The sequence below is a fragment of the Nocardiopsis sp. CNS-639 genome, assembly GCF_000381685.1.
In the GTDB taxonomy this organism is placed as follows: domain Bacteria; phylum Actinomycetota; class Actinomycetes; order Streptosporangiales; family Streptosporangiaceae; genus Nocardiopsis; species Nocardiopsis dassonvillei.
This window is the reverse complement of the sequence record NZ_KB906878.1, coordinates 1-56152: the sequence shown is the minus strand read 5'-3', so window position 1 is coordinate 56152 and position 56152 is coordinate 1. Positions and strand designations below refer to the sequence as shown.

The 56152-nt window shown below is 73.1% G+C and carries 55 protein-coding genes (1 of these 55 cut by a window edge); 27 read left to right on the top strand and 28 right to left on the bottom strand.

The genetic code is table 11. The annotated features are described in order from the left end of the window. A protein-coding gene (locus G011_RS0126075) for an SDR family oxidoreductase (RefSeq protein WP_019611039.1) crosses the window boundary here: on the bottom strand, positions 1-173 show its beginning. The gene continues 772 nt to the left of window position 1, outside the view; only the first 173 of its 945 coding nucleotides appear in the window; its start codon is at positions 171-173; the stop codon falls past the left edge of the window. Positions 174-427: 254 nt separating this feature from the next. Here G011_RS0126075 and G011_RS0126070 point away from each other — a divergent pair, with 254 nt between their 5' ends. After that, positions 428-1267 carry a helix-turn-helix transcriptional regulator gene (locus G011_RS0126070; RefSeq protein WP_019611038.1) on the top strand — a complete coding sequence of 280 codons (840 nt, stop codon included), beginning with the start codon at positions 428-430 and terminating at the stop codon, positions 1265-1267. 30 nt (positions 1268-1297) lie between these two features. Here the strand turns inward: G011_RS0126070 and G011_RS0126065 are convergent, their stop codons facing one another. Next, positions 1298-2554, bottom strand: coding sequence for an extracellular solute-binding protein (locus G011_RS0126065; RefSeq protein ID WP_026338674.1), 1257 nt, complete (start codon positions 2552-2554; stop codon positions 1298-1300). Between the two features lie 37 nt (positions 2555-2591). Then, positions 2592-4577 carry an ABC transporter permease subunit gene (locus tag G011_RS0126060; protein ID WP_019611036.1) on the bottom strand — a complete coding sequence of 662 codons (1986 nt, stop codon included), beginning with the start codon at positions 4575-4577 and terminating at the stop codon, positions 2592-2594. 264 nt (positions 4578-4841) lie between these two features. On the opposite strand from G011_RS0126060, the gene G011_RS0126055 reads away from it, so the two are divergent. After that, entirely contained in the window at positions 4842-6425 is a 1584-nt protein-coding gene (locus G011_RS0126055; protein ID WP_019611035.1) for a beta-N-acetylhexosaminidase, read from the top strand. A gap of 23 nt (positions 6426-6448) precedes the next feature. Here G011_RS0126055 and G011_RS0126050 read toward each other — a convergent pair whose 3' ends face one another. Beyond that, the gene (locus tag G011_RS0126050; protein ID WP_026338673.1) at positions 6449-7234 is read right to left on the bottom strand and encodes a DeoR/GlpR family DNA-binding transcription regulator; all 786 of its coding nucleotides are present in this window, start codon (positions 7232-7234) and stop codon (positions 6449-6451) included. Positions 7235-7511: 277 nt separating this feature from the next. Here G011_RS0126050 and G011_RS0126045 point away from each other — a divergent pair, with 277 nt between their 5' ends. The 14 genes from G011_RS0126045 (at position 7512) to G011_RS31395 (ending at position 17366) form a co-directional block, all read left to right on the top strand. Next, entirely contained in the window at positions 7512-8399 is an 888-nt protein-coding gene (locus tag G011_RS0126045; RefSeq protein WP_019611033.1) for an SIS domain-containing protein, read from the top strand. Further along, positions 8396-9304: an ROK family protein gene (locus tag G011_RS0126040; protein WP_019611032.1), complete on the top strand. Its 909-nt coding sequence runs from the start codon at positions 8396-8398 to the stop codon at positions 9302-9304. Before G011_RS0126045 ends, G011_RS0126040 begins: the two co-directional genes overlap by 4 nt. Before the next feature lie 121 nt (positions 9305-9425). Next, the gene (locus tag G011_RS0126035; protein ID WP_019611031.1) at positions 9426-10331 is read left to right on the top strand and encodes a 1-phosphofructokinase family hexose kinase; all 906 of its coding nucleotides are present in this window, start codon (positions 9426-9428) and stop codon (positions 10329-10331) included. After that, positions 10328-11164 carry a class II fructose-bisphosphate aldolase gene (locus G011_RS0126030; protein ID WP_019611030.1) on the top strand — a complete coding sequence of 279 codons (837 nt, stop codon included), beginning with the start codon at positions 10328-10330 and terminating at the stop codon, positions 11162-11164. The genes G011_RS0126035 and G011_RS0126030 overlap by 4 nt, the downstream gene beginning before the upstream one ends. Positions 11165-11507: 343 nt before the next feature. Continuing rightward, a complete protein-coding gene (locus G011_RS0126025; RefSeq protein ID WP_019611029.1) occupies positions 11508-11810 on the top strand; it encodes a gas vesicle protein in 303 nt (100 codons plus the stop codon). 80 nt (positions 11811-11890) lie between these two features. Beyond that, positions 11891-12295 carry a gas vesicle structural protein GvpA gene (locus G011_RS0126020; protein ID WP_358170770.1) on the top strand — a complete coding sequence of 135 codons (405 nt, stop codon included), beginning with the start codon at positions 11891-11893 and terminating at the stop codon, positions 12293-12295. Beyond that, positions 12292-13023 carry a GvpL/GvpF family gas vesicle protein gene (locus tag G011_RS0126015; RefSeq protein ID WP_019611028.1) on the top strand — a complete coding sequence of 244 codons (732 nt, stop codon included), beginning with the start codon at positions 12292-12294 and terminating at the stop codon, positions 13021-13023. The genes G011_RS0126020 and G011_RS0126015 overlap by 4 nt, the downstream gene beginning before the upstream one ends. A gap of 37 nt (positions 13024-13060) precedes the next feature. After that, the gene (locus tag G011_RS0126010; protein ID WP_019611027.1) at positions 13061-13309 is read left to right on the top strand and encodes a gas vesicle protein GvpG; all 249 of its coding nucleotides are present in this window, start codon (positions 13061-13063) and stop codon (positions 13307-13309) included. A 21-nt stretch (positions 13310-13330) separates the two neighbouring features. Then, entirely contained in the window at positions 13331-13975 is a 645-nt protein-coding gene (locus G011_RS0126005) for a hypothetical protein (RefSeq protein ID WP_019611026.1), read from the top strand. Further along, a complete protein-coding gene (locus G011_RS0126000; RefSeq protein ID WP_019611025.1) occupies positions 13959-15221 on the top strand; it encodes an SRPBCC family protein in 1263 nt (420 codons plus the stop codon). Before G011_RS0126005 ends, G011_RS0126000 begins: the two co-directional genes overlap by 17 nt. Positions 15222-15322: 101 nt before the next feature. Then, positions 15323-15766: a gas vesicle protein gene (locus G011_RS0125995; RefSeq protein WP_019611024.1), complete on the top strand. Its 444-nt coding sequence runs from the start codon at positions 15323-15325 to the stop codon at positions 15764-15766. Continuing rightward, a complete protein-coding gene (locus G011_RS0125990) occupies positions 15753-16547 on the top strand; it encodes a GvpL/GvpF family gas vesicle protein (RefSeq protein ID WP_019611023.1) in 795 nt (264 codons plus the stop codon). Before G011_RS0125995 ends, G011_RS0125990 begins: the two co-directional genes overlap by 14 nt. Further along, the gene (locus G011_RS0125985; protein ID WP_013153378.1) at positions 16544-16858 is read left to right on the top strand and encodes a gas vesicle protein; all 315 of its coding nucleotides are present in this window, start codon (positions 16544-16546) and stop codon (positions 16856-16858) included. Before G011_RS0125990 ends, G011_RS0125985 begins: the two co-directional genes overlap by 4 nt. A gap of 34 nt (positions 16859-16892) precedes the next feature. Then, positions 16893-17366 carry a gas vesicle protein K gene (locus G011_RS31395; protein WP_026338672.1) on the top strand — a complete coding sequence of 158 codons (474 nt, stop codon included), beginning with the start codon at positions 16893-16895 and terminating at the stop codon, positions 17364-17366. A 122-nt stretch (positions 17367-17488) separates the two neighbouring features. Here the strand turns inward: G011_RS31395 and G011_RS0125975 are convergent, their stop codons facing one another. From G011_RS0125975 to G011_RS0125965, 3 genes are read right to left on the bottom strand one after another with little or no spacing between them, the layout of a single operon-like run. Then, entirely contained in the window at positions 17489-18391 is a 903-nt protein-coding gene (locus G011_RS0125975; protein ID WP_019611021.1) for a carbohydrate ABC transporter permease, read from the bottom strand. Next, on the bottom strand, positions 18388-19410 hold the full coding sequence (locus G011_RS0125970) for a carbohydrate ABC transporter permease (protein ID WP_019611020.1): 1023 nt from the start codon (positions 19408-19410) through the stop codon (positions 18388-18390). The genes G011_RS0125975 and G011_RS0125970 overlap by 4 nt, the downstream gene beginning before the upstream one ends. Further along, on the bottom strand, positions 19407-20681 hold the full coding sequence (locus G011_RS0125965; RefSeq protein ID WP_019611019.1) for an ABC transporter substrate-binding protein: 1275 nt from the start codon (positions 20679-20681) through the stop codon (positions 19407-19409). The genes G011_RS0125970 and G011_RS0125965 overlap by 4 nt, the downstream gene beginning before the upstream one ends. A gap of 148 nt (positions 20682-20829) precedes the next feature. On the opposite strand from G011_RS0125965, the gene G011_RS0125960 reads away from it, so the two are divergent. Then, positions 20830-21879 carry a LacI family DNA-binding transcriptional regulator gene (locus G011_RS0125960; RefSeq protein ID WP_036553120.1) on the top strand — a complete coding sequence of 350 codons (1050 nt, stop codon included), beginning with the start codon at positions 20830-20832 and terminating at the stop codon, positions 21877-21879. 24 nt (positions 21880-21903) lie between these two features. Here G011_RS0125960 and G011_RS0125955 read toward each other — a convergent pair whose 3' ends face one another. Further along, entirely contained in the window at positions 21904-22644 is a 741-nt protein-coding gene (locus G011_RS0125955) for a class I SAM-dependent methyltransferase (protein ID WP_019611017.1), read from the bottom strand. Between the two features lie 322 nt (positions 22645-22966). Between G011_RS0125955 and G011_RS0125950 the strand changes: the two genes are divergently transcribed. Continuing rightward, a complete protein-coding gene (locus G011_RS0125950) occupies positions 22967-23278 on the top strand; it encodes a hypothetical protein (RefSeq protein WP_026338671.1) in 312 nt (103 codons plus the stop codon). 67 nt (positions 23279-23345) lie between these two features. Here G011_RS0125950 and rpsR read toward each other — a convergent pair whose 3' ends face one another. After that, the gene (rpsR, locus tag G011_RS0125945; RefSeq protein ID WP_026338670.1) at positions 23346-23603 is read right to left on the bottom strand and encodes a 30S ribosomal protein S18; all 258 of its coding nucleotides are present in this window, start codon (positions 23601-23603) and stop codon (positions 23346-23348) included. A gap of 304 nt (positions 23604-23907) precedes the next feature. Between rpsR and G011_RS0125940 the strand changes: the two genes are divergently transcribed. From G011_RS0125940 to G011_RS0125930, 3 genes are all read left to right on the top strand, one after another. Further along, on the top strand, positions 23908-24720 hold the full coding sequence (locus tag G011_RS0125940) for an alpha/beta fold hydrolase (RefSeq protein WP_019611014.1): 813 nt from the start codon (positions 23908-23910) through the stop codon (positions 24718-24720). 260 nt (positions 24721-24980) lie between these two features. Then, positions 24981-25514 carry a hypothetical protein gene (locus tag G011_RS0125935; RefSeq protein ID WP_019611013.1) on the top strand — a complete coding sequence of 178 codons (534 nt, stop codon included), beginning with the start codon at positions 24981-24983 and terminating at the stop codon, positions 25512-25514. A gap of 122 nt (positions 25515-25636) precedes the next feature. Further along, a complete protein-coding gene (locus G011_RS0125930; RefSeq protein ID WP_369757422.1) occupies positions 25637-26380 on the top strand; it encodes a TetR/AcrR family transcriptional regulator in 744 nt (247 codons plus the stop codon). A gap of 76 nt (positions 26381-26456) precedes the next feature. Here the strand turns inward: G011_RS0125930 and G011_RS0125925 are convergent, their stop codons facing one another. From G011_RS0125925 to G011_RS0125915, 3 genes are all read right to left on the bottom strand, one after another. Next, positions 26457-27578, bottom strand: coding sequence for a Gfo/Idh/MocA family protein (locus G011_RS0125925; RefSeq protein ID WP_019611011.1), 1122 nt, complete (start codon positions 27576-27578; stop codon positions 26457-26459). Beyond that, positions 27575-28312 (bottom strand): sugar phosphate isomerase/epimerase, encoded by a 738-nt coding sequence (locus G011_RS0125920; RefSeq protein ID WP_231391595.1) that lies wholly within the window; start codon positions 28310-28312, stop codon positions 27575-27577. The genes G011_RS0125925 and G011_RS0125920 overlap by 4 nt, the downstream gene beginning before the upstream one ends. A gap of 321 nt (positions 28313-28633) precedes the next feature. Beyond that, a complete protein-coding gene (locus G011_RS0125915; protein ID WP_019611009.1) occupies positions 28634-29440 on the bottom strand; it encodes a DeoR/GlpR family DNA-binding transcription regulator in 807 nt (268 codons plus the stop codon). 166 nt (positions 29441-29606) lie between these two features. Between G011_RS0125915 and G011_RS0125910 the strand changes: the two genes are divergently transcribed. From G011_RS0125910 to G011_RS0125895, 4 genes are all read left to right on the top strand, one after another. Continuing rightward, complete coding sequence (locus G011_RS0125910) at positions 29607-30977, top strand: NAD-binding homoserine dehydrogenase (protein ID WP_019611008.1); 1371 nt, start codon at positions 29607-29609, stop codon at positions 30975-30977. Positions 30978-30995: 18 nt separating this feature from the next. Continuing rightward, positions 30996-32402, top strand: coding sequence for a GntP family permease (locus G011_RS0125905; RefSeq protein WP_019611007.1), 1407 nt, complete (start codon positions 30996-30998; stop codon positions 32400-32402). Positions 32403-32541: 139 nt separating this feature from the next. Next, positions 32542-33792 carry a 3-oxo-tetronate kinase gene (otnK, locus tag G011_RS0125900; RefSeq protein ID WP_019611006.1) on the top strand — a complete coding sequence of 417 codons (1251 nt, stop codon included), beginning with the start codon at positions 32542-32544 and terminating at the stop codon, positions 33790-33792. After that, complete coding sequence (locus G011_RS0125895) at positions 33789-34439, top strand: class II aldolase/adducin family protein (RefSeq protein ID WP_019611005.1); 651 nt, start codon at positions 33789-33791, stop codon at positions 34437-34439. Before otnK ends, G011_RS0125895 begins: the two co-directional genes overlap by 4 nt. A gap of 238 nt (positions 34440-34677) precedes the next feature. Here the strand turns inward: G011_RS0125895 and G011_RS0125890 are convergent, their stop codons facing one another. The 14 genes from G011_RS0125890 to G011_RS0125825 form a co-directional block, all read right to left on the bottom strand. Then, the gene (locus G011_RS0125890; RefSeq protein WP_019611004.1) at positions 34678-36081 is read right to left on the bottom strand and encodes an alkaline phosphatase family protein; all 1404 of its coding nucleotides are present in this window, start codon (positions 36079-36081) and stop codon (positions 34678-34680) included. A gap of 27 nt (positions 36082-36108) precedes the next feature. Next, positions 36109-37275, bottom strand: a complete 1167-nt coding sequence (eboE, locus tag G011_RS0125885; RefSeq protein ID WP_019611003.1) for a metabolite traffic protein EboE — start codon at positions 37273-37275, stop codon at positions 36109-36111. Continuing rightward, complete coding sequence (locus tag G011_RS0125880; protein WP_019611002.1) at positions 37272-38147, bottom strand: TatD family hydrolase; 876 nt, start codon at positions 38145-38147, stop codon at positions 37272-37274. The genes eboE and G011_RS0125880 overlap by 4 nt, the downstream gene beginning before the upstream one ends. Beyond that, on the bottom strand, positions 38147-38824 hold the full coding sequence (locus G011_RS0125875) for an EboA domain-containing protein (RefSeq protein WP_026338669.1): 678 nt from the start codon (positions 38822-38824) through the stop codon (positions 38147-38149). Before G011_RS0125875 ends, G011_RS0125880 begins: the two co-directional genes overlap by 1 nt. Then, entirely contained in the window at positions 38821-39675 is an 855-nt protein-coding gene (locus tag G011_RS0125870) for a sugar phosphate isomerase/epimerase (protein WP_026338668.1), read from the bottom strand. Before G011_RS0125870 ends, G011_RS0125875 begins: the two co-directional genes overlap by 4 nt. Continuing rightward, a complete protein-coding gene (locus G011_RS0125865) occupies positions 39672-40550 on the bottom strand; it encodes an SCO3242 family prenyltransferase (protein ID WP_019611001.1) in 879 nt (292 codons plus the stop codon). Before G011_RS0125865 ends, G011_RS0125870 begins: the two co-directional genes overlap by 4 nt. Next, positions 40547-41704, bottom strand: a complete 1158-nt coding sequence (locus tag G011_RS0125860) for an inositol-3-phosphate synthase (protein WP_026338667.1) — start codon at positions 41702-41704, stop codon at positions 40547-40549. Before G011_RS0125860 ends, G011_RS0125865 begins: the two co-directional genes overlap by 4 nt. 53 nt (positions 41705-41757) lie before the next feature. Next, a complete protein-coding gene (locus G011_RS0125855; RefSeq protein ID WP_019610999.1) occupies positions 41758-42498 on the bottom strand; it encodes a hypothetical protein in 741 nt (246 codons plus the stop codon). A gap of 176 nt (positions 42499-42674) precedes the next feature. Then, positions 42675-47012, bottom strand: coding sequence for a ThuA domain-containing protein (locus tag G011_RS0125850; protein WP_019610998.1), 4338 nt, complete (start codon positions 47010-47012; stop codon positions 42675-42677). A gap of 868 nt (positions 47013-47880) precedes the next feature. Beyond that, positions 47881-48714 carry an ABC transporter ATP-binding protein gene (locus G011_RS0125845; protein ID WP_019610997.1) on the bottom strand — a complete coding sequence of 278 codons (834 nt, stop codon included), beginning with the start codon at positions 48712-48714 and terminating at the stop codon, positions 47881-47883. Then, on the bottom strand, positions 48711-49745 hold the full coding sequence (locus tag G011_RS0125840; RefSeq protein ID WP_019610996.1) for an iron chelate uptake ABC transporter family permease subunit: 1035 nt from the start codon (positions 49743-49745) through the stop codon (positions 48711-48713). The genes G011_RS0125845 and G011_RS0125840 overlap by 4 nt, the downstream gene beginning before the upstream one ends. Further along, positions 49742-50785 (bottom strand): iron ABC transporter permease, encoded by a 1044-nt coding sequence (locus G011_RS0125835; protein ID WP_019610995.1) that lies wholly within the window; start codon positions 50783-50785, stop codon positions 49742-49744. Before G011_RS0125835 ends, G011_RS0125840 begins: the two co-directional genes overlap by 4 nt. Beyond that, positions 50785-51822 carry an iron-siderophore ABC transporter substrate-binding protein gene (locus G011_RS0125830; protein ID WP_019610994.1) on the bottom strand — a complete coding sequence of 346 codons (1038 nt, stop codon included), beginning with the start codon at positions 51820-51822 and terminating at the stop codon, positions 50785-50787. Before G011_RS0125830 ends, G011_RS0125835 begins: the two co-directional genes overlap by 1 nt. A gap of 352 nt (positions 51823-52174) precedes the next feature. Continuing rightward, entirely contained in the window at positions 52175-52996 is an 822-nt protein-coding gene (locus tag G011_RS0125825) for an AraC family transcriptional regulator (protein WP_019610993.1), read from the bottom strand. Between the two features lie 100 nt (positions 52997-53096). On the opposite strand from G011_RS0125825, the gene G011_RS0125820 reads away from it, so the two are divergent. After that, positions 53097-53738, top strand: a complete 642-nt coding sequence (locus G011_RS0125820) for a hypothetical protein (RefSeq protein WP_019610992.1) — start codon at positions 53097-53099, stop codon at positions 53736-53738. 321 nt (positions 53739-54059) lie between these two features. On the opposite strand, the gene G011_RS0125810 is transcribed toward G011_RS0125820, so the two are convergent. Continuing rightward, the gene (locus tag G011_RS0125810) at positions 54060-55220 is read right to left on the bottom strand and encodes an RNA-guided endonuclease TnpB family protein (protein WP_019610990.1); all 1161 of its coding nucleotides are present in this window, start codon (positions 55218-55220) and stop codon (positions 54060-54062) included. Positions 55221-55452: 232 nt separating this feature from the next. Beyond that, complete coding sequence (locus G011_RS0125805; protein WP_019610989.1) at positions 55453-55794, bottom strand: hypothetical protein; 342 nt, start codon at positions 55792-55794, stop codon at positions 55453-55455. Positions 55795-55892: 98 nt separating this feature from the next. Between G011_RS0125805 and G011_RS31390 the strand changes: the two genes are divergently transcribed. Then, a complete protein-coding gene (locus tag G011_RS31390) occupies positions 55893-56075 on the top strand; it encodes a helix-turn-helix domain-containing protein (RefSeq protein WP_081643034.1) in 183 nt (60 codons plus the stop codon). Positions 56076-56152 lie beyond the last annotated feature (77 nt).

The window sequence follows — 56152 nt, the reverse complement described above, 5'->3', positions numbered from 1 at the left end:
CTGGCGATCGCGTCCTCGCCCTTGCGCGGATTGCGGACGGGCATGATCACCTCGGCGCCCGCGGCGGCCAGCCTCATGGCCATCCCCAGGCCCATCCCGTCGCTGGCGCCGGTGACGAGCGCGCGCCTCCCGGTCAGGTCCGGCACGGTGATGTCGATGGTTCGACGCGGCATGGCTCTGCTCCCTCGTGTCCTCACGGACGCGCGTTCGGACGGTCCCCGTTCCCTCCGTGCCTGGTGCACGGTGCGCAGGAACGATCCTCCGCCCAAGGCGGGGGCGGTAACCACGGCCTCCCGATCCCAGGATCGGCAGGTCACCCCTCGCGCCTCTTCCACCTCCTCGACGGTAAGGGGGGATCGGCGGTCCGTGGTTACCGCCGCGCGCGCAAGGTAGACACGGAGCAGCACCACTGGGAAGAAGGAGTGCCGTGATCGATCGCACCGGGCTGGCCGAGTTCCTCCGCACCCGCCGGGAGTCGCTGCAACCCGAGGACGTCGGGCTGCCGCGCGGGTCGCGCCGCAGGACCAGCGGACTGCGGCGTGAGGAGGTCGCCGCGCTGTGCCACATGTCGACCGACTACTACTCCCGGCTGGAGCGGGAGCGCGGACCGCGGCCGTCGGGCCAGATGCTCTCCTCCATCGCCCAGGGGCTGCACCTGTCACTGGACGAGCGCGACCACCTGTTCCGCCTGGCCGGGCACAACCCGCCCCCGCGCGGCACGGTCAGCGACCACGTCAGCCCCGGCCTGCAACGGGTCCTCGACCGCCTGGACGACACGCCCGCGGAGATCGTCACCGAACTCGGCGAGACCCTGCGCCAGTCCCCGATGGGCGTGGCGCTGACCGGGGACACGACGCGGTTCACGGGGCCCGCCCGCAGCTCGGGGTACCGGTGGTTCACCGATCCCGACTCCCGGAGGATCTACGCGCCCGAGGAGCACCCGTTCCTCACCCGCATGTACGCCTCGGGTCTGCGCGAGATCGTCACCCTGCGCGGCCCCGGCTCGCGGGCCGCCCACCTCGCCGACCTGCTCCTGGACCGGAGCGAGGAGTTCCGGCGGGTGTGGGAGGACCACGAGATCGGTGTGCGCCCCCACCACGTCAAGCACTTCGTGCACCCCGAGGTCGGTCCCCTGGAGCTGAACTGCCAGAGGCTGGTCGACCCCGGCCAGGCCCACTCACTGCTCGTCTACACCGCCGTCCCCGGCAGCGAGAGCCACGACAGGCTGCACCTGCTGTCGGTCATTGGAGCCCAGGCGCTGGGCTGAGCGGTCCGCCACCACGCCGACCCCCGCCCGTCACGGGCCGGAGGTGGCGATGTCCTGGCCCCTGTCCAGGACGGCGCGCGGATCCCCGTCCGGGGCCACGGCCGTGCCCAGCTCCCCGGCCATCGTGCCGCGCAGCTGGGCCCAGACCGGTTCGTAGGTGGGGTCCAGCCGGGCCTCGTGGATCTGCTCGACGTACTGCCCCACGTCGGGGTCGTCGCGGAACTCCTCGACGCCGGACTCCGTGGTCGGCAGCAGCCCCTCGACCTCCAGGTAGGCGGTGTAGTTCTCCGGTTCGTAGAAGTAGTCGAGGAACTCGGTGACCAGCTCCTGGTTGCCGGGGTTGTCGAAGGCCACCAGGTAGTCCTGGATGCCGTGGGTGGAGGGCTCGGCGCCGCCGTTGGTCGGGTGGGTCGTCGTGCCGTAGTCCACGCCCGCCTCGTGCACCGGGTCCAGGAACGCGCTGCCGCCCAGCGGCGCGTACACCATGGCGGCCCTGCCCTGGGCGAAGAGCGGCCACGTGCCGTCGGGGCGGTTGGTCTGCCCGGGGTTGGGCTGGGTGGCGTCGTGCTCCACCACCAGGTCCCGGAGGAACTCCAGCGTGGCGACGTTGCGGTCGCTGTTGACCGCCCACTCGCCGTCCTGCTTCCAGCCGCCGCCGTTGGAGCGCGCCCACGTGCCGAACTCGTAGTCGCCGCCGTCGAAGCCCAGCGCCAGCGCGTAGGGGACGTGGTCGCCGGGGAGCGCCTTGACGCGCTCCACCGCCTCCAGGAACTCGTCCCAGGTCCGCGGGGGCTCGCTGATCCCGGCCTCGGCGAAGATGGTCCGGTTGTAGTACATCGCGTTCACCGTCGCGACGAACGGCAGGGCGTACTGCTCGCCCTCCAGCGAGGCGTTCTCGGCCAGGACCGGGACGAAGTCGGCGAACTTGTCCTCGGGCAGCACGTCCCGCGCCGGGTGCAGCAGGCCCGCCTCGGCGTAGTCGGCGAAGAGGTTCGTGTTGAGGATGTCGGGGAACTGCCGGGTCTGCACCATCGTGTTGACCTGGTTCTGGAGGTTGTCCCAGCCGATCACCCGCAGCCGGACGCTCGTGCCGGGGTGGTCGGACTCGAAGTCCTCGATCAGGTCGGTCCAGTAGGGCTGGGTCCCCTCGGTGTACTGCGCCACGACCAGTTCGATGGTGTGCGGGTCCCCGCCCCCGTCCCCACCGCACCCCGCGGCGAGCAGCGCGGCCGCCGACAGCGCGGCGGCCAAGGCGGTGGCCCGCGGTCTCTGTCTCCATCTCCTCATCGACTACCCTTCCCTTCCGCCTCCCGGCGGGGACGCGTCAACGAACACTGCCCGTGCTCAGGCCGCTGACCAGGTACTTCTCGATCAGGGCGAAGAGGACCACCGTGGGGACGACGGCCATCAGCCCGGCGGCGAAGAGGTACTGGTAGTTCGTCTCGTACAGGCCGATGAACTGCTGGACCCCCACGGTCAGCGGCACCCTGCCCTGCGAGGGGTCGTTGAACAGGGTCAGCGCGACGATGAACTCGTTCCACACCTGGATGAAGGTGAAGACGACCACCGTGATGATCCCCGGCGCCGACAGCGGGACGACGATCCTGAGCATGGTCCGGAAGCGGCCGAGGCCGTCCATCATGGCCGCCTCCTCGGTCTCCCTCGGGACCGCCCGGAAGTGGGTGTTGAGGATCCACACCGCGAAGGCGATGTTGAAGGCGGAGTTGACGGCGATGATGAACCAGTAGGAGTTCACCGCGCCGAGGAAGAGCGCCTCCCGGTACAGCCCGATGATGAGCGCCACCGCCGGGAACATCTGGGTGATGAGGATCAGGCCGAGGAAGGCGCCCCTGCCGCGGAAGTCGGAGCGGGCGACGGCGTAGGCGGCGGGCGCGGCCACGGCGAGCACGACCAGGGTCGAGACCCCGGCGACGGTGAGGCTGACCCGGAAGTACTCCGCCAGCGGGATCCGGCTCCACACCTCGACGTAGTTCGACCACGCCCAGTCCCGGGGCAGGTAGGTCGCGGGGACGGCGAACAGCTCCGCGTCGGTCTTGAGCGAGCCGAGGAACATCGCGGCGTAGGGGGCGAGGAAGAACAGGGCGACCAGCGCCCCGACCAGGGGGAGGACGGCGCTCCTGACGCGGCGCCACACCCGGCCGCCCGCGTCCGCCGCCGGGCGCAGGAGCGGAGCGCACGCGCTCGCCGCGCGCCCGCGCAGGGACGACCACGAGCGCGCGGCCCGGCCGGTGAGCGAGCGGACGCCGCCGGGCACCGCCGAGGCCAGGACGCGGCCCGCCCGGTCGCGGCGGCCCGGCCGCAGCAGCCAGGCCAGGAACGCGATCAGCCCGACGAGGAAGACCACGTTGAGCACCGCGAGCGCGGCGGCCTCGCCCGGGTCCAATTGCTCCTTGAAGGCGATCTTGTACATCCACGTGACCGTGGTGTCGGCGTGGTTCCCGGCGATCGAGCCGGTCATCACCCAGATGAGCGTGAACGCGTTGAACACGTGCAGCATGTTCAGCACGAACGCCACCAGCAGTGAGGGGCGCAGCAGCGGCAGGGTGATGTGCAGCCACCGGTTCCAGGCCCCGGCGCCGTCGATCCTGGCCGCCTCGTGCACCTCGGTCGGGATCGTCTGGAGACCGGCCAGCAGGACGTAGGTCGTGAAGGGGACCGACGTCACGACGCCGACGACCATGATCGAGGCGAAGGCCGTGGCGGGGTCCTTGTACCACTCGTGCGGTGCGTCGAGGATCGACAGGTCCATCAGCAGGCGGTTGACCAGGCCGTTGCCGCCCTCCAGCAGGAACCGCCAGACCGTCGCGGTCATCACCAGGGAGGCCGCCCAGGGCACGACGACGGAGAGCCGTACGAGTCGGCGCCCGCGGAACTCCTTGGTGAGGAACTGGGCCAGGGCCAGGGACACCAGGAGCGTCACCCCGAGGACGACCACCAGCCACGCCAGCGTGTTGGCCACCACCCCGGGCAGCGCGGGCTCCCCCAGCAGCCGCCGGTAGTTGTCCAGCCCCGTGAACCCCTGGATCTGCCCGATCCGGTCCACGGCCAGGAAGGACAGCCAGACCATGTAGAGCGCGGGGAAGACGATGACCAGGCCGATGAGGGCGGTGGCGGGCAGTAGCCAGCGCGTCGCCGACGTGCGCCGCCACAGGTCACGGGCGGGCCGGGGCGGGGTCTCCCCGGAGCGGCCGCCGGGGCGGTCGGGACCGCCCGTGCGGCCCGGCGGGGGGAGCGGGGCGCGTTCGCGCTCCGCGCCGACCCCGCCCGTGGGCCGCGCGGTGTCAGCCATGTCCGTTTCGGGTGTACGCGAGAACCATGGTGAGCGCTCCCTCCGGTAGTCGATGAGTGACCATCGTCACGTTCTGGTTGATTGGTGTCAAGCTTTAAGTCCTACTTCTGTTCACTAGTAATCATCATGTGCTCATGTAATGATCGTTGGGTGTGACCGGCCCGAGCCCGGACCCGGCCGGGCGCCGCGCCCGTCCGCCGGAGCAGGCAAGCGGCCGCCGCGACGGACCCGGCCGCCGCCGGGCGACCAGAAGGGGGAACGAGCATGCCCGACGACGCGAGCCGACCAGCGATCATCCCGGTGCCGACGCTGACGGAACCGCGCCCGGGCGCCCTCCGGCTGGACCGCGGACTCTCCCTGCGCGTCGAACCGGACGCCGCGCTGGCGGGCGCGCTGTTACGCGAGGTCCTGGCCCCGCTGATCGGACCGGGGGCCGGGGGCGGTCCGGGCGGCGGTCCGGCTCCCGTCACCGTGCGCGTGGATCCCCGACGGGCCCGCGAACACGGCTACACGCTGACCGTGGACACCGACGGCGTCGAGATCGTCGGCGCGGACCCGGTCGGGGCCTTCCACGGCGCGCAGACCCTGCGCCAGCTCCTGCCCGCGCGGCTGTGGTGGGCGGGCGCGTCCGCGCAGGGCGCGGGCATCCCCTGCACGCGGGTGGAGGACCACCCCCGGCTGCGCTGGCGCGGCCTCATGCTGGACGTGGCCCGGCACTTCCTGCCCAAGGACTTCGTCCTGCGCCTGATCGACCTGCTCGCCCTGCACAAGCTCAACGTCCTGCACCTGCACCTGACCGACGACCAGGGCTGGCGGATCGAGGTGCCCGGCTACCCCCGGCTGACGGAGGTCGGCGCGTGGCGGGCGCGCACCGTGGTCGGCAACGACCTCGGAACCAGCCCCGATCCGGTCTACGACCAGACCCCGCACGGCGGCTACTACACCGAGGCCGACCTGCGCGAGATCGTGGCGCACGCCCGCGACCGGTGCGTCGAGGTGGTCCCGGAGATCGACATGCCCGGCCACATGCAGGCGGCCATCGCCGCCTACCCCGAACTCGGCAACACCGGCGCCCCGACGATCGTGCGCGAGCGCTGGGGGGTGGGCACCCGCCTGCTCAACGTGGACGAGACCGCGCTGCGGTTCTGCCGCGACGTCCTGACGCACGTGATGGACGTCTTCCCCGGCCGGTACGTCCACTGCGGCGGGGACGAGGTCCCCAAGGACGAGTGGCGCGACAGCCCCCGCGTGCAGGAGCACATCCGCCGGCTGGGGCTCGCGGACGAGGAGGAGCTCCAGGGCTGGTTCACCGGGTACGTCGCCGCGTTCCTGGCCGAGCACGGCCGCACGCTGGTGGGCTGGGACGAGGTCCTGGACGGGGGAGCGCTCCCCGCCGACGTGACGGTGATGGCCTGGCGCGAGCAGGAGAGGGGCGAGGCCGCGGCCCGGCTCGGCCACGAGACGGTCATGGCGCCCACCAGCCACGTGTACCTCGACTACTACCAGGACGAGGACACCGCGGCCGAGCCCCTCGCCTTCGGCGGCGGATTCGTGCCGCTGTCCACCGTCTTCGACTTCGAACCGGTGCCCGCCGCGCTGGACGGGGAGGCCGCCCGGCGCGTCGTCGGCGCCGAGGCCCAGATGTGGACCGAGTACGTGGCCACCGAGGAGCACACCGAGTACATGCTCTTCCCCCGCCTGTGCGCCTTCGCCGAGGCCGTCTGGCGGCAGCCGGGCGAGCGCGGCCACGACCGCGCCGACTTCCTCGCCCGGCTGCGCGCGCACCTGGAGCGACTGGACGCCCTCGGGGTCGGCTACCGGCCGCTGGACGGAAGGAACGACCCGTGAGGCCCCCGGGCCCGGGCCGCGGTTCAGGCCTGGACGACCTCGACCCCGGCCCTGGTGAAGCCGTCCACGACGTCGGGGTCCGCGTCCTTGTCGGTCACCAGGACGTCGATACCGGCGACCGGCAGGATCCGGGCGAAGGCCCGCTGGCCGATCTTGTGGCTGTCCGCGGCCACGATGACCCGCTCGGCGCGCCGGGCGAGCAGCGTGTTGGCGGCGGCCTCGTCCTCGTCGAAGGCCATGGCGCCGCTGGAGGCGCCCACGGCGTCGGCCCCGATCACGGCCACGTTCAGGGAGAGCGTCTCCAGGACCCGTTCGGCGAGCGGCCCCACCAGCTCGTAGGAGCGGGGGCGCACGACCCCGCCCACGACGACCACCTTGATGTGGGGGCGCACCAGGAGTTCGGTGGCGATGTTGAGCGCGCTGGTCACCACGGTCAGGCCGCGCCCGGGGTCCTCGCCGCGGAAGCTCTCGTGCAGGGCCAGGGCGCGCGCCACCTGGGTGGTCGTGGTGCCGCCGTTGAGGCCGACGACCGAACCCGGGGGGACCAGGTCCGCGATCACTTGGGCGATGCGTTCCTTCTCCTCGGCGTGCCGGGCGGCCTTGTAGCTCAGCGGCAGGTCGTAGGAGACGGAGGAGGCCAGGGCGCCGCCGCGCGTGCGGGTCAGGAGCTGCTGCTGCTCCAGGTGGTCGAGGTCGCGCCGGACGGTGGCCGGGGAGACCCCCAGCTCCTCCACCGCCTCGTCGACGGAGAGGGACCCGCGCTCGGAGAGCAGTTCGAGCACAGCCGTCAAACGCTGGTGGCGGTCCATGACGTCCCCCAAGGACAAACTGTTGATCCAATCTGACTGTTAACCGACTATATCGATCAAAAGCAATCAGACTAACGATGCTTCGTGCGCGTCGTCGCGCACCGCACGCGGAGGACGGGCCGTCGGAGCACTCCTACCCGACCCGGCAGCGGGGCGCACGGCGGGACACACCGCGAACGGGGCCGCGGGCGGGGCGGGGATCCGGCGTCCGGACGAGGGCGCCTGGCCGTTCCCGCAGCGGGCGCGAGGGCCCCGCAGCCAGCAAGGGAGATCATAGATGAACACCCATGTCACCGCGGAGATCGCCAGCCAACCGCAGTGCTGGCGGCGCGTCGCGGACGCGCTGGCGTCCGCGGAACCCGCGCTGCCGCGCCCGGGGGAGCGCACGGCCGTCGTCGGCTGCGGCACGTCCTGGTTCGTCGCGATGTCCTACGCCGCCCTGCGCGAGCGGGCCGGGCAGGGCGGGACCGACGCGTTCCCGGGTTCGGAGGTGCCGCCCGGCCGCTCCTACGACCGCGTCGTGGCCATCAGCCGCTCCGGCACGACGACCGAGGTCACGGATCTGCTCAGGGCGGCCCGGGACGTGCCCACCACCGTGATCACCGCCGTGCCCGGCTCGCCGGTCACCGAACTCGCCGACCTGAGCGTGGTGCTGGACTTCGCCGACGAGAGGTCGGTGGTGCAGACCCGCTACGCCACGACGGCGCTCGCCCTGCTGCGCGCCCACCTGGGCCACGACGTCGAGCGCTTCGCCCGCGACGGCGAGCGGGCCCTGGAGGTCCCGCTCGACCCCCTGGCCCGCGCCGAACAGATCACCTTCCTCGGCCGGGGGTGGACGGTGGGCCTGGCGCACGAGGCGGCGTTGAAGTCGCGTGAGGCGGCGCGGATGTGGACGGAGGCCTACCCGGCGATGGAGTACCGCCACGGCCCCCTCACCATCGCCGAGCCGGGACGGCTCGTGTGGTCCTTCGGCGAGCCGCCCGCGGGCCTGGCCGCCGAGGTCGGGGCCACCGGCGCCGCCTTCCGCGCCAGCGACCTGGATCCCCTGGCCGACCTCGTCGTGGCCCAGCGCCTGGCCGTCGCCCTCGCCGAACGGCGGCGGCTCGACGCGGACCGGCCCCGCAACCTCACCCGTTCGGTCGTCCTCGCGGACGAGCCGACGTGAGCGCCGTCGTCGCCGTCGACGTCGGCGGAACCCTGACCAAGGCGGCCCTCGTGGACGCCGACCACAGGGTGCTCCTCGCCCGCAGGACGCCCACGCCCAGGGGACCCCGCGTCGCCGAGGCCGTGATCGACACCGCCGCCGCCCTCGTCGGGGAGCTGCGCTCCGCGTCCCGGGACGCCCCGGTCGCGGCGGTCGGGGTGGTCGTCCCCGGCATCGTCGACGTCGGGCGCGGGGTGGCGGTGTGGTCGGAGAACCTCCTCTGGCGCGACGTGCCGGTACGCGACCGGCTCGCCGAGCGCTGCGGGCTGCCCGTCGCCCTCGGGCACGACGTGGCCGCCGGAGGCCTGGCCGAACAGCGGCTCGGCGCCGCGCGCGGCCAGGAGGACGCCGTCTTCGTCCCCATCGGCACCGGCCTGTCGGCGGCCCTGCTCCTGGGCGGGCGGGCGCACACCGCGGGCGGCTTCGCGGGCGAGATGGGACACGTGGACGTGGGCCACGGCGGGCCGTGCGCCTGCGGCGCCACCGGGTGCCTGGAGGCGATCGCCTCGGCCGCGGCCATCGCCCGCCGCTACGCCGAGCGCACGGGGCGGCCCACCCGGGGGGCCCGCGAGGTGGCCGACCTCCTCGTGCGGGGCGACCCCGACGCCAGGCGGGTGTGGGACGAGGCCGTGGACGCCCTGGCGCTCGGCCTCTCCTGGATCAGCGCCGTGCTCGCCCCGCGGGTCATCGTGGTCGGCGGCGGTCTGGCCCGGTCCGGCGAATTGCTGCTCGCCCCGCTGCGCCAACGGCTCGAAGCCCGCCTGACCTTCCACCGGCGTCCGGACGTGGTCCCCGCCGCGCTGGGCGACGAGGCCGGGTGCCTGGGCGCGGCGCTGCTGGCCCGGGAACTGCTGGAGCGCCCGTGAACACGACCGGCGACCGTGACCGCGCCCGGACCGCACCCCGGGTCTTCCCCGGCCGCGACCGCACACCCCGGGCCGTTCGAGGCCGCGACCGCCGCACACCTGCGGCCTCCGGGAGGAGCACGTGATCGTCACCGTCACCGCCAACCCCGCCGTCGATACGACCTACGAGGTCGACGCCCTCGTACCGGGCCGCTCCCTGCGGGTCTCGCGCGTGTGGGAGCGCCCGGGCGGCAAGGGCCTCAACGTGTCCCGGGTCCTGCGCGGGCTCGGCGAGTCCACGCTCGCCGTCGCACCCCTCGGCGGACCGACCGGCCGGTGGATCGCCCGCACCCTGACCGGGGACGGGCACCGTTTGCGGGTGGTGCCCATCGACGGCACGACCCGGCGCACCCTGACCGTCGTGGGCACCGACACCACGGTCCTCAACGAACCGGGCCCGCCGCTGAGCGCCCGGGAACGGGCCGCGCTGACGGAGGCGGTGCGCGACGCGCTGACCGGCGCCCGCGCGCTCGTGCTCTCCGGCAGCCTGCCCCCGGGCGCACCGGACGACCTGTACGCGGAACTGGTGCGCGTCGCCGCGCGGGCGCGCGTTCCCGCCGTCGTCGACGCCACCGGCCCGGCGCTGCTGGCCGCGGCGGCGGCCGGGGCCGCGGTGGTCAAACCGAACGCGGACGAGCTGCGCGCCACCACCGGCGGGTGCGGCGCCGACGCCGCCCGCCAGCTGCTGCGGGCCGGGGCCCGCAGCGTGGTCGTCTCCCTCGGGAGCCGGGGCCTGCTGGCCTTCCACGGCGACCGGGGGTGGCGGGCGGGCGCGGTCCCGGGCGTGACCGGCAACCCGACCGGAGCCGGGGACGCGGCGGCCGCCGCGATCGCCCTGGGCACGGCCGCCGACGACCCCTGGCCCCGGACCCTGGCCCGCGCCGCCGCGCTCGGCGCCGCCGCCGTGCTCGCCCCCACCGCGGGAGAGGCCGACCCTCGGGCCTACCGCGCGTTCCTGCCCACCGTGCACGTCGAGGAGTACGCATGACACTCGTTGGGATCACCACGCTGCTGGAGCGGGCCGTCGCCCGACGCGGGGGCGTCGGCGCCTTCAACGTCGTCCTGCTGGAGCACGTCGAGGCGCTGATCGCCGGAGCCGAGCGCGCCGCGGCCCCCGTCGTCCTCCAGATCAGCCAGAACTGCGTGCGCTACCACGGGGCGCTGGCCCCCCTCGCACTGGCCACGCTCGCCGCCGCCCGCGAGGCGGCCGTGCCGACCGCCGTCCACCTCGACCACGCCACCGACGTCCCGCTCGTGCGCGAGGCGGTCGAGCTGGGCATCACCAGCGTCATGTTCGACGCCTCGGCGCTGGACTACGGGGACAACGTCGCGGCCACCCGCGCGGTGGTCGGGTACTGCCACGCCCGCGGCGTCGCGGTGGAGGCCGAACTCGGCGAGGTCGGCGGCAAGGACGGCGTCCACGCCCCGGGCGCGCGCACCCGGCCCGAGGAGGCGGCGGAGTTCGTCCGCGCGACCGGGGTGGACTCGCTGGCCGTCGCGGTCGGTACCTCGCACGCGATGCGCACCCGCGACGCCCGGGTGGACCACGAACTCATCGGCCGCCTGAGCCGGGCGGTCCCCGTGCCGCTGGTGCTGCACGGGTCGTCGGGGGTCGCCGACGCCGACCTGGTCAAGGCGGTGGACAGCGGCATGACCAAGGTCAACATCGCCACGCGGCTCAACGACGCCTTCTCCGGGGCGCTGCGCGCGCGGCTCGACGAACGGCCCGACCTGACCGATCCGCGGGCGTACCTGGCTCCGTGCCGGGACGCGCTGGCGGCCGAGGCGCACACCCTGCTCCGCCTCCTGCGCGCGGGGTGAGGAGCCTTCGGCGTCGCCGCGCGGTTTTCCTTTCCTGTTAAGAAGTTGCGGTCCTGAACATTCCCGCGGGAGTTTTCCGTGCCGCGTTTTCCGGAGCCGGCGCGCCTGGACGCCCTCACGTGACCCCCCGCTCTCCCGCGCCCCGCGGAACACGCGGAGCCCCCGCGTCCCTGAGTTCCCCGGGCGTTCCCGCGTTCCCCTGGTTCCCCGGTCCGCGCGTTCCGCCCGGCCCGTTTTCCCCCGCCTTGACCTCGGGGAGGTTTTGTCCCGGTCTTTCTCGGTAGTGGGTCAAGCCAAGGGCATGGCAAGAGAAATCGGATAATGGCCGACGGCCAGGAGATCCATGAGTCAGGACAGCAAGGACGACGGTTCCCCTCCGGGCGAGGGAGGACGCAAGACGATGATGCAGCGTCTGCGCGAGGCCCAGGAGCAGTTCGAGGAAGTGACCGGGCTGGAGGTCGAGGGCGTCTCCGGGTTCCAACGATCCGGAGACGGCTGGGACCTGACCCTCGAAGTACTCGAACTGCGCCGGGTTCCGGACACGGTGAGCCTGCTGGCCACGTATTCCGTGGAACTCGACGCCGACGGGGAGATCGAGGGATACAAGCGCGGCAAGCGCTACACCCGCGGTCGCTCCGACGGCTGATCCCGGCCGACCCCGGGCGGACGGGGAGCCTGCCCCCCCACAACCTCACCGACGAAAGGAGCATGATTCCGATGACGGTGATGCAGCAGTCATCCGGAGGCGGCCGCAGCTCCGGCAACCTCTACGAGATCCTCGATCTCATCCTCGACAAGGGACTGGTGATCGACGTGTTCGCCAGGGTCTCCCTCGTGGGCATCGAACTCCTCACCGTCGACGTGCGCATCGTGGTCGCCAGCGTCGACACCTACCTGCGCTTCGCCGAGGCGTGCAACCGCCTCGACCTGACCAGCAGCGGCGGGGCCGGACTCCCCGACCTGCTCGACAGCGGCATGGAGAAGGGCGCGCGCAGCAAGTCCAAGGGCGCGCTCTCCGGCGCGGCCGAGGCCATCTCCGAGTCCTTCTCCAAGGGACAGTCCGACGAACAGGAGAAGCAGCCCGCGCGCGCCCGCCGGCGCTCCTCCGCCAAGAAGGAGGGCGAGGAGTGAGCACCTACGTCTACGGGATCGTCCGCGACGACGAGTCCCTCGACGGCGTCAAGCTGTCCGGGGTGGGCCAGGACGCGGCGCCGGTGCGCTTCGTCCGCGCCTACGGCGTGGCCGCCGCGGTCAGCGACGCCCCCGAGGGCCTGCGCGCCAAGCGGCGCGACCTGGAGGCGCACCAGAACGTGCTCCAGGACCTGGCCCAGGCCCGCGGCGTCCTGCCCCTGCGCTTCGGCGCGGTGAGCGAGGACGACGACGCGGTCGCCGCCGAGCTGGCCCGCTTCGCCGACCACTACTCCGTGCTCCTGGACCAGCTCCAGGGCCGGGTGGAGTTCAACGTCAAGGCCAGTCACAACGAGGAGGCCGCCCTGCGCGCCGTGCTGCGCGCCGACGAGGGGCTGCGGGCACGCAACGAGGAGCTCAAGGCGGCCGGAGGCGGCACCCCCGCCGAGCGGATGGCCTTCGGGGAGCAGGTCTCCCAGGCGGTGGAGGAGCTGAGGCGCCGTGACGCCGAGGCCGTCCTGAAGCCCCTGGAAGGACTGGCCGAGCGCGTGTCCGCCTGGCCCGCCGTGGACGGCGGCCTGGCCAACGCCTCCTTCCTCGTGCACCGGGACCGCACCGAGGACTTCCTGCGCGAGGCGGCCCGGGTCCAACAGGAACTGGCCTCCTACATGGAGGTCCGCGTCAACGGACCCCTGCCGCCCTACAGCTTCGTGGCGTCCCCCCAACAGTGACCCCGCCGGGCGGGGACACCGAACAGGAGTCAGGGGTATGGGCCTCCTCAGCATGATCCTCACCGCTCCCGCCGCGCCCATCCGGTTCGTCGACTGGACGGCGCGCCAGGTCCTGGACGCGGCGGAGCGGGAGCTGTACGACCCCTCACGCATCCGACAGCAGCTGGCGGAACTGTCCGAGCGCCTCGACGCCGGAGAGCTGTCCGAGAGCGAGTTCGACCAGATGGAGGACGAACTGCTGGACCAGCTGGAGGAAGCCGAGCGGTACCAACAAGGTCTTCGATAGACGATATTGAGGTGAGATCCCGTGGGGGACACGGCGAAGATCGTGGCCGCCGCAGTGGGCGGCTACGTCCTGGGCCGGAGGAAGAAGTTCAAGCTGGCCCTGGGGCTGGGCCTCTACCTGGGGGCCAAGAAGCTCGACATCAAACCCGGACAGCTCGCCCAGGGGCTGCTCAAGGAGGTCTCCGCGCTCCCGGTGGTGGGTGAGCTCAAGGGCCAGTCCCGCGAGCAGCTGCTCAACGTCGGCAGGACCGCGGCGGGCAACATCGCCGGCAAGTGGGCGGGCGGCCTGGCCGACTCCCTCAACAGCCGCACCGAACGCCTGCGCGAGGGCGCGGCCGGGGCCGCCTCCGGCTCCGGCGAGGACGAGGCCGACGAGGACGGCGCCGCGCGGGACGAGGCCGCCGAGGACGCGGACGAGACCCGGGACGACGGCGACGCCGAGGCCCGGCAGGAGCCGGGAGAGTCCTCCGCCTCCGAGCGCCGGACCGGGCCCAAGGCCGCGAAGGCGTCCCGTGGCGCCGCCTCGGGCACCGCCGCCCGGACCAAGGGAGCCGCCGCGCGGACCAAGGGCACCGCCAAGCGCGCCTCGGCCTCCGCCAAACCCGCCCGGCGCAAGCGCGCCCCGGGCACCGGCGGAAAGGGGGGCGACGATGGCCGCGACGACTGACTCCCAGGGGCCGCTGGCCCGGCTGCGGTCGGCCGCCGACAGGAACGAGGGCACCTCCAAGCTCGCCGACGCCCTCCAGGACTACCTCAGCGCCAAGGCCACCAGCGTGGTGCACGGCGCGGCCCGCAGGCTCGGGGCCACGGTGGAGCGCCTCACCAGTGAGGGCGCCTCGGCCGCCCCCGTCGCGGCCGGGGTCGGCGGCAAGCTCGCCCAGGGCAAGAACCCGGTCAACGCCGTGGTCACCGGCGGGGCCAAGGGCCTCAAGGACAAGGTCGGCCAGGGCCTGGGCACGGGTTCCTCCGGAGGGGGCGGCAAGCCCGGCAAGATGGTCAACATCGTCGAGGACGTCGACGTGGGCGTTCCGGTCCGCGTGGCCTACAACCAGTGGACCCGCTTCCCCGACTTCGGCTCCTTCGCCAAGGGCGTGCAGAGCGCGGAGCGCACCGGGGACACCTCCTCCCACTGGAGGGGCAAGGTCTTCTGGTCCAGTCGCAGCTGGAGCGCCGAGGTCACCGAGCAGGTCCAGGACCAGCGGATCGCCTGGTCGACGGAGGCCGCCAAGGGCACCATGAAGGGCGTCGTGACCTTCCACCCCCTGGGGGAGAACCTCACCCGCGTCCTGCTGGTGGTGGAGTACTACCCCAAGGGCCTCTTCGAGCGCACGGGCAACATCTGGCGGGCCCAGGGCAGACGCCTGCGCCTGGACCTCAAGCACTACCGGCGCCAGGTCATGATGCTGCCCCGGGACGAGGCGGCCGAACTCCGCGGCTGGCGCGGCGAGGTCCGCGAGGGCGAGGTCGTCCTCTCCCACGACGACGCCGTCGCCCTGGAGGAGGCGGACCTCACCGAGGAGCAGTGGGCCGAGCTGGAGGAGCTGGACCCCGACGAGCGGGCCGAACTCGCCGACCTGGACCCCGAGGAGCGGGCGGAGCTCGCCGACCTCGACGACGGGAGCGCGGAGGCCGCGGACGACGAGCCCGAGGACCGGGTCTCCGACGACGAGCCTGACGACGAGCCCGAGGACGGGTTCGAGGAGGAGCCCGAGGACGACGAGCCCGAGGCCGCGGACGACGAGGAGTTCGAGGAAGAGCCCGAGGACGACGAGGGCGAAGAGGAAGAAGAAGAGGAGTTCCTCGATGACGAGGCTGAGGGCCAGGACGCTGATGAGGCGGACGAGCAGGATCTGGAAGCAGAGGAGGACGAGTACCCCGACGAGGAGGATCGGCCCGCCGACGGGCGCTCCTGAGCCGGGGGCCGCCTCCGCGCCGCGGACCGGTGCCGCGACGGCGGTGCGCGCGTGACCCGTGGCCGTGACGGCTCCGCGGGACCGGGAGGGAACTGGTACGCATGAGTGAACCCACGCCCTGGCGGGGCGAGCCGAGGCAGATCCGCTCCTCGGGCGGATCCTCCTCCGCCAACCTCGCCGACGTACTCGAACGCGTTCTCGACAAGGGCGTCGTGATCGCGGGCGACATCAAGATCAACCTGCTGGACATCGAACTCCTCACCGTCAAGCTCCGGCTGCTCGTCGCCTCGGTGGACAAGGCCAAGGAGATGGGCATCGACTGGTGGGAGCACGACCCGGCCCTGTCCTCCCGGGCCTCGCGGCGCGAGGACGACGAGCTGGCCGAGGAGAACAGACGCCTGCGCGAGCGCATCGAGGCCCTGGAGGAGCACCGCACCGCGCAGGTCACCGCGGGCGAGGCGCACCCCCTCGCCGAGGAGGGCTCCGGGACCCCGGCCGCGGAGGGCTCCGGCGCCCGGGAGGAGGGTGAGCATGGAACGGCCTGAGCAGGCGAGCTACGTCTACGCGGTGTGCCGCCCCTTCGGCCTGGCGTCCGCCGACGGCCTGAGGGGCGTGGGTGACCACCCCGTCCACCTCGTCGTCGAGGGCGACCTGGCCGCCGCGGTCAGCACCGTCCCCCTGGACGAGTTCGACGAGCAGGCGCTCCACGCCAAGCTGGAGGACCTGCGCTGGCTGGAGGAGGTGGCCCGGGCCCACCACGGCGTCGTGGACGCGGTGGCCCTGCGGTCCGTGGCCCTGCCGCTGCGGCTGGCCACCGTCTACCGCGGGGACGAACGGGTCCGCCGGGTCCTGCGCGAGAACGCGGAAGCCTTCGCGGCGACCCTGGACGAACTCGTGGACCGGGTCGAGATCGGTGTGAAGGTCTACGCCGAGGCGGGCGCGCGCACCGCCGCGCGGCCCGAGCCGCGGACCCCCGCCGACGAGAGCCCGGGCAAGGCCTACCTGCGCAGGCGCAGGGAGCAGCGCGACCGCCGCGACGACACCTGGCAGCGGGCCTCCGCGCTGTGCGAGCGGGCCGACGAGGTCCTGGGCGCGATGGCCCGGGCGCGCGCCCAGCACCAGACGCAGAACGCCGCGCTGTCCGAGGCCTCCGGCGAGAACGTCATGAACAACGCCTACCTCGTGGACGGGGAGCGGGTGGCGGAGTTCCTCGCGACGGTGGACGAGCTGAACTCCCGCGCGCCGGAGGGGACCAGGATCGAGGCCTCCGGGCCGTGGGCCCCCTACTCCTTCTCCTCCCCCCGAGCGGCGGAGGCGGGCGCATGAGCACGGTGAACGGATCCGGCCCCGCCGGGAACGGCCCGCCCGGCACCGGCGGCTTCCCGGGCCAGGCCCACTCCCTGACCACGATGCTGGACGAGGACCACCCCCTGGCCAACCGGGAGATCTCCCTGGTGGACCTGCTCGACCGGGTCCTGGCCAAGGGGGTGGTCGTCTCGGGGGACCTGACCGTCTCCATCGCCGACGTGGACCTGGTCCGGGTCTCCCTGCACGCCCTGGTGTCGTCGATCAACGAGAACGTGCCCTCGCCCTGGGAGCACGGTCACCCCCTGAGCGGATGGATCCGCCAGGAGTGAGGACCGGCCCCGGAGGGAGGGGGAAGGAAGCGGTATGCCAGAGGTGAACGGGAACCCGCTCCGCGCGGCGCAGGACCCCGAGGGGCCGGCGCCCGTGCGCGTGGCCGACGCCGACACGGTTCCGGGAGGCGGGAACGACATCCTGGGACGGCTCCAGGACGCCCTGGACGAGACGGCGGACCCGGACCGGGCCGGCGAGGGGCCTGCGGACCCCGAACGGCAGCGGCTGCGCCACCGGATCGAGACCGAGCCCGACACGGTCGAGCGCGACCTGATCAAGCTGGTGCTCACCGTGGTGGAGCTGGTGCGCCAGCTCATGGAGCGCCAGGCCCTGCGGCGCGTGGACCAGGGCGACCTCACCGAGGACCAGGAGGAGCGCATCGGCATGACGCTGATGCTGCTGGAGGAGCGCATGACCGAGCTGCGCGAGCGCTACGGGCTCTCCGCCGCCGACCTCAACCTGGACCTGGGCCCGCTGGGGTCCCTGCTGCCCAAGAACGGGGAGTAGGCGAAGGTGCCCCCGGTGCCCACCTCAGGGCGAAGGCCCTGACAGAGGACGGGCACCGGGGGGAGGGGTCGGCGGGGCCCCGCGCGGCCTCGGCCGCCGGGCGGGAGTGGAGTGGCCCGGGGCTACTTTCCACCGACCCCCATCATGCCGCGCACCAGGGAGCGGCGCGCGAAGAGGTACACGAGGAAGAGCGGCAGGGTCGCCAGCACGACCGCGGCCAGCATGCCGGGCACGTCCACGCGGTACTCGCCCTGGAACTCGAACAGGCCCATGGTGATCAGCCGGTTGTCCGCCGACTGGGTGAGGATCAGCGGGAACAGGAACCCGTTCCAGGCCTGGAGCGCGGCGTACACGCCGATGGTGCTCAGCCCCGACCGCGACATCGGCACCACCAGCTGGAGGAAGGTGCGCACCGGGCCCGCGCCGTCCAGGGCCATGGCCTCGTACAGCTCCTCGGAGATGTCGCGCATCGACCCCACCAGGATCAGCACGCACACCGGCAGCGCGAACGCCGCCGTGGGCAGCACGATGGCGGTCAGGGTGTCGTAGAGCCCCAGTTCGATGATGATCAGGTACACCGGGATGATCACCGCCTGGGACGGGATCGCCAGCCCCAGCAGGAACATCCGGAACACCCCCGTGGTCCACCGGGTGCGCGAGCGCACCACGGCGAACCCGGTCATGGAGGCGAGCACCAGCACGATCGCCACCACCGAGACGGTGACGATCGCGGTGTTGAGCACGAAGCCCAGCACCCCGTTCTCGATCGCCTTGACGTAGTTGCCGAGGGTCGGGTCCGCGGGCGGGGTGAGCGGCCCCGCGGAGGTGTAGTTCTCGGAGCGCTGCACCGTGGCCACGAGCAGCGCGTACAGCGGCACCCCCACGACGGCCAGCCACACCAGGGCGCCCAGCCCGGCCAGGACGTTGGGGCGCCGGCGGCCCGGCCGCCGCCGGGGGAGGGCGGGGCGTCGGCCGCTGCTCGGGAGCCGCCGTGCGGCGGGCCTCTCTGCCGTACTGGCGGTCACATGCCCTCCCGGGTGCTGCGCATGTCGCCGAAACCGGTGAAGCGGACCAGGAGCAGGGCGATCAGCGTCGCCGTCACCACCAGGGTGAACGCGACGGCGCTGGCGTAGCCCAGCTCCCAGCTCTGGAAACCGGCCTGGTACATCAGGTACGGGACGATGGTGGTGTTGGTACCGGGCCCGCCCCCGGTCATGATGAGCACGGTGTCGAAGTAGGTCAGCGCGCCCACCACCATCAGCACCGACGACGTGGTGATGGTGTGTCTGAGCTGGGGCAGTGTGATGTACCAGAACGCCCGCAGCCTTCCCGCCCCGTCGATCTCGGCGGCCTGGTACAGCGTCGCCGGGATCTGTCGGGCACCGCCCTGGTAGAGCAGCATGTGCAGCGGGATGAACTGCCAGGCGCTGACGAACACGATCACCAGGAACGCGCTGTCGGAACCGCCCAGCACGTCCACCGACGACAGGCCCAGGCGGGGTCCCAGCCAGGCCAGCGGGCCGAAGTTGGGGTCCAGCAGGGCCCGCCAGACGAGCGCGATCGCCGCCGAGGACAGCAGCAGCGGCAGGAAGAAGACGGCGGAGAGCACCGCGCGGTTGCGCTGCTGGCCGGCGGCCCAGACCCCCAGCAGCAGGCTGATGGGGGTCTGCACGATCCAGGAGAGCGCGGTCAGCAGCACGCTCAGCCACACGGCGTTGTGCATCAGCGGGTCGCCCGCCAGGCGCGACCAGTTCTCCAGGCCGATGAAGCGGGGCGAGCCCAGCCCGCCCCAGGAGGTCAGGGACAGGTAGGCCACCAGCACCATCGGCAGGGCGGCGAAGAGCCCGAAGTACAGCAGGCCGGGCACCGCCCACAGCGGACCGGGCCGCCCCGTACGGGGGGCGGCGCCCCGCGCGGCGGAGCCGCCGCGCGGGAGGCCGGGCCGGGGGCCGGGGGAGGCGGGGCCGCCCGCCCGGGCACCGCCGGCCGCCGGGTCGCCGGTCATGGTGCCACCGGTCGCCTGGCTGTCGGTGCGGCCGGTCACAGGGCCGCCAGCGCGTCGACGAACTGCTCGGGCGTGCTCTCACCGTTGAACAGCGACTCGATCTCGGTGACCATCGGCGTGGCCACCTCCGGCGGCAGCGCCTGGTCCCACGAGAGCTGGAAGTGCGGCGCGTCGCGCACCATCTCGTACTGGAAGGCGGCGAAGTCCGGGCTGGGGCTGTCGGCGACGACCTCCTCGGCGTTGGTGGTGGTGGGCACCTCGCCGTTCTCCACCATGTCGGCGACGTACTCCTCCTGGGACATGTACGTCAGGAACTCCATGGCCTGGTCCGTGTACTCGGTCTCGGTGGAGACCGAGAAGTAGTTGGTCGGGTTGCCGACCACGTTGGCGGGGTCGCCCTCACCGCCCTCGATCGGCGGGAACGCCACGTAGCCCAGGTCGTTCGTCGCGAACTCCTCGTTCTGGTCCAGGATGGTGGAGTACTCCCACGAGCCCATCAGGTGCATGGCGGCCCGGCCCTCGGACAGCAGCGCCGAGGCCGCGCCCTCGGTGTAGCTGACCGAGGCGTAGGAGTTGCCGAACGCGCCCTGGTCCACCAGCTCCTGGACCATCTGGGCGGCCTCCAGCACGGCGGGGTCGCGCCAGCCCTCGGAGTCGCCCTCCACGATGCGCGCGAACACCTCCGGTCCGCCGATGCGGTCCACGAGGTACTGGAGCCACATCTGTTCGGTCCAGGGGTCGGCCCCGGCCAGGGCGAAGGGGGTGACGCCCTCCTCGGTGAAGGTGTCGACCAGGTCCAGGATGTCCTGCCAGGTCTCGGGGGGCTCCGCTCCGGCCTCCTCGAACACCGTCTCGTTGTAGAAGAGGATGACCGGCTGGGTGCCGCGCAGGGGGATGCCGTACTGCACGCCGTCGACCTTGCCCGCCTCCAGGATGGAGGGGATGAAGGAGTCGGCGAACTCGGGGTTCTCGGCGAGCATGTCGTCCAGGGGGACGAGCATGTCCTGCTCGACGTAGGGCTCGATGCTGCCGCCGCCCCAGTTGAAGAACACGTCGGGCTTCTCGCTGGAGCCCATCGCCGTGCGCAGGCGCTCCTCGTAGCTGTCCCCGGGGACCTCGTCGATGACCGCCTCGGTCTCGGAGGCCCCGTTGAACCTCTCGACGGCGCCCTCCTGCACCACGACCAGGGTGTCCTGGTACATCCACACGTGCATGCGGTCGTCTCCGCCGCCGCCACCGGAACAGGCGGTGACGGCGAGCAGGCAGAGCGCCGTTGCTCCGGCGGCGGAGCCCAGGCGGGGGGTTCTCATGGCCACTCCTCTTTCGAAACTATCGGTCAGTATTTCGAAATATTTGCGCCCGAATGTACGCGGCGTCACCGCGAGCGTCAATAGGAGGATGAGAGCTGGATCACCCGGAGCCGCGCGGGGTTGCCATGACCGCGTAGGATCAGGCGTCGTGAGTGCAGACCCGACCCCCGACCCCGCCCGGACCACCCTTTCGGAGCCGGTCACCATCTCGAAAATTGCGGAAGCCGCAGGCGTATCGGTGCCGACGGTCTCGAAGGTGCTGAACGGACGCGCCGACGTGGCCAGCGAGACCCGTGCACGCGTGGAGGAGCTGATCCGCCGCCACGGCTACCGGCGACGCCGGGGCCCGGGCGGAGGCCGTTCCTCCATGGTCGACCTGGTCTTCCACGAACTCGACAGCGCCTGGGCGGTCGAGGTCATCCGGGGCGTGGAGAGCGTGGCGCGCTCGGAGGGCCTCAGTGTCGTGCTGACCGAGTCCGGGGGCGCCCAGACCCCCCGCGACGACTGGGTCGACGCCGTGCTCGCCCGCCAGTCCACCGCCGTGATCCTGGTCTTCTCCGACCTGGCGCCCGAACAGCGCACGCGCCTGACCGCGCGCGGCATCCCCTTCGTCGTGGTGGACCCGGCGGGGGACCCCGGCCCGGACATGCCCTCGGTGGGCTCGGCCAACTGGAACGGCGGCCTGGTCGCCACCCGCCACCTCATCGAGCTCGGCCACCGGCGCATCGGAGTCATCGGCGGGCCCCGGCACGTGCTGTGCAGCAAGGCCCGCATCGACGGCTACGCCTCCGCGCTGGACTCGGCCGGGCTGACGGCCGACCCCGCGCTCGTGCGCTACGGCGACTTCCACGTCGAGAGCGGGCGCGACCGGGGCCGGGAGCTGCTCCGGCTGGACGACCCGCCCACGGCCGTCTTCGCGGGCAACGACCTCCAGGCCATGGGCCTGTACGAGGCCGCCCGTGAGCTGGGCGTGCGCATCCCCGAGGACCTGAGCGTGGTCGGCTACGACGACCTGCCGGTGGCCCGCTGGATGGGGCCGCCGCTGACCACCGTGCGCCAGCCGCTCACCGAGATGGCCGAGGAGGCGACCCGGATGGCGCTCACCCTGGCGCGCGGCGGCACCCCCGCCAACCTGCGCCTGGATCTGGCCACCGACCTGGTGGTCAGACGCAGCAGCGCCCCGCCGCCCGCCTCCTGAGGCGGGCGGTCGGCGGGGCCGCGGTCAGTCCTCCGGGAGGACTCTGTACAGTCCGGCCTCGGCGGGGCCGTGGGGCAGGACCCGTAGGCGGTGGGGTGCGGTCTCGGCGCGTAGCGCGTCCTCGGTGAGGGTCCACCAGGTGTAGCGGACCTCGTCGCGGGCCAGGACCCGGTCCCGCTCGTGGATCTCGTAGGTCATGTGCCACTCGACCCGCTCGGGGCCGCTGGGCTCGGCGGCGGCCCAGCCGACGTAGGAGCGGGCTCCGACGCGGACCTCGCTCATCCGTGCCCGCTCCACCCGTTCGGGCTGCCGCGGGGCGGCGAGGTTGAGCAGGACGAAGGCTCCCGGGGCCAGCCGCGGGGCCAGGTCCTCCCACAGGCGGTCGCGTTCGTGGGGGCTGAAGTGGCCGATGAGGTTGGCCATCACCATGCCGCCGATCCGGTCGGGCAGGTGTGCCGAGAGCAGGTCGTCGCCGTCCACGGTCACCCTCCCGCGCAGGCCGGGGTCGTCGGCGATCCGGGAGAGCAGCACGGTCCGCAGCAGGAGGGAGGGCTCGACGGCCAGGACGCGGGCCGTGGGCAGGGCCGCGGCGATGAGGCGGGTTCCGTGGCCGCCGCCCGCCCCGGCGTCCACGACGGGGCCGGAGTCGTCGGGCAGGGAGGCCAGCGCCTCGGACAGGACCGCCCGGTGGTGCTCCCACCATCCGGCGATCATCAGGTCCAGGTACTGCCCGGAGCGGGCGTAGGGATCGTCGTACTCAGGCATGGCGCGCCTCCTCGCCGTGGTGGGGCGTTCGCGACGCCAGGGAGGAAATGATAATCATTCCCGAACTCTAGCAGTTCCCGTCTCCGGAGCCGGGTGGAAGGGGGATGCCCGCACCCGTCGGTCCTCGGTGCGCGCGGGGGCGGCCCCTGTCGCCGTGGAAATGAAAAGCACAATCATTTCTTCGGGGGTTCGGCGCGAAATTCCGGTGGGAAGCGGATAAATTCTCCGTGCGCCACCCCGGCGGCGCTTGATGCGCGATCGCCGATCGAATAGTCCTGGATGTGTTCCCGTTTTTTTCCGCTGGTTTTTTCGAGGGGGAGAGATGGCCGCACAGCATTCCGTTCACGAGGGGCACGCGCACGAGCACGGTCACGGGTGCGGGCACGTCGCGGTGCCGCACCAGGGCCACGTGGACTACGTCCACGACGGTCACCTGCACCGCGAGCACGAGGGCCACTGGGACGAGTGCTCCGTGCGGGGCCACGCCGTCCACGAGGGGCACGCGCACGAGCACGGTCACGGGTGCGGTCACGTGGCCGTGCCGCACGAGGACCACGTGGACTACGTCCACGACGGTCACCTGCACCGCGAGCACGAGGGCCACTGGGACGAGCACGCTCCCGGCCACTCCTGACCGCGACGGCCCGTCCGCGGGGTCCCGGTCGGGGGCCGGGGTCCCCGCGGACGGGTCCGGCGGGTCCTCAGGGCCTGTGCGCCGGAGTGTTGGACGGGTAGGGCAGCAGGGCCATCTCGCGCGCGTTCTTGACCGCCGCCGCGATCAGCCGCTGCTGGCGCGCGGTCACCCGCGTGACCCTGCGGCTGCGGATCTTCCCCTTCTCGGAGATGAACTTGCGCAGGAGAGCGGTGTCCTTGTAGTCGATGTAGTCCATATCTCCCAGCGGATTGGCGAAACTCCGCGTGGGCTTGCGCTTGCCCGGACGGTGTGCTGAAGAGGGCATGTCCACCTTTCTGAGAACTCCGCGAAGGGGCCGGTGTTCGCATTCCTGTGCTGTGTCCCCAGGGGTCGGCCGCGGCTCGACGCCGCCCCGAGGGTGCACGGGCCGTGCGCGTCCCCTCCGCCGGGCGGAGCGGGGACGGGGGCGCGGGCACGCGTCCTCCTCCCCGCTGCCGCCCATGGCGACTGAAAACGATTATCGTTTCTAAAATCCTACACGCTCGGGAGGGGGAGCGTGCGGCCTCCCGGGCCTCGGAGCCCTCGACCCGGGGCGTGTGCGAGGATGGCCCCGGATTTCGGGAGGGGCGATGACACTGATCACCACGGACGACGGGCTTGGCGTCGAGTACACCGAACACGGTGACTCCCGGGGGCGCCCGGTCGTGCTCCTGGCCGGGTTCAAGGCCCCCGCGACCTCCTGGCGCCACCAGGTCCCCGCGCTCACGGACGCCGGGTACCGGGTGTTCGCCGTGGACCTGCCCGGCCACGGCGCCGCGGGGCCCCTGCCCCCGGGCATGACCATGGACCGGCGCGGCGACTGCGTCCACGCCCTCCTGGAGCGGCTGGACCTGGAGGGCGTCGTGCTCGTCGGCGGCTCCATGGGCGCCAACACCGTCTGGGCGTACACCTCCGGGCACGGCACCGGCCGCCTGGCGGGCGCGGTGTCGGTGGACCAGACGCCGAAGATGCTCAACACCGCGGACTGGCCGTACGGCTTCTACGGCTACGACGAGAGCAACGCCGACACCTACTTCGCCGACGGCATCCCGGCCACCGGGCACGGCACGCCCCTGTGGCGGCGCGGCGTGCGCCTGGTCAGGACGCTGCGCGCGATGCGCGGCACGGACCGCGAGCTCACCCCGGCGGAACTGCAGCTGCTGGGCGACCACGCCCGGCGCGACTGGCGCGACGCGGTCGCCGGGCTGGACGTGTCCGCCCTTTTCGTGGCCGGGGCCGAGAGCGAGCTGTGGCCCGCCGAGCACGCCGCGGCCGCCGCCAAGCCCAACCCGCGCGCCGGTGCGGCCGTGGTGCGCGAGGCCGGGCACGCCGTGAACATGGAGCGGCCGGTCGCCTTCAACGCGGGGCTGCTGCGCTTCCTCGCCCGTGTCGAGGGCTTCTGACCGGGGACGTATCCGCCTCCTCCTGCGCGGGGCGTCGCCGCGTCGGGGGGTGTCGGGTCTCCTCCCGTGCCCGGTTCCGAGCCGCCGAGGGGAACCCTCCCAGCGGTCCCGAGTCCCACCGCGGGGGGCGGAGGCGAGGGCGGATTCCGGCGTGGTGGGATGTCGGTATGGCTCCGCGGTCGAAACCCCCCGAGAACGCGCGTCCGCTGTCGTACACCATCCGTAGCGCGCCGAGGTCCCCGGATCCGGGGCACGCACACGTGGAGACCGCTGCCGAAGCGGTCTCCAGGATCGCCTCCGGCGGCGGGATCCACGCCTTCCTGCTCCTCCTGATGCCCTTCTCGCTCGCGGACGGCGTCACCCCCGGGTTCCTCCTCACCGTGTTCACGGCGGCCTACGCCGTTCTTCTCACGGTCACCACGCTTCCCGGCCTGATCGCCTTCCTCCTGGAGCACAGGCGCGCGTCCCGCAGCAGACACAAATCCGAGCGCAGGTGCGCGTGCGAGCACGGGCGCGCGTCCGACCGCAGGGCTCCGACGCTCCGTGCCACGAAGGCCGCCCCCTCCGCGGTCGCGGCCCTGCTCTACGCCTGCCTCCCCGCGTCCCTGATCATCACCGAGGGCCCCGACCCCGATATCATCGCCGTCTCCCTGGTCGCCGCCCTGTTCGGCTACCTCGTCCACCGGGCCTGCCTGGCGGTCACCTTCTCCTCCGCCGCGGGAGCCGTCCTCCGCGTCGTGGCGCTGATCGCGCCCCTGCTGCTGATCCTGGGCCTGGCTTCCGTCCTCCGGTGAACGGGAGGACCCCGACCGGCCCCCGGGCACGGACGAGCCGCGGCGCCGATGCCGACACACTGGTAGGCGTCCACGAGGGAGAGAGCCGCACCGGTCCCGCCGCGCGTCAGCGGCGGCCGACCGTGCGGGCCGGGTCGAAGGAGGGCGTGGTGAACGGTGGCGCGGGTGGTGCGGATGGTGCAGGTGGCGCGGGTGCTTCCGGCCGGACGTACCGGAAGGCCGAGAAGCGGCGGTCACAGATCCTGTCGCGCGCGATCGAGGTGTTCGCCGAGCACGGAGTGGGCGCTTCGCTACGGGCGATCGGCGAGGCCATCGGGGTGTCCCACGCGGCGCTGCGCTACTACTTCGCCTCCCGCGACGAGCTCCTGGTGGAGGTCTACCGCGAACACGAGGCGACGGGGTGCGAGCCCTCGGACCAGGACACCGTCTCCGCGGTCGCGGTCATGGAGCGCAGCGCGGAGCGCAACCGCTCCATACCCGGCCTGGTCGAGCTGTACGCGACGCTGACGACGGACGCGTTGCAGGAGCAGCGGCACCCCGCCACGCGGGAGTTCGTCCGGGCCCGGTTCCGGGCACTGCGCGCCGACCTCGCCGAGCGCGTCCGCGCCGGTCAGCGCTCCGGCGAGATCGCGGCCGACATCGACCCCGACGACGCGGCGGCCCTGGTGATCGCCGCGTCCGACGGGTTGCAGTTGCAGTGGCTGCTCGACCCGCAGGAGGTGGACGTCTACCGCTCGCTCCAGGTCCTGGAACGGCTGCTGCCCGGCGGGGTGGAAGGCAGCGGGGGAGAGGGCGACGAGGTCGGGGACAGCGGCGCCAGAGCCGACGGGACCGGCGGGGGAGGCCCGTCGGCCCAGTCCCCGTGAACGCGCCCCGGGCGCCGTCGCCCACTCACGGCGACGACGCCCGAGGTCTCCGCGTCAGACGCCCGAGCCCCCTGCGTCAGGCACCCGCCGCCCGCAGCGTCGGGCTGGCCGGGTCCCACCCCTGCGGGAGCGGAGCCACCGGCGCCACGGCGGAGGTGATCTCCACGGGCGTTCCGTCGGCCGCGGCGTCGCGGATGCCCAGCAGCACGTCGAGCACGTGCGAGGCCACGGCCCCCGACGCGCGTTCGGTCCCGCCCGCGCGTAGCGCGCGGACCAGATCGACGACCCCGGCCCCGCGCCCGTACACGGGCCCCTCGGGGGCGATGGTGACCGGCTCCTCCCGGTCGTACCGCCACAGGGTGGTGTCCCCGCCGAACGTGTTGGGGTCGGGCAGGACGATCGTGCCCTCGGTGCCGTTGACCTCCACCATTCCCGCCCTGTGCAGCGCGTGCTGGAACGAGAACGTGGACTGGGCGGAGCGGCCCGGGCCGAACTCCACCAGCGCGGCGTGGTGCGTCGGCACCTGCACCTCGAACACCTGGCCCGCGCGGGGACCGCTCGCGATCGTGCGGGTCGCGCGGCCGGTGGAGGCCACGGCCTGCACCCGGGTCGCGGCGCCGAAGACGTGCACGAGCGCGGTGACGTAGTACGGGCCCATGTCGAACAGGGGCCCCGCCCCGTGGGCGAAGAGGAAGTCCGGGTCCGGGTGCCAGGACTCGGGCCCGGGCACGTGGAACATCGTGGTCGCGGTCAGCGGCTCCCCGATGTCGCCGCGGGCGATCGCGCGCAGCGCGGTCTGCGTCCCCGCCCCCAGCACCGTGTCCGGCGCGCAGGCGACCCGCAGCCCCGCCTCCCCGGCCCTGGCCAGCAGCGCGGCGGCCGCGTCGTGGTCCAGGGCGATGGGCTTCTCGCTCCACACGTGCTTGCCCGCGTCGAGGATCCGGTGCCCGACCTCGGTGTGCACGGCCGGGACGGTCAGGTTGACCACCACCTCGACGTCCTCGCGCGCCAGCAGCTCCGCCACGGTCCCGGACGCCGGGACGCCGTACGCGTCGGCCTGCGCGGCGGCGCGCGCCAGGTCCAGGTCGGCGACGAAGCGGACCTCGACGTCGGGGAACCGGGTCAGGTTCTCCAGGTACTGGGTCGAGATGTTGCCCGCGCCGATGACGCCGACCCCGGCGGCCCCGGTGCGCGTCATCGGTCGTTCTCCCCGAGCCAGGCCAGCGACCGCGCGATGCCGTCGAACACGTCGCCCGCGTAGGCGTCGAACTCGACCACGCGGATCGCCCCCGGCGCGGCCTCCAGGACCGCGCGGACGTCGACCTCGCCCTCACCCGCGGGCCGCTGCCGTGTCACGTCGCCGTCCAGGGTGCCGTCCTTGACGTGGATCAGCCGCACCCGGTCGCCGAAGGCCCGCAGCAGCGCGGCGGCGTCGGCGCCGCCGACCCCCGCCCAGTAGGTGTCCACCTCCAGCACGACCCGCGGCTCCAGGTGCTCCACGAACACCTCCAGCGCGTGCCTGTCGCCGATGCGGGTGCTCAGCTCCCAGGCGTGGTTGTGGTAGCCGAACTCCAGACCCCGCTCGGCGGCCAGTTCCGCCAGCCGGTTCACGCGCTCGGCCAGTTCGGCCACCTGGTCGGCGGTCTGCCACCGTTCGGCCGGGACCAGCGGGTCGATGACCGTCGTGACGCCCAGTTCGGCGGCCGCGTCGAAGATCTCCTCGGGGGCCTGCGCGTCGATCACGGGGGCGTGGCCGGAGGGCGCGGTGACGCCCGTCGCGGCGAACACCCGCCGGTACTCCTCGGTGTCCAGGTGGAACGCGTACGGCTCCACGTGGGCGAAGCCGATCTCGGCCAGGCGTGCCACGGCGCTCTCCAGGCCGTCGGCGAGTTCGTCACGGACCGAGTACAGCTGCACGGATGTTGTCGGCACGGGGGGCTCCTTCGTTCGCTCGGGCATCGCCCTGTCGCTCACATCGCGGCACGCCCCCGAGGGTGCGGGGCGGGGCCGCGCACCCAGATTCTTACATTGGAAGATTTTTGTCCAGGGTTTTTCCGGGCGCACGATCCGGGCGCACGGTCGGGGGTGCGGTCCGGGCACACGAACGGAGCGGGGCGCGGGCGGGCGCGGCCCCGAGCGGAGGAGGACCGGAGGGCACGGCGAGGGGCCGGGCGGCACCCCGGCGGAGCGGGTGCCGCCCGGCCGTGCGCACGGGCGAGCCTGGTGCGCGGGGGATCCCCGGCGGAGCGGGGGTCAGGCGGTAGGGGCCTGCGCCTCCTCGTCGGCCTCCCGCTGGGGCGTGACGACCTCCAGGCCCACGCCCAGCTCCCGGATCGCGCGCACGGAGGACTCGGAGAGGCGGTCGTCGGTGATCACCGAGGCGAAGCTGGTGAGCGCGGCGACCTTGAACGTGCCGAAGGCCCCGTACTTGTCGGCCCCGGCGACCAGCACCGACGTCGAGGCCGCGGCCATGGCCGCGCGCTTGACCGCGACCTTCGCGCGCGAGGGCGTGGTGGTGCCCCGGCTCAGGTCCCACGAACTCGTCGAGACGAAGGCGACGTCGATGTTGAACTCCTCGATGGTGGCGGCCGCGATGTCGCCGACCGAGGAGCGGTTCTCACGGTCGATCTGCCCGCCGATGAGGAACAGGGTCACGTCGGGGTGGTCGGTGAGGGAGGCGGCGGTGGTGATGTCGTTGGTGATGACGGTGAGGCCGGTGACGCTCCACAGGGAGGGCACCAGGTGCCCCAGCGTCGTGCCCGCGTCCAGGTAGACGGTCTGCCCCTCACCGACCAGGGCCGCCGCCGCGCGGGCCATCGCCCGCTTCTCGGCCACGTCCACCCGCGACTTGTCGCGGTAGGAGGGCTCCGAGCGCACCTGCGAGACCAGTTCGACGCCGCCGGGCACCGAGCGGACCCGTCCCTCCTCCTCCAGCGTCATGATGTCGCGGCGCACCGTCATGTGCGAGACGTCGAGGATCTCGCACAGCTCCTTCACGCTCAGCACGCCCGTACCGCGCAACTCCCGCACGAGCAGCTCACGCCGTTGGGCCGGAATCATCGCTCTCCCTCGGTTCCGCTCATGGGCACCATGGTAACGAGTGTTCTCAGATGGTACCAGTCGTGATAATTGTTGACTCTAATGTTCCGCTGGTGTTAAACATGGCGCGTTGCCGTAGCGGCCTGGCACACACGTGCCCCCCGCGAGGCCGGAAGAAGGAGAACCCATGCAAGCCACCGACGCCACCACGGCGCCGCCACCGCCCGTGCGCTACGCGCTCACCGGAGCCCGCGGCGGTTTCGCGCGCACCCTGCTCGCCCAGACCCCGCGGATGGAGCGGCTGCGGCCCTCGGTCCTGTGCGACCTGGACACCGAGGGGACGATCGCGCTGTGCGCCGAACTCGGCTACCCCGCCGACGCGCTGACGGTGTGCTCCAGCGCGGACGAGGTGGCCGCGCTGGCCGACGGGCGGATCGCGGTGATCGCCGACGCCCGCCTCCTCGAACACGCCGACTACGACGTGCTCGTCGAGGCCACCGGCAGCCCCGAGGCGGGCACCCGGGCCGCGCGGACCGCCATCGCGGCCGGACGCCACGTGGTCATGGTCTCCAAGGAGGTCGACTCCGTCTCCGGGATCGCGCTGGCCGACCTCGCCCGGGAACGGGGCGTGGTGTACACCCCCGGGATCGGCGACCAGCCCGCCAACCTCGTCGAGTGGTACGAGCGGACCCGCCTGCTGGGCCTGGACGTCGTCGCGATCGGCAAGTCGGGCGAGTACGACCTGGTCTTCGACCCGGCCACGGGCCGCGTGCGCCAGCTCGACCAGGAGATCGACGCCCCCGACCTGGCCGACCTGCTGACCCTGGGCGAGGACGTGCCCGCCACGCTCGCCGCCCGCGCCCGCGCCGTGGCGGGCCTGTCGCGCTCGGCCGCCGCCGACTACTGCGAGATGGGGGTCGTCGCCAACTACACGGGCCTGGTGCCCGACACCGAGGCGCTGCACTACCCCGTCGCGCGCGTCGCCGAACTCGCCGACGTCTACTCCCTCGCCGAGGACGGGGGGATCCTCTCCCGGCCCGGCGCCGTGGACGTCTTCAGCGTGCTCCGCCTGCCCGAGGAGGCCTCCTTCGCCGGAGGGGTCTTCGTGGTCGTCCGCACCGGCGACCCCGTCTCCTGGGCACTGCTCGCGCAGAAGGGCCACGTGGTCTCGCGCTCGGGGCGCTACGCCTGCCTGTACCTGCCCTACCACCTCATGGGCGTGGAGACCCCGCTGAGCCTGCTGGACGCCGTGGACCGCCGCCGCGCGGTGACCCCCCGGCATCCGGCCCCGCACGCGGTCCTGGCCGGGCGCGCCCGGCGCGACCTCCCCGCCGGGACCAGGCTGGACATGGGCGGACACCACCACGACGTCCAGGGGGTGGCCCCCGTCCTGCTGGACGCCGCCGACGCCCCCGACGACGCCGCACCGCTCTACCTGGCGGCCCACGCCACCCTGGGCCGCGACGTCGCGGCGGGCGCACTGGTGCGCCTGGACGACCTGGCCGACGCCAGCGCCCCCCTCCTGGACGCCTGGCGCCACGCCCGCACGCACCTGTGAACGATCGGACCCACTGACATGTCGGACATCTACACCCTGTTGGCGTTCCTCACCGCCATCGCGGTACTCGTACTGCTCATCGCCCGCTTCAAGGTCCACCCCGTGGCCACGCTGTTCATGGTGGTCGTGGCGCTCGGCCTGGTCCTGGGCATGGGCGGCACGGAGACCATCGAACTCGTCACCGAGGGCTTCGGCGGCACCCTCGCCAGCGTCGGCCTTCTGGTCATCTTCGGCTGCGTGCTCGGCAGGATGCTCGAACTGAGCGGCGCGGCCACCAAGATCACCGAGACCGCCCTGAACATGTTCGCGGAGAAGAGGGTGCCCTGGGCGATCGCCCTGGCCTCGACCGTGCTGGGCATCCCCCTCATCGCCGACACCGCGGTCGTCATGCTCATCCCGATCGTCTCCGCCCTGGCCTACCGCACGGGCATGTCGATGATGAAGCTCGGCCCGATCCTCTACCTCGGCGCCTACGTCATGACCTCGGTCGTCCCTCCCGGCCCCGGCCCGCTCGCGTCGGCCTCGCTGCTCGGCGTCAGCATGGGCGAGGCCATCCTCTACGGCCTGATGGTGGGCGTCCCCGGCGTCATCGCCGCGACGGTCTACCTGTCCTTCATCAAGACCTACGTGCCGCCCAAGCCGGAGTTCGTCGAACACCTGGCGGGCGCGGGCGGCCCGGGCACCCCCTCCGCCGGCGCCCCGGGGATCTCCGACGGCACCGGCACCAAGCCCTCCTCCGACGGAGCCGCGGCCCCCGCTAGCGTGGGCCTGTTCGGTTCCCTGGTGCCGATCCTGGCCCCCATCGTCCTCATCGTCGTCGCCTCCCTGGCCGGTCCGGTGCTCCCGGAAGGGGCCTGGTACAGCGAGGTCGTCCTGTTCGTCGGCGAGCCGACGGTGGCGCTCTTCCTCGCCTGCCTGCTGGCCCTGCCGCTGTTCCGCGGGCGCTGGAAGGACAAGGCCACCCTCAACGACCTGTTCGAGGCGGGCCTGCGCATCGCCGCGATGCCCCTGGCCCTGACCGGCGTCGGCGGAGCGCTGGCCACCATCATCCGGGAGACCGGCGTGGCCGAGAACGTCGCGGCGGGCATCGAGGGCACCGGCATGTCACCGGTCGTCATCCCCTTCCTCGTCGGCGCGGCGGTCTGCACGATCACCGGCTCCAACATCCTGGGCGTGATGACCTCGGCGGCCATCATGCAGCCCCTGATGGACGACCTCGGCCTGGCGCCGATCGTGGTCTACCTGGCCTGCGCGACCGGCGCCCAGATCATGAAGCACGCCAACTCGTCCGGGTTCTGGGTCACCACCACGCTGTCCAACATGACGGTGGGCCAGGGCATCCGCTCGATCGGCGTCGCCTCGTTCATCTCGGGCGTCACCGGGTTCCTCGTGCTCAACGTCATGATCGCGACCGGCCTCGTCTGAGCAGTGTTCCTCCGGGCCTGCGCTCCGCTTCGGCCCGCCCGTCCCACAGGGGGTTCCGGCGCACCCGGCCATCGGGCCGCACGGTACGCCGGGACCCCTCCGCCCGACCGACCCGCCCCGACCACAGGGAGTACCTCACATGGCGACCCTCGGCGTGATCGCCGACGACCTCACCGGAGCGACCGACGTCGCGATCGCCCTCACCGCGTCCGGCCACCGGACCACGGTGGTCCTGGACTCGCGGGACCCCGGCGGCGCCGACCCCGTCGCCGCCGCGGCGGAGGGGGCCGACGCCGTCGTCGTGGCCCTGAAGTCGCGCACCACGCCCGCCGACGCGGCGGTCGCGGCCTCGCTGGACGCCCTCGACCGGCTGCGGAGCGCGGGGTGCGATCGGTTCTACGTCAAGTACTGCTCGACCTTCGACTCCACCCCGGACGGCAACATCGGCCCGGTCACGGAGGCGGTGCTCGACGCCCTCGGCGAGGACGTCACGGTCGTCGCACCGGCCTTCCCCGCCAACGGGCGCACCGTCTACCGCGGCCACCTCTTCGTGGGGGACGACCCCCTCGACGAGTCCCCGATGCGCCACCACCCGCTCACGCCCATGACCGACTCCAGCCTCCCGCGCCTGCTCGCCCCCCAGGTCAGCGGCGGCCGGGACGCCATCGCGCTGGTGCCCTGGCCGGTGGTCGCCCAGGGGGCCGAGGCGGTGCGCGAGGCCATCGCGCGAGCCGGGGCCGAGGGGGCCCGGTTCGTGGTCGTGGACGCCCTGACCGACGCCGACCTGCGCACGCTCGCCGACGCGACGCGGAACCTGCGCCTGCTGACCGGCGGCAGCGCCCTCGCCCAGGGGCTCACCGGCCCCCACGGGACCGGCCGCCTGCCGCTCACCCCGCCCCCGGGGCCGCGCGTCGTGCTCTCGGGCAGCGCCTCGCGGGCGACCCAGGGCCAGGTGCGCCACGCCCTCGCCCACGGCGGGGGGCACCACCTGCTCCCCGCCGACCTGCGCCGGGACTTCGGGGCGACGGTGTCGCTGGCCGTGGAGCGCGCCCTGGAGGGCGGCGCGTCCCCGTTCGTGGTGTACGCGACCGCCGCACCCGAACACGTCGTGGACACCGCCGACGCGCCGCTCATCGAGGAGGCGCTGGCCGAGATCGCCGCACGCCTGGTCACCGCGGGGGTGCGCGCGCTCCTGGTCGCGGGCGGCGAGACGAGCGGAGCCGTCGTGCGGCGCCTGGGCGTGGCGTCGCTGGCGCTGGGACCCGAGATCGACCCGGGCGTCGCGTGGACGCTCGGACACAGCGACGGTGAGGACGTCCAGCTGATGCTCAAGTCCGGCAACTTCGGCCGCGAGGACCTGTTCGTCCGCGCCTGGGAGGGGGACAAGTGAACCGCGAAGCGCGCGAGGCGGCCCGGGAGCTGTGCGCGGTGGGACGCCGCGCCGTCGAACTGGGGCTCAGCCCGGGCGCCTCGGGCAACGTGTCCGCGCGGGCCGGGGAACTGACCCTGATGAGCCCCACGGGGGTCTCCCTGCGCGACCTCGACCCCGAGGGCCTGTCCGTCCTGGACGGGGAGGGGGAGCACATCGCCGGTCCGCCCCCCTCCAAGGAGTTCCCGCTCCACCAGGCGATGTACCGGCGGGTCCCGGACGCGGGCGCCGTCGTCCACCTGCACTCGCCGCACGCCTGCGCGGCCTCGTGCCTGCCCGCCTGGTCGGAGGCGTCCGCGCTGCCGCCCGTCACGCCCTACCTGGTCATGCGGGTCGGTCAGGCGCCCCTGGTGCCCTACGCGGCGCCGGGCAGCGACCGGCTCGCCGACAACCTCTCCCGCCTGCCCGGACGGTTCCGCGCGGCCCTGCTGGCCAACCACGGTTCGATCGTGGCCGCGTCCGGACCGGCGGCGGCCCTGGACGGAGCCGTCGAGCTGGAGGAGGCCTCGCGCATCGTCGTGTCTTTGCGGGGAAGCGAGTTCTCCGTGCTCTCGCCCGAGGACGTGCGCGAGCTGACCGGGCGCTACGGCACCGACTGGGACCTGTGACTCCGCGTCGGGGGTGACTTCCCCGCCCGCCCGTCCCGTCGTCGCGGACGGGGCGGGGCGGGCGGGGAGGCCCCAGGAACACCGCATACGGCACCGACCGAAACCGGTGCCGGTGCGACGTGAGGGGCCTTGGCCTGCGGTGACCTCGTGCCTGCAGCGGGTCCGGAGCGCCGAACCCCGCCACAGGCACAAGACCCCGGTGGAGGGGGAGGTCCAGTGGTCCCCCGCGGTGACCGCGTCAGGGGGAAGGGGACGGCCCCGCCGGTGCCGGCACACCGGCGAGACCGAGTATGAGGTCGCGGACCTCGGTGGCCGCGACGCGTTCCCGGGCGGAGCCGGGGTCGGAGCACAGCACCAGGGGGCCGTCGTCGGGGTCGGCGTGCGCGCGCCCGTGGGTGCCGCGCACGCAGCCCGGGTCGAGCGGGACCACGTTCATGGCGTAGCGCAGGCCCACCTTCTTGCGGGCGAGATTGGCCGCCGCGCGGGCTCTGACCAGCCGGTCGGCGGGGTCCAGGAAGAGTTCGGCGGGGTCGTAGCCCGGCTTGCGGTGGATGTCCACGCCCCGCGCGAAGTCCGGAGCCGCCGCGTCGCGCAGCCAGTAGTAGTAGGTGAACCAGGCGCCCGGGCCGGCCACGAGGACCAGCTCGCCGGAGCGCTCGTGGTCCAGCCCGTGCTCCGCCTGCCCGTCGCGGTCCAGGACCAGGTCCACCCCCTCCACCCCGGCCAGGAGGCGGGCGACCCCGGGCACGTCGCCGGGGTCGCGGACGTAGACGTGCGCGCACTGGTGGTCGGCCACCGCGAAGGCGCGCGACTCCCACGGGTCCAGGTACTCCATCCCGTGCTGGGTGTACACCTCCAGCAGCCCGGCCCCGCGCAGCACCCGGTTGACGTGCACGGGCCTGTCGGCGGGGGTGATGCCGTACTCGCTCAGGACCATCACGGCGGTGCCCGAGCGCTCGGCGTCGTCCAGCAGGGGCGCCAGGGCCGCGTCCATGTCCACCACCGCCCGGCGGGCCTGCTCCGAGTCGGGGCCGTACCGTTGCAGGTCGTAGTCAAGGTGGGGGACGTAGCACAGGGTCAGGTCGGCGCGGGGCATCAGTCTGCGGGTCGCGGCCACGATCCACTCGGTGGAGCGCAGCGACGCGGTCGGCCCCCAGTACTGGAAGAGCGGGAAGGGCCCCAGCTCCGCGGTCAGCTCGTCGTGGAGGGCGGGCGGCCGGGTGTAGCAGTCGGGGGACTTGCGCCCGTCGGCGTGGTAGACCGGCCTGGGCGTGACGGTCCAGTCGGTGGTGGCGCCCATGGCGTACCACCAGCACACGTTCGCGGTGCGAAAACCCGGCCGGCGGCGCCGGGCGGTCTCCCACACCTTCTCGCCCTGGACCAGGCGGTTGTGCTGGCGCCACAGGTACACCTCGCCCAGGTCCCGGAAGTACCAGCCGTTGCCGACGGCGCCGTGCCCGGCGGGGGTGCGGCCGGTCAGGAATGTGGACTGGACGGTGCAGGTCACGGCGGGCAGGACGGTCTCCAGTGGGGCCTGCCAGCCCTGGTCGGCCACGGCGCGCAGCCGGGGCGCGTGCCGCAGCAGCCGGGGCGTGAGCCCGACCGCGTCGACCACGAGCAGGCGCGGTTCCTCCGTCGGCATGGGGGTGTCCCTTCGGTTCGCGGGGTGTCACAGCAGGGTCAGGCCGAGGTCGGTCAACCGGTCGCGGGCCCAGGCCACCTCGGCGGCGACGCCCTCGGTGAGCCCCCTGTCGTCGGCGGGGCGCCGCTCCCTCGGCAGCACCGACCAGGTGTAGGTCTCCACCTCCACGTGGTCGGTGCGCGCGCCGCCGGGACCCAGGAGGCGTTCGAGGGTGCGGGTGAGGTGCTCGTTGGTCCCGCGCAGCGGGGCGGCGGCTGGCGCGTGCAGGGGCACGTGGAAGTGGGTGCGCCAGGGCGCGTCGTCGGGCAGGGGGTCGGCGCCGCCCAGGGCCTCGTGCAGGTCGTCGCGGCCCTCCCGCGCCCCGTCCCCGCCGTGTGCGCGCGTCTGGTGCAGGAAGCGGTCCTCGGTGAAGGCGGCGAGGGCCTCGCGCGCTGCCGGGTCGGCGGGGTCGGGGACCTCCACGGCCGCCGACGCCTGGGTCTTGACCACGGGCAGGCCCGCGCCGGAGAGCCGGTCCAGGGCCGCCCCCGGCTCCTCGAAGGCCGTCGCCAGGTGGCAGGTGTCCAGGCACACGCCCAGGTGCGGCGGCGGATCCCCGAGCAGACGGGCCGCGTCCCGGGTGGTCTCGACGACGCACCCGGGTTCGGGCTCCAGTCCCACCCGCACCGGCCGCCCCTGCCGTGCCAGGTCCTCCAGGGCGTCGGAGAGTTCGGCCAGGTGCGCGCGGGCGGCGGCCAGGCGGCCGGGGTCCCACGGTTCGCGCCAGGCCAGGGGGAGGGTGGAGACGCTGCCGCGCGCGGCGTCGTCGGGCAGCAGCCGGGCCAGCACCCGGGCGCAGTCCACCGTGTAGTCCAGCCGGGCCCGGTCGGTCCAGTCGGGGTGGTACACGGCCCGCTTGACCACGGGCGCGTGGAACCCGGTGTAGGGGAAGGCGTTGAGGGTCACCGTCTCCAGCCCGTTGGCCTCCAGCTCCGCGCGCAGCCGGTCGGTCAGGCGCGGATCGGCCGCCAGCTCCCGGGCCAGCGGGGCGGGCAGCCACAGGCCCAGGCCGAGCCGGTCCGCGCCAAGGGCCTCGCGCACGCCGCCGCCGTGGACGCGGACCTGGCGCAGGACGCCGTCCAGGTCCTCGGCGGGGTGCACGTTGGTGCAGTAGGCGAGGTGGACGACCGTCCCGTCGGGGTGGCGCAGCCTCACACGGCACCCCCGCCCGCGCGCTCGCCGCGCAGCACCGAGTTCCCCGAGTAGGTCGCGGTGTGGTCGGCCCCGTGCACGTCGTCCAGCAGCAGGCGCCCGCTGCGGCCGTAGAACTCCACCGGGTTGTCCCACAGCACGCGTTCGACGTCGCGTCCGGTGAAGCCCGCGGCGAGCATGGCCTCGCCGGTGCGCAGGGTGGCGAGCGGGTCGCTGCGGCCCCAGTCGGCGGCCGAGTTGACCACCATCCGCTCCGGGCCCCACTCCGACAGGACGCGGACCATGCGCTCCGGGCTCATCTTGGTGTCGGGGTAGATGGAGAAGCCCAGCGTGCACCCCGACTCGTGCACCATGGCCACGGTGGCCTCGTTGAGGTGGTCCACGAGCACCCGCTCGGGCGCCAGCCCCGACTCGGCGACCAGCTGGAGGGTGCGGCGGGTCCCGGCCGCCTTGTCGCGGTGCGGGGTGTGCACCAGGACGGGCAGCCCGAACTCCCCGGCCAGCTCCAGCTGGTGGCGGAAGGCCCTCTCCTCCTCGGCGGTGCCGGAGTCGAAGCCCACCTCGCCGACCGCCACCACGCCGTCCTTGGCCAGGTAGCGGGGGAGCAGGTCCAGCACCCCCGACAGGCGGGGGTCGTTGGCCTCCTTCGGGTTGAGCGCGATCGTGCAGTGGTGGCGGATCCCGAACCGCTCGGCCCGGAACCGCTCCCAGCCCACGAGGCCGTCGAAGTAGTCGCGGAACGAGCTCACGCCGGTCCGGGGCTGGCCCAGCCAGAACGACGGCTCGACCACCGCGCGCACGCCGGCGGCGTACATCGCCTCGTAGTCGTCGGTGGTGCGCGAGGTCATGTGGATGTGCGGGTCGAAGATACGCATCACGCCTCCGTTCGGTGGGAGTCCAGGCGGGCGGCCTGCCCGGGGAAGTGCCGCAGCACGAGGTGGACGTCATCGGGGACCGGCCGCCCCGCCAGGAGCCGCTCCTCGGCGTGGTCGGCGCACATGCGCGCCAGCTCCTCATCGGCGCGGTCGGGCAGCCCGGCCGCCGACCCCAGCGGCACCCCGGTGAACAGGCACTTGAGGATTCCCTGGCGCCAGGAGTCGGCGTCGAGCAGGGCCGTCGCCGAGCTGGCGGCCGCCGCCGCGACCAACCGGGTGTCGTTGGCGCGCATCGCGTCGGTCAGCAGCTCGCGCGCCGCACCGGCCACCTCCTCCCGGCCGCGGCCGCGCACGTCGAGCGCGTCCAGGCCGCGCAGGACGGCGCGCCGCTCACCCGCGTCACCGTGGTGGTACAGGTCGCGGACCTCCCGGGCCAGCTCCGGCGGGGCCAGGGCCCCGGACAGCGCGGCCAGCAGCTCCACGCGCGCCATGTCCTCCAGGGTCGGCCCGGCCACCCCGTCGGGGTCGCCCGACGGACCGGCCCCGCGCGCCACGCTCCTGGCCGCCGAGGGGAAGAGCACGGCGATCCGCTCGGGCCGCTCGCGCACCTGCCCGACCTGGGCGGCCAGGGCCCCGCGCGCCGCGTCCGTGTCCAGGAAGGCGTACTCCCCGCTCACACCCCCGCCCTCCGTGCGCGGGAGTCGGCCAGCGCCCGCGTGAGCGCGCGGATCGACCGCTCGGCCACCAGGGGAGCGGCGTGCCCGTGGCGGGGCAGCTCCACCGACGCCAGACCCCGGTAGCCGACCTCCTCCAGGGCGCCCAGGACCCCCGGCAGGTCGATCTCGCCGTCGCCGAACTCCAGGTGCTCGTGCACGCCCGGCCGCATGTCGTCCAGCTGGACGTTGGCGATCAGGGCACCGGCCCGCCGGACCGCGCCCTCGGGGCCGTCCGGCTCGTTGCACACGCCGTGCCCGACGTCCACCGTCACCCGCAGGCGCGGCGGGTCGCCGAGCCGCTCGCGCAGCTCCAGCGCGTCGGCCACCCGTTCCACGAACATGCCGGGCTCGGGCTCGAACGCGCAGTCCACGCCGAGGTCGTCGGCGGTGGCCAGGACCCGCTCCACACCCGAGGTCAGCCGCGACCAGCCCTGCTCCCGGCTCACCCCCGCCGGGAGGATGCCCGACCAGAAGGAGACGGCCTCGGCCCCCAGGTCGTCGGCGACGCGCACCGCGCGGCGCAGCAGGTCCACCCGCAGCTCGGCGCCCTCGTCGGAGACCAGGGTGGGCTCGTGTTTGCGGCGCGGGTCCATCAGGTAGCGGGCGCCGGTCTCCACGACCACCGCCAGGCCCAGTTCGGACAGCCGCCGACCGATGCGGGCGGTGCGCGCGAAGGCGTCCGGCTCGAAGGGGTCCAGGTGCGGATGGTCCAGCGTCAGCCCCACCCCCTCGTAGCCGAGGTCGGCGATGACGGCGAGCGCGTCGTCCAGACGGTGGTCCCAGAAGCCGTTGGTGCCGTATCCGAACCTCATGTGAACGACACCGCCTCGGACGCCCGCGCCGCCACGGGCACACCGACGGTGAGCGCGCACGCCACGTCCGGCGCGCCGTGCCCTGCCAGCAGGGCCGCCTGGAGCGGGATCATCCCCCGGATGCCCGCACCCGTCGCCGCGCGCGCGTGGTGCGCCTCGGGCTCGACCAGCGCCCTGACCTGCGCGGATCCCACCCCCAACGCGAAGACCCCCGCGAGCGCCCCCGCCAGGGCCCTGGCCGCGGCGCCGCCCGCCGCACCTTCGCGCGTGGGCCGGGCGGGCGCGGCGGCGAGCGCGGCGCTGGCCAGGGTGCACACCAGCGCCCCCGCCGCCACGGAGGGCCGCGTCCCGTGCACCTCGCCCCGGCTCAGGGCGGTCACCCCGAACGTGTGGACGGCCAGCGCCAGCGCGGGCCTGGCCGCGTCGGCGGGGCGCGCGCCCGCGCCCAGCAGCACGTCCAGCCCCCGGGCCGCCGCCATGCCCAGCGGGGCCAGCGGGGTCCTCTTGAGGAGGAGGTCGTAGCCCCACACGGTGGCGGCCAGGGCCGTGCCCACCCCCGCCGCCCGGCGTCCGCCCGCCGCCGCGGCCAGGCCCACGCCCGTCACGGTCAGCCCCGCGGCGACCGCCAGGGCCTCGCCGGGGCGCACCGCCCCCGAGGGGATGGGGCGTTCGGGGCGCTCGACCGCGTCCACCTCCCGGTCGGCGTAGTCGTTGAGGGCCATGCCCGCCCAGTACAGGCACACCGAGGCGGCGGGCAGCGCCCAGGCCCCGGGGCCGCGCAGGCCCCCGGCCGCCGCGGCACCGGCCAGGGCGTCGCCGGGAACGCTCAGCGCCGCGGGCAGGCGCACCAGCCTCGCCAGGTCGCGCGCTCTCACTCGGCCTCCTCCTCCGGTGCCGCGCACCAGGACGTCAGGGCCCGCCACTGTTCGGCGAGGCCGTGTTCGCGGGTGCCCACGGGGTCCTTGAAGAAGAACGCCAGCTCCGGCAGGGGGCCCACCCGGCCCCGCCGGTGGGCGTGGGCGGTCAGCCGCGCCAGGTCCAGCACCAGGGGCGCGGCCAGCGCGGAGTCGTAGCCCGACCAGGTGAACTGCAGGGTCATCCGCGCCCCCAGGAACCCCTCGAACGAGACGTGGTCCCAGGCGACCTTGGCGTCGCCCAGGTCGGGGACGTAGTCGATGTGCAGGGGCCCGTCCGGGCCGTGGCCCAGCATGTGCTCCAGACCCCGCGCCTTGGACGCGAGCTTGCTCTCGGCGTTGGCCGGGTCGGCCAGGGTGGCGCCGTCGCCGCCGCCGAGCAGGTTGAGCGAGGACCACGAGCGCACGTGCAGCGCCCGCGCGGCGAACATCGGCGCGAGCGCGCTCTTGACCAGGGTCTCCCCGGTCTTGCCGTCGCACCCGGCCCACGGCACGCCCGAGCGCTCGGCGAGCCGCGCCAGGGCGGGCAGCCGGGGCCCGGTGTTGGGCGTGAACTCCACGAACGCGCAGCCCGCCCGCAGGGCCGCGTAGGCGTACGCGGAGCTGGCCGGGATCCGCGCGGTCCCGGCGTCCAGGGCCGCCTCCAGGGCGTCGTCGTCGGTGTGCTCGGCGTGCGGTTCGGGCCGGGGCTCGGTGCTGGACAGGTCCACCACCACGACGCGTTCGAGCGCCTCCCGTTCGGCGAACTCGCGCAGGTCCGCCTCCAGGCGGTCCACGTCGCGGCGCCCCACCCCGGCGGTGGCGGCGTGCAGGCCCCGGCGCAGACGGTGCTCGGCCCGGTCCAGTTCGTCGGCGAAGGCCGGCGGCAGGTGCGCGGGCAGCACCCCCGCCCGGGCCAGCCGCTCGGCGTTCTTGCACAGGCGGATCTCGGAGACGTCGTGGCCGCCGAAGACCAGGTCGCCGATCCCGGGCAGGCGCGCCGGGGCGAACTCGGGGCGCTCGGTCACGCACCCCGTCCGCCCCGACGCCCCGGACCGCACCGCCAGGGCTCCCAGGACGGCGGTGGTCGCCACCGATCCCCGCGCCCCGATCAGCCATACTCCGACTCGCGTCAACGCATGCTCCCCTCTGCGTGCCTCCGGGTGTTCCGGAACCGGGTGGTCACTGGTCACTGGTCGCCGCTGTCGGCGCCGCCCTCCGCGGGCGCGCCGCCGCCCTCGCCGGGCTCGGCTCCGTCGGGTCCCAGGGCGCCGCTGCCGGGCGCCGCGGGCAGGTACAGGTGGACGTGGCCGTGGCCGGACTCGACGCTGACCATGTCCAGTTGGGTGGCCGCCACCGACCAGCCACGGACCGCCTGGGTGCGCAGGTCGCCGGCGAGTTCGAGCAGTTCCGCCCGCTGTCCGTCCTGGGCGCGCTCGGCGTTGGAGTAGGCGACCACCGCCGACCCCAGCAGGTCCACGGCGTTGGACAGCCCCGCGTGCGCGACGTTGTGGCCGCTGTCGCCGGAGGGGGCGTCCTCGAAGTGGACCGCCGCCTCCTGGACGGTCTCCAGCCAGGAGTCGACCTCCCCGGCGCCGGGGGCCTCCCCGGCGGGAGTGGAACCGTCGGGCGGCACGGCCGCGTCCAGGCTCTCCACCACGGGTACCAGCTGCCCGTGCGCGGCGGTGGTGCGCTCGACGAGCTGGTCGACCTGCGCGCGGTCGCGCTGCTGTGCGGAGGCCTGGAGTTCGGCGACGCGCGTCGGATCGGGGGCGGTGTGGTCGTCACCGGTGAAGGTGAGGACGAGGACGCCGACGAGGGCGGCGACCACCAGGAGGGATCCGGCGGTCAGCCACCAGGTGAGCCTGGGCGGGGGAGCCTGCGTCCCGCGGGACGGATCGGGGGAGGAGGGGGCCTTCTTGGCGGACACCGTGACACCTTCTTCTCGTCGTACCTGGGGGCCGGACGCCGCGACGTCGCGCTCCTTTCCGGCGGGGCGCCACCGCGGGGGCGGCGGGGCCGACCGGAACCGGCCCCGCCGTGGTCACGGGACCCCCGGCGGACGCCGCCCCCACCGGGGGGCGGGCGCGCGCCGGAGGTGTCCCGTCACTCGTCGTCGATGAGCGGGCGCAGCCTGTCGGCCAGCTCCAGCAGCTCCTCCCTGGCGGCCTCGTCGGCCACCGCCTCGGCCACCCCGACGAACCGGTCCAGGGCCAGCGTGGCCTGCCCGGTCCGGCCGACGTTCAGGTGGTGTTCGGCCAGCTCCAGCTGCGGGGTCAGCCGGCGCGCCTCGGACACGGTCAGCGCGCCGTCGGCCTCCAGGGCGTCGACGCGCTCCTGGACTTCGGCGAACGTGACCGGTTCGACCGCGTCCAGCTCCTGGACCCGGACGTCGCGGAAGAGCACCCGGTCGGCGTCGCCGTGGTTCTGCAACCCGATGTGGCCCGAGGACAGGTCACGCGCGGGGTCGGTGCTCTCGAACTCGTTCACCAGCTCCCCGTTGATCCACACGCGGATCATCGGGTCGGCCACCTCGATCTCCATCTCGTTCCACTCGCCGACCCGCGCGGGGTGGGAGTCGGCCGCCTGGAAGTCGTAGACGGCGCCGGTCTGGTGGATCGGGTCACCGTCGGGCGCCCCGTAGCCGTCGATCTGGATCTCGTAGCCCTCGTCGACGGCGACCCAGGGGTCGTCCCCGGGCTCGGGGAAGCCGACGAAGACGCCGGAGTTGTCCGTCTCCTCGGCGGCGAGGAAGTCCAGCTTCAGCCGGTAGGACTCCAACTCCGTCTCGTGCCAGAGCAGCCCCATGCCGCCCCGGGTCTCCAGGGCGCAGCCCTCGCCGCCGTCGTCGACGACGCCGAACCCGCCCGGGCCCGCCATGTTCCATCCGTCCAGCGTCCGGCCGTCCCACAGGGGGGTGTAGCCGTCCTCGGCCCCGGCCGGGGCGCACTCCGGCGGCTCGGTGCCGCCCGCCTCGACCGTGATGGTGGCGGTGTCGGAGGCGCCGGTGTCGCCGTCGCCGTCCGTGGCCACGGCGCTGACCTCGTACTCGCCCGCCGCGGCCCCCTGCCAGGTGGCCGTGTACGGGCCCTCGGTCACCGTGGCGACGACCTCGTCGCCGACGAGGAAGTCCACCTTCTCCACACCGGCCTCGGCGTGGTCGGTGACCTCGGCGGAGAGGGGGACGTCCTCGCCCTCCTCGAAGACCGCTCCGTCCTGCGGGCTGGTCAGCTCGGTCTGGGGACCGTGCTCCCCGTGGCCGTCCAGGACCGCCTCGAAGTAGTTGACGTTGAACAGGCCGTCCTCGACCGCGGGGCCCTCACCGTCGAAGACCAGGTACAGCGTGAAGGTCTCCCCGGGGTCGGTGACGTCCATGGTCACGTCGGTCCACTCCTGCCAGCCGCCGGTGGAGGGCACGTCGACGCTGCCGAGCAGTTCGCCGTCGGGGGCGTTCACGCGGGCCTCGATGGTTCCGCCCGCCCCGGCGGAGGCGACCCGGAACTCCATCTGCTCGACTCCGACCAGGTTGGTCGTGTCGTAGGCCGTCCAGTCGCCGTGGCCGATGTGGCTGACGTTGACCAGGCCGCCCTCGGCGTCCGTGGTGGGTTCGGTCCGGACCCCCTCGCTGTCGGTGAAGTACTGGGCCTGCGTCCGGGCGGGCTTGAGGGTGACCCCGTCGCTTCCGGTGAGGCCGGGGGCCCCGTCCCCGCCGGAGTCGGTGTACTCGGCCTCCAGCACCCAGAAGATGTTCATGTCGTGCCCGTGGCCGCCGTCGACCTCGGTGACGCTGACGTCCTCGCAGCTGTCGTACTGGGTCCACGGGTGGGCGTGCCTGTCGTGGCCGAGCGAGGCCGTGACCGCGACGTCGCCGCAGTCGATGCCCTCGCCCACGGAGCCGTCCTCGGCGTCCGCCACGTCCACGCTGAAGGGGATCTGGTCACCCCAGTGGAAGAACTGGCCGTCCCGCGGGGTCTGGAAGGAGACCTCGGGCGCGGTGTTGCCCGCGGTGACCGTCGTGGTGGCCGTGCCCGTGCGCCCCTCGGAGTCGGTGACGGTCAGCACGACCGTGTACTGGCCCGCCTCCTCGAAGGTGTGGGTGGGCGAGACCTCGGTCGAGGTCTGGCCGTCTCCGAAGGACCACGCGTACTCCAGGGGCAGGCCGCCGGGGTGGCTGGAGCCCTCCGCGGAGAACTCCACCTCCAGCGGGGCCGGTCCCGAGGTCGTGGAGGCGCTGATGTCGGCGACCGGGGTGGTCCCGCCGCCGGTGTAGTCGATGCGCGACAGCGCCGAGTCGTCGGCCCCGCCGAAGTAGCCGGACCCGTACTCCAGCACGTACAGGGAGCCGTCCGGGCCGAACTCCATGTCCATGGGGTTGGCCAGGCTGATGTCCGGGACGGTCTCGGTGATGTCCAGGACCTCGCCGTCGTCGCCCAGGTGCACCTGCTTGATCCAGTCGCGGTCCCACTCGTAGAACAGCGGGATGCCGTCGTAGTACTCGGGCCACTTGGTGTCCGACTCCAGTTCGGGGTCGAACCGGTAGGCCGGGCCGCCCATCGGGGCGCCGCCGCCCGTGCCCAGCTGCGGGAACTCCTCCGACTCCTCGTAGCTGTACCAGATCGAGGCGGGGGTGACGGGGGGCAGTTCCGCCAGGCCGGTGTTGCGCGGGGAGTCGTTCACCGGCGCGGCGCAGTCGAACGCCTCTCCGGAGGCCCCGGCCTCGAAGTCGTAGTCGACGAACGCGCTGTTGTTGCCGATGCAGTAGGGCCAGCCGATGTTGGCGGGCTCGGTGATGGCGTGCCAGGAGACCGTGTTCTGCGGTCCCCGTTCGGGGTTGGGCTCGTTGGCGTCGGGCCCGTAGTCGCCCAGGTAGACGGTGCCGTCCTCCTCGTCGACCGTGAACCGGAACGGGTTGCGCAGGCCCATGGCGTAGATCTCGGGCCGGGTCTGCTCGCCGCTGTACTCCTCCGGCGGGAAGAGGTTGCCCTCGGGGATCTCGTAGCCGCCGTCGTCGGTGGGCGTGATCCGCAGGAGCTTGCCGCGCAGGTCGTTGGTGTTGGCCGAGCTGCGCTGGGCGTCGAAGGCGGGGTTGCGCGACTCGCGCTCGTCGATGGGCGTGTAGCCGTCCGACCCGAACGCGCTGGTGTCGTCGCCCGTGGCCAGGTAGAGGTTGCCCTCGGCGTCGAAGTCGATGTGGCCGCCGACGTGGCAGCACATGCCCCGGTCGGTCCCGACCTCCAGCAGGACCTGCTCGCTGTCCAGGTCCAGGGCGGGGGTCTCCCCGTCCGTGAACTGGAAGCGGGAGAGGTTGTTGTGGCCCTCGTAGGGCTCGAAGTCCTCCGGGGAGCCGTCCGCGGGCGCCTCACCCGCCGGGACGCCCTCGATCACGGGCGAGTAGTACAGGTACACCCACCCGTTCTCCTCGAAGTCCGGGTCCAGGGCGACGCCCTGGAGCCCGTCCTCGTCGTGGTTGTACACCGGGACCCGGGCGATCAGCTCGGTGGTGTGGGTGTCGGGGGACCACAGCCGCACGTCGCCGCCGCGGGTGATGTGCATCACGCGGCCGTCGGGCAGGACCGCCAGGCCCATGGGCTCGCCCACGGAGTCCTCGCCCTGCGCGAGGGTGACCTTCTCGAAGTTGTCCCACTGTGTGGCGCCGCAGTCTCCCTCGGCGGTCCCGGCCGCCCACCGCAGCCCGCCGAGCAGGTGCTGGGTGAACTCCGGTTCGGAGTAGGACTCCACGGTGTGGCCGCCGCCGGTGTACCAGGACCGGCCGCCGTCGTAGGCCTGACACCAGGCGATCGGGTGGTCCCACCCCATCTGGCCCCCGGGTTCGACCTGGTCGGCGTAGGAGTCCTCGTCGAGCCCGGCCAGGACGTGTACGTCGCCGCGGGGGGACAGGTCGAAGTCGTACCACTCGTCGTGGCGCTGCCAGCTGGCCGGCAGGTGCTCGGTGGAGGGGTGGACCCTGTCGTTGACCACCACCTGGGCGTCCTGCGTGCCGGGCGGGTGGCTGGCGAAGTAGCCGCCGACGAGGTCGCCGTACCACTCCCAGTCGTAGTGGGTGTCGGAGGCGGAGTGGACGCCGACGAAGCCGCCGCCGCCCTGGACGTAGCGCTCGAAGGCGCCCTGCTCCTCCTCGTTGAGCACGTCGCCGGTGGTGGAGAGCCAGATCACCGCGTCGTAGGCGGCCAGTTCCTCGTCGTTGAACACCGAGGAGTCCTCGGTGTGCGCGGTCTGGAAGCCGTGTTCTTCGCCGAGCGCCTCGATGAGCGCGACGCCGTGGGGGATCGAGTCGTGCCGGAAGCCGGTGGTCTTGGAGAAGATCAGCGTGTTGAACGCGTCCTCGCCGGTCTCGTCGGCGTACGCGACCGGTGCGGTCAGCGTGAGCGCCATGGCGACACCCGACGCGAGCGCGCCGAGTGCCAGCAGGGGTCTCTTCTTCATACGGAACCTCACCTGGGGGTGGGAGCGAAGCGATGAGTCCGTGCGGCGTGCCGGCGCCGACGGCAGGGGCGGCCCGGTGGTCGTGCGGCCCGGCGGGGGCCGAGTGGCTGCGACCGGTGGGCTGACGGGGAGTTCCTGCTATCAGGTGCGGGAAGCGGGGGTGCCGCCTCATCGGTCTCAGCCCATACCGGCTCCTTTCCTCGCTGGCCCTGCCGGAGGCGGACGACGCGGTGGCCGGGGATCGGGGCCGCCCGGCCCCTCAGCGCTCCGTCCACGTCTCGGAGGGGGAGGCCCGGCGGGTCGCCGCCGCCGGACTTCACTTGGTGCGGGCGGGGCAGCTCTTCGTAACCGGGAAAGGCCATGCCGACGGTCCGAAGACGCCACATCGCCCAACTCCTGTGACCTGCCTCACCTGCTGCCTCGAACCGTACGTCGGGCTTATGTCGATCGTCAAGCAGAAGTTGTCGGTGCAGATCGCAATAGGTGGAGTCCGGTCATCCAATAGACCCGGGTCCGCGGGCGGCCTCGACGGGTGCTTTTCCCGAGGTCGTGGGCACGCTCGGCAGCACGCCTTGGCCGACGGTGTTCACCCGGTGTACGGGGGACGTTCCGCGAGGGGACACCGGTGGAGGCCGGCGCCGGCGCCCGCCGGTACATCCTCGTGTCAGCGCGGTGCGGTCGGCGTCCGGAGGCCCGGGCCGGGACGGACAGGACCCGGGCGCACACACAGCCGCGCCCCCGCCCGGGGGGGCGAGGGCGCGACGGATCCGCGCGGGGACCGCGGGGCACGCGAGCCGCGTGGGCACCGTGAGGCGCGCGGCGCCTCCGCGGCCGGGCACGCGACACCGGCCTCAGGGCGGCGCGGGTATCACTCCGCCAGCTGCTCCTCCCCGAGTCCTGCCCCGGTGCTGTGGTACCGGCCCAGGGGCAGCATGAGGGGCCTGCCCGACGTCGGGTCGGTGATCACCTCGCTGCGCAGACCGAACACGGCGTGCACCGTCTCGGGGGTGAGCACCTCCTCGGGCGTGCCCGCGGCGTGCAGCCGCCCGTCCGCGAGCGCGATGAGGTGGTCGGCGTAGCGCGCGGCCAGGTTGAGGTCGTGCAGGACCAGCACGATCGTCGTCCCCAGCGAGCGGTTGAGGTCGGTGAGCAGGTCCAGCACCTCGACCTGGTGGCTGACGTCCAGGAACGTGGTCGGCTCGTCCAGCAGCAGCAGGTCCGTGCGCTGGGCCAGGGCCATCGCGATCCACACGCGCTGGCGCTGCCCGCCGGAGAGCTCGTCCACGGGCCTGTCGGCCAGGTCCACCGTCCGCGTCGCCTCCAGAGCCTCGGCCACGGCCTCGTCGTCCTCCCGGCTCCACCGCGAGAGCATCCTCTGGTGGGGGTGGCGGCCCCGTCCGACGAGGTCGCTCACCGTGATGCCCTCCGGGGCGATCGGCGACTGCGGCAGCAGCCCGAGCGTGCGCGCCAGCTCCTTGGACGGCAGGCGGTGCACCTCCTTGCCGTCCAGGAGCACGTGCCCGACCCGGGGCGCGAGCAGCCGCGACATCGAGCGCAGCAGGGTGGACTTGCCGCACGCGTTGGCGCCCACGATCGCGGTGATCCTGCCGGGCGGGATGGTCAGGTCCAGCGACTCGATGACGACGCGGTCCTTGTAGCCGAGCGTCAGGTCCTCGACGAGCAGCGAATGGGCCGTGGTCACAGCGAGCCTCCCACGCGATTGGTGCGGACGATCAGGTAGACGAGGTAGGGGGCGCCGAGCACGCCGGTGACGACCCCGACCGGGTAGCGGGTCCCGAAGGCGTACTGCGCGCACAGGTCGGCGACCAGGATCAGCAGCGCCCCGACCAGCGCCGAGGGCACCAGCAGTGAGCCGTTCGGCCCCACCAGGCGCGCCGCGATCGGCCCCGACAGGAAGGACACGAAGGCCACCGGCCCCGCCGCCGCGGTCGCGAAGGCGATGAGCCCCACCGCCCCGACGATCGCGACGAGCCGGGTCAGGTCCACGCGCACGCCCAGGGCCGAGGCGGTGTCGTCGCCGAGCTGGAGCGCGGACAGGTTGCCCGACTGGGACAGGAGCACGGGGGCGAGGACGACCAGCGCGACCAGCACCGGGACGGTCTGGTCCCAGCTGGCGCCGTTGAGGCTGCCGGTCAGCCACCGCATCGCCTCCTGGAGGTCCCACTGGGCGGCCTGGTCCAGGACGTAGTCGGTGACGCTGGTGAGCATGGCCGAGATGCCGATGCCGACCAGGATCAGGCGCGTCCCGGCGACCCCGTCCTTGAAGGACAGCGCGTACACCGCCAGCGCCACGAGCAGGCCCGCCGCGATCGCGAAGGCCGACACCCCGGCCTCGCCGAGCGAGAGCACCACGATCGCGAACACGGCCGCCGCGCTGGCCCCCGCGCTGATGCCGATGATGTCCGGGCTGGCCAGGGGGTTGCGCAGCATGGTCTGGAACGTCACGCCCGCGAGTCCGAAGCACAGCCCCGCCGCCACCGCGAGCACGGCCCGCGGCAGCCGGAGCCGCCCCACGGTGAACGAGGCGCCCGGCACGTCCTGGCCCAGGACCACCCGCACGACGTCGCCGGGCGGGTAGAAGGTCTGCCCGACCATCAGGGACAGGGCGAACACGAGGACGATCGCCACGACCAGGGCGGCGATCACGAAGCGCCGCCGGTAGGCGCGGCGCACCCGGCCGCGGGCGACGGTCTCGACGGTGGAGGCGCTCACAGGGCACGCACCTTCTGACGGCGGACGATGTAGATGAAGAAGGGGGCGCCGATCAGCGCGGTCACGATCCCCACGTCGATCTCCGCGGGGCGCGCCACGATGCGGCCGACCACGTCCGCCGCGGTCAGCAGGGCGGCGCCGGTGAGCGCCGAGAACGGGATCAGCCACCGGTGGTCCACGCCCACGAGCAGGCGGCACACGTGCGGGACGACGAGGCCGACGAAGCTGATCGGCCCGGTCACGGCGGTGCTCGCGCCGCACAGCACGACCGCGCCGACGAAGGCCGCGCCCCGCGCGAGCGCGACGCGCTCGCCCAGGCCCGCGGCCAGTTCGTCTCCCAGGGCGAGCAGGTTGAGCGCGCGCGCCGACAGCAGGCACACGACGAACCCGGCCAGGAGGAAGGGCAGCACCTGCGTGACGCTGTCGAAGGTCCCACCGCCCACGCCGCCGATCTGCCAGGACCTAGCCCCGTCGGCGATGTCGGCGCGTGGGAGCACGACGGCCCTGATGAAGGAGGCCAGCGCCGCGGTGGTCGCGGCCCCGGCCAGGGCGAGTTTGAGCGGTGTGGCCCCGCCCCGCCCCAGGGAGCCGATCGTGTAGACGAACACCGTGGTCAGCCCCGCGCCGACGATCGCCACCCACACGAAGCTGGTCGCGGAGGCCAGGCCGAAGTAGGCGATGCCCGCGACGACGGCGAGCGAGGCGCCCATGGTCACGCCCAGGATGCCCGGGTCGGCCAGCGGGTTGCGGGTCACGCCCTGCATGACCGCCCCCGCCACGCCCAGGGCTGCCCCGGCGAGCACGGCCAGCAGCGTGCGGGGGATGCGCTTGGCCACCGCCGCCTGGTCGAAGTTCTCGGTCGCGCCGCCGAAGGCCGCCACGACGGCCGTCCAGGGCACGTCGCGCGAGCCGACGACGACCGAGGCGAACATGAGCGCGGCCAGTGCGCCCAGCACCACCAGCAGCCACAGGGTCTTGCCGCGCCTCGGGCGCCGCACGACGGCGGCGCCCGAGACAGCGGTCGAGGTGTCCGTCGTCACTACTGAGCCTCGTCAGCGGCCTCGGCGAGGAGCGACAGGTAGTCGTCCAGGACCCACGAGATCGACAGCGGGGTCGGGTTCGCGGCCGTGCCCAGCGGGTCGTCACCGGGGAGGTTGACGACGGAGCCGTTCTCCACGGCGGGCATCTGCGACAGCAGCGGGTCGCCCTCCAGGGTCCGCACCAGCTCCTCGCCGCCGTAGGTGACGATGATGTCCACGTCGTTGAACGCGTCCGCCTGCTCGGCGCTCTGGCTCAGGGAGAACTGGTCGGTCTCGGCCGAGGCGGTCGCGATGCTTTCCGGGGTCTCCAGGCCCAGGTCCTCGAAGAACATGGCGCGCGTGTCGTGCGTGGTGTAGAAGCTGACCTCGCTCAGGTCCGTGGTGTCCACGTGGGTCAGGAACATCGCGGACCGGCCCTCGAACTGCGGGTACTCCGCGACCGAGTCCTCGATCTCCTGCTCCAGGCCGGCGATGAGCTCCTCGCCCTCGGCCGCCATGCCCAGGGCCTGGCTGTTGAGCTCGATCATCTCCCGCCACGGGGTGCCCCAGGCGGTCTCGGGGTAGGCGACGACGGGGGCGATCTCGCTGAGCGTGTCGTAGTCCTCCTGGGTCAGCCCGGAGTAGGCGGCCAGGATCACGTCCGGCGCGGTGTCGGCGACGGCCTCGAAGTCGATGCCGTCCGTCTCGTCGAACAGGACCGGGGTCTCCGCGCCCAGTTCGGTGAGCTTCTCCTCGACCCAGGGCAGCACGCCGTTGCCGTCGTCGTCGCCGAAGTCGGCGGAGGCCATGCCGACCGGCACGATCCCCAGGGCCAGCGGGACCTCGTGGTTGGCCCAGTTCACCGTCGCGACCCGCTCGGGCTTGGACTCGATGGTCGTCGTGCCGAGCGCGTGCTCGATGGTGACGGGGGTCCAGTCCCCGGAACCGCCGTCCTCCCCGCCGGAGGAGTCGGAGGAGCCGTCGGAGGAGCAGGCGGCGAGCGCGACGGTGAGCAGCGCGGCGCCGGAGAGCGCGGCCAGCCTTGAAACGCGGGGCATGGTTTCCTTCCCATTGTGGCCGTGGGGCCTCAGCCATGGCGGTGCCATGGTCCGGCTCCCGCACCGCCCCGGCGCGCACACGGGGGTGTGCGTCCGGGAGGGGACCGGTCAGGGTTGGGTCGCGTGGGGACAGGGGCCCGGGGGTGCGCAACGCCGACCCGACCGCGGCGATGCCGAGAGATTAGGTTTGCCTAACCGAATTTAGGGTGTCCTTGGTGGGTTCGCAATCGCGTAGATGCGACATCTTTTATAGCGAAACGGACAACCAGGGTGTGGCGGAGGAGTCTGGAGGGCTTGTTGGGGCCCGTGTTACCGCCCCGCCCCGGGAGCTGGAACGGTGTCCCCGCGGGCCTCACAGGGCGCGGAAGCGGCCCGGACTCAGCCCCGTGACCCGTCGGAAGGCCGCGCCGAACGCGCTCGCCGAGTGGTAGCCCACGCACACCGCCACCTCGTCGATCTCGTCCCCCCGCGCGAGCATCGTCACCGCGTGCTGCACGCGCGCGGTGGTCAGCCACTGGCTGAACCCCAGGCCCGTCTCGGCGCGGAACGCCCGGGTGACGGTGCGGGTGCTCACGCCCAGCCGCGCCGCCCACACGGCCAGGGTGGTGGTGTCGGCGGGGTCCTCGCGCACGGCGGCGACGATGGGGGCCAGCAGCGGTGACTCGGGGATGTGCAGGATCAGCTCGTGCCGTGCCGGGGCGAGGATGTCCAGCACCATCGCCTCGGTCCGCGAACGCTCGTCCGCGGTGAGGCCCTCGGCGTCGAGCCGGTCGAGCAGGAGCCGCAGGAGCGGGGTGATCTCCATGGCCACGGGCCCGTCGGAGATCGAGGGCACCGCGTGGACGCCGAACTGTGCGGCGCGGTGCCAGGTCCCCGCGGGGGTCCATCCGGAGTGGCGCGTCCCGGCCGGGAGCCACAGGCCGACCGTGGGGGTGATCGTCCAGACCCGCGTGCCGACGGTGGCGGAGGAGGCGCCCCGCTGGTTCCAGAGCAGTTCGTGCGTGGGGTGCGAGTGCTCCTCCCAGAACGTGTCCCGGGGGATGATCTCGGCGCTGCCCATGACGACGAAGGGCACCTCGATCTCACCGGCGGCGTAGGAGGGGAGCTTGCGGCTGTCGATCGCCTCGCGCCGCGGGGGCCCGGCGGGACGCGGCCGGGCGTCTGGTCTGACCACGTCCTCCAGGTTAGGCGCAGGTGGGAGCCGCGGCGGCTGTGGCCACCACCCTTCGAAGGCACGTCCGCCCCCTGTCACAGGTGTGTGCTTCGATACCCGCATGAACGCGCCCGAGACCGCCCTCCGCCTGCCCGAACCCGCCGCCCTGCGCGTACTGTCCCGCAGGACGGCGCTGCTGGAGTTCCTCATCGCCCCCGACAGCCGCTACCGCAAGCACGACTTCACCCCCGACTGGCGGCCGGGGTGGGACCTGGCGACGATGAGCAACGGGGGAGGGGACGAGTACGCCATCGCGCTCTCGGACACGGCCGGTCTCATCCGCTGCTTCGATCACGAGTCGGAGACGAGCCCCTACGCCAACGACGAGGAGCACTGGCCGGGGACGGTCGACGCCCTGCCCGGGGAACTCGCGTTCCTCCTGGCGGACACCGACTTCAACGGCGGGGAAGCGCTGTCGGTGAGCGCTCTGCTGTGGCGTCTGCCCGCGGACGCCTCCTGGCGCACCGGTGTCGCCGGAGACCGGGGAGACGGGGCCGGTTGGCTGCTGGGCGGCGTGTACGCCGCCGACCCCGCGCGCTACCACCACGATCACTTCCAGGACTACTACGGGCGCTCCCTGGACCTCGACGCGGTGCGCGCGGTGTTCGAAGGACGGCCGCTGACCGAGGAGGTCGTGGCCGGGCTCAATCCCGGGGCCGACCCCGCCGAGCTGCTGCGCCGCGCGGAGGCGTATCCGGCCTGAGGCCTGGCCTCTCCTGTCATCCTCGGCGCGGAGGGGCCCGTCATCGTCCGGCGGAGAACGTCAGTTCCCCGCGCGAGGGGCGGACGGGTGGATGCGGTACAGCACGTTCGGGCGCAGCGGCCCCTCGGGCACGGCGGGGTCGTCGAAGTCGTCGGCCGGGTCCCGCGTCATCCCGATACGGCGTTTGACTTCCTCTCCCTCGTGAACGAGGGAGATTCCGACCACCCCTTGTCGGGGCGGTGGTACTGCGGGCCTCGCGGCCGCAGCTGGTTCCTGCTTCATCGACATGGCATCCCAGAGGTCTCGGCAGGCTGGCACGGTTCACCCCGAAGGGCTAGTCCATCCGCGCATCAGGGTGTTCTGGGCCGCGTTGACGTCCGCATGAGCTGTGTGCCCGCACCTGCCGCAGTGGAAGACCGATTGGCTCTCTCGGTTCTCCGCCGCGACGTATCCGCACGAGTGACAGGTCTGGGACGTGTACGTGGGGTTGACCTCCATAATCCGGGTGCCGGTGCGCCGGGCCGCGTTCTGACAGGCGAGCTTGAGGCCGTGCCACCCCTTGGTCAGGATCGCCCGGTTCAACCCCGCCTTCTGCCGCACGTTGACGCCCGGGGCGTCGACGGTGCCTTTGGCCGAGGCGGTCATGTTCTTCGTGGTGAGCTTTTCCAGCACCACGACCGCGTTCTTGGCACACAGCGTGTGCGCGGTCTGCGCGGCGAAATCGGCGCGCCGAGCCCGCACCCGCCCGGTCAGCGCGGACAGGGCGGCCCTGGTCCTGGCCCGGTTGTTCGACCCCTTGCGTTGGCGGGCCAGGCGTCGGCGCAGACGGCGCTCCCGCTCGGCCTCTTTGGGGGTTTGGAAGGTGCGGTCGAGCAGGTCTCCATCGCTGGTGGCCACCGCCACCATCACACCCCGGTCGATGCCCACCGCGCTGTCGGGGCGCTCATGCGCCTCCGGGGTGGTCTGACCGTCCTCGCACAGCAACGACACGTACCAGTGGGCCCCGTCGCGGGAGACGGTGGCCGAGCGCACGGTGCCCCGGGGCGCGCGTGACCAGCGAAAGCGCACCCATCCCAGTTTGGGCAGCTTGATGCGTCCCCATTTGCGGCCCAGGCGTTCGATGCTCATCCGTGTGCCGTCGGGGAAGCGGAAGGAGGGCTTCCACCGCCCCTTGGCACGCCATCGCACCTTGAACGTGCCGTGGTCCTTGCAGGCTCGGTCCAGGTCGCGAAGGGTCTGCTGGAGGATGTGGGAGGGGGCGGCCTTCAGCCAGGTCTCCTCGGTCTTGGCCTCGGCCAGTTCACGGGCCTGGAGGTGGTAACCGCAGTAGGGCAGACGCTGGCCGCGCCGCCAACGGGAGACGGCCTCACGCCGCTGGTCCAAGCCGGTGTTCCACACCGCCCGACAGATATCGCCATAGACCTGGCACGACTCGGCCTGCTCGTCGGTGAGCGCGAGCCGATAACGGAATCCCGTCAGCATGGTAAGACCTCCCCTCGAAGAACCAGCACACACCATAGCCAGGCCCTACGACATTGTGGTGGGGACGGCTCGCCCCGTCTTGAAGGGCGGGGTCTGCACCGAAACCGACCAATCCTCTTCCCAGGAGAGGTGTTCCTGGCCCGTAATCGAAATGTCAATTCTCGGATGGAACGTAGAGAATTGAGATGTTTCCGGGAGTGGTGTAGATTTCGCGGTTTTTGTCTTCCCGCACTCACTGCGTTCCGCGAACCTTGCGGTAGGCGGAACGGTTCGGCAGCGGAGGCTGGAACCCGGCCCTGTCCTCGACCACGGAGTCCACGAGGAGGTCGAGCCGGTCGCGCTGCACGTACTTCCAGGTGCCGTACCGGTCCTGGTAGCTCCAGGAGAAGTCGTCCTTGAGACCGATGACGACGTTGCCCAGGTAGGAGGGGCCGACGAGGGCGCGTTCGACGTCGGGGCCGTGGGTCCAGGGGAAGCGCCGCCACTCGACGGTGAAGGCCAGGCCCCGCTGGCTCTGGAAGGCTGCGCTGGCCGCACTGAACATGTCCGGGTTCTGCTGCGTTCGGTTCTGCATACCCTCAGGCTGGCCCGACGGCTCTGTGTTTCAGAGTAAGTGCGGCCTAGCCCAAAAGGAATGGTGGGGCATGCAACTTTGTGGCTACCTTAGGGGATATGGTGGAACAGAATTTCGGGCAAACCCTCGCGCATGAGCGCAAACAGGTTGGCTACACCCTCCGAAGGCTCGCTTCGCTTGCGAACTGCTCTGCGTCAACGCTGTCACGCTGGGAGAACGGGCATGTCAGCCCAGCTCGGGATGATGTGGAGAAAGTAGACAAGGCGCTAGACGGTATGTAGGGAGGGTTCGCTGAAGGGCCGGGACCCCGCTCACACGTTGCCGTGGGTTGCCGACCAGGCAGAACCTGGACGGTAGT

Coding starts and splice junctions, on each gene's coding strand:
- G011_RS0126065 (WP_026338674.1), bottom strand. CDS start 2,554: ATGAGGAGATGGAGACAGAGACCGCGGGCCACCGCCTTGGCCGCCGCG.
- G011_RS0126060 (WP_019611036.1), bottom strand. CDS start 4,577: ATGGCTGACACCGCGCGGCCCACGGGCGGGGTCGGCGCGGAGCGCGAA.
- G011_RS0126055 (WP_019611035.1), top strand. CDS start 4,842: ATGCCCGACGACGCGAGCCGACCAGCGATCATCCCGGTGCCGACGCTG.
- G011_RS0126050 (WP_026338673.1), bottom strand. CDS start 7,234: ATGGACCGCCACCAGCGTTTGACGGCTGTGCTCGAACTGCTCTCCGAG.
- G011_RS0126045 (WP_019611033.1), top strand. CDS start 7,512: ATGAACACCCATGTCACCGCGGAGATCGCCAGCCAACCGCAGTGCTGG.
- G011_RS0126030 (WP_019611030.1), top strand. CDS start 10,328: ATGACACTCGTTGGGATCACCACGCTGCTGGAGCGGGCCGTCGCCCGA.
- G011_RS0126025 (WP_019611029.1), top strand. CDS start 11,508: ATGAGTCAGGACAGCAAGGACGACGGTTCCCCTCCGGGCGAGGGAGGA.
- G011_RS0126020 (WP_358170770.1), top strand. CDS start 11,891: ATGCAGCAGTCATCCGGAGGCGGCCGCAGCTCCGGCAACCTCTACGAG.
- G011_RS0126010 (WP_019611027.1), top strand. CDS start 13,061: ATGGGCCTCCTCAGCATGATCCTCACCGCTCCCGCCGCGCCCATCCGG.
- G011_RS0126000 (WP_019611025.1), top strand. CDS start 13,959: ATGGCCGCGACGACTGACTCCCAGGGGCCGCTGGCCCGGCTGCGGTCG.
- G011_RS0125995 (WP_019611024.1), top strand. CDS start 15,323: ATGAGTGAACCCACGCCCTGGCGGGGCGAGCCGAGGCAGATCCGCTCC.
- G011_RS0125990 (WP_019611023.1), top strand. CDS start 15,753: ATGGAACGGCCTGAGCAGGCGAGCTACGTCTACGCGGTGTGCCGCCCC.
- G011_RS0125985 (WP_013153378.1), top strand. CDS start 16,544: ATGAGCACGGTGAACGGATCCGGCCCCGCCGGGAACGGCCCGCCCGGC.
- G011_RS31395 (WP_026338672.1), top strand. CDS start 16,893: ATGCCAGAGGTGAACGGGAACCCGCTCCGCGCGGCGCAGGACCCCGAG.
- G011_RS0125965 (WP_019611019.1), bottom strand. CDS start 20,681: ATGAGAACCCCCCGCCTGGGCTCCGCCGCCGGAGCAACGGCGCTCTGC.
- G011_RS0125955 (WP_019611017.1), bottom strand. CDS start 22,644: ATGCCTGAGTACGACGATCCCTACGCCCGCTCCGGGCAGTACCTGGAC.
- G011_RS0125950 (WP_026338671.1), top strand. CDS start 22,967: ATGGCCGCACAGCATTCCGTTCACGAGGGGCACGCGCACGAGCACGGT.
- rpsR (WP_026338670.1), bottom strand. CDS start 23,603: ATGCCCTCTTCAGCACACCGTCCGGGCAAGCGCAAGCCCACGCGGAGT.
- G011_RS0125940 (WP_019611014.1), top strand. CDS start 23,908: ATGACACTGATCACCACGGACGACGGGCTTGGCGTCGAGTACACCGAA.
- G011_RS0125925 (WP_019611011.1), bottom strand. CDS start 27,578: ATGACGCGCACCGGGGCCGCCGGGGTCGGCGTCATCGGCGCGGGCAAC.
- G011_RS0125915 (WP_019611009.1), bottom strand. CDS start 29,440: ATGATTCCGGCCCAACGGCGTGAGCTGCTCGTGCGGGAGTTGCGCGGT.
- G011_RS0125910 (WP_019611008.1), top strand. CDS start 29,607: ATGCAAGCCACCGACGCCACCACGGCGCCGCCACCGCCCGTGCGCTAC.
- G011_RS0125905 (WP_019611007.1), top strand. CDS start 30,996: ATGTCGGACATCTACACCCTGTTGGCGTTCCTCACCGCCATCGCGGTA.
- otnK (WP_019611006.1), top strand. CDS start 32,542: ATGGCGACCCTCGGCGTGATCGCCGACGACCTCACCGGAGCGACCGAC.
- G011_RS0125890 (WP_019611004.1), bottom strand. CDS start 36,081: ATGCCGACGGAGGAACCGCGCCTGCTCGTGGTCGACGCGGTCGGGCTC.
- G011_RS0125880 (WP_019611002.1), bottom strand. CDS start 38,147: ATGCGTATCTTCGACCCGCACATCCACATGACCTCGCGCACCACCGAC.
- G011_RS0125870 (WP_026338668.1), bottom strand. CDS start 39,675: ATGAGGTTCGGATACGGCACCAACGGCTTCTGGGACCACCGTCTGGAC.
- G011_RS0125850 (WP_019610998.1), bottom strand. CDS start 47,012: ATGAAGAAGAGACCCCTGCTGGCACTCGGCGCGCTCGCGTCGGGTGTC.
- G011_RS0125830 (WP_019610994.1), bottom strand. CDS start 51,822: ATGCCCCGCGTTTCAAGGCTGGCCGCGCTCTCCGGCGCCGCGCTGCTC.
- G011_RS0125820 (WP_019610992.1), top strand. CDS start 53,097: ATGAACGCGCCCGAGACCGCCCTCCGCCTGCCCGAACCCGCCGCCCTG.
- G011_RS0125810 (WP_019610990.1), bottom strand. CDS start 55,220: ATGCTGACGGGATTCCGTTATCGGCTCGCGCTCACCGACGAGCAGGCC.
- G011_RS0125805 (WP_019610989.1), bottom strand. CDS start 55,794: ATGCAGAACCGAACGCAGCAGAACCCGGACATGTTCAGTGCGGCCAGC.
- G011_RS31390 (WP_081643034.1), top strand. CDS start 55,893: ATGGTGGAACAGAATTTCGGGCAAACCCTCGCGCATGAGCGCAAACAG.